This is a genomic window from Paracoccus liaowanqingii (assembly GCF_004683865.2).
GTDB classification, from domain to species: Bacteria; Pseudomonadota; Alphaproteobacteria; order Rhodobacterales; family Rhodobacteraceae; genus Paracoccus; species Paracoccus liaowanqingii.
On sequence record NZ_CP040761.1, the window covers coordinates 169119 to 216963 of the forward strand.

At 66.9% G+C, this 47845-nt stretch carries 45 protein-coding genes and 2 pseudogenes; 10 read left to right on the forward strand and 37 right to left on the reverse strand.

The genetic code is table 11. The annotated features are described in order from the left end of the window. Positions 1-154 precede the first annotated feature (154 nt). On the reverse strand, positions 155-883 hold the full coding sequence (locus E4191_RS18370; protein WP_139615883.1) for a mechanosensitive ion channel family protein: 729 nt from the start codon (positions 881-883) through the stop codon (positions 155-157). Between the two features lie 110 nt (positions 884-993). Between E4191_RS18370 and E4191_RS18375 the strand changes: the two genes are divergently transcribed. Next, the gene (locus E4191_RS18375; RefSeq protein ID WP_135312179.1) at positions 994-2265 is read left to right on the forward strand and encodes an IS256 family transposase; all 1272 of its coding nucleotides are present in this window, start codon (positions 994-996) and stop codon (positions 2263-2265) included. Here E4191_RS18375 and E4191_RS18380 read toward each other — a convergent pair whose 3' ends face one another. Both E4191_RS18380 and E4191_RS18385 read right to left on the reverse strand, forming a co-directional pair. Beyond that, entirely contained in the window at positions 2266-2523 is a 258-nt protein-coding gene (locus E4191_RS18380; protein ID WP_139615884.1) for a mechanosensitive ion channel family protein, read from the reverse strand. A gap of 251 nt (positions 2524-2774) precedes the next feature. Further along, positions 2775-3293 carry a DUF421 domain-containing protein gene (locus E4191_RS18385; RefSeq protein WP_139615885.1) on the reverse strand — a complete coding sequence of 173 codons (519 nt, stop codon included), beginning with the start codon at positions 3291-3293 and terminating at the stop codon, positions 2775-2777. A 555-nt stretch (positions 3294-3848) separates the two neighbouring features. Here E4191_RS18385 and E4191_RS18390 point away from each other — a divergent pair. Further along, positions 3849-4214 (forward strand): response regulator, encoded by a 366-nt coding sequence (locus tag E4191_RS18390; RefSeq protein ID WP_139615886.1) that lies wholly within the window; start codon positions 3849-3851, stop codon positions 4212-4214. 290 nt (positions 4215-4504) lie between these two features. Here E4191_RS18390 and E4191_RS18395 read toward each other — a convergent pair whose 3' ends face one another. The 3 genes from E4191_RS18395 to E4191_RS18405 all read right to left on the reverse strand — a co-directional run bounded on the left by E4191_RS18395 (position 4505) and on the right by E4191_RS18405 (position 6588). Further along, positions 4505-5350 (reverse strand): YsnF/AvaK domain-containing protein, encoded by an 846-nt coding sequence (locus tag E4191_RS18395; RefSeq protein WP_139615887.1) that lies wholly within the window; start codon positions 5348-5350, stop codon positions 4505-4507. Between the two features lie 14 nt (positions 5351-5364). After that, positions 5365-5685, reverse strand: coding sequence for an HU family DNA-binding protein (locus tag E4191_RS18400; RefSeq protein ID WP_139615888.1), 321 nt, complete (start codon positions 5683-5685; stop codon positions 5365-5367). Positions 5686-6006: 321 nt separating this feature from the next. Further along, entirely contained in the window at positions 6007-6588 is a 582-nt protein-coding gene (locus E4191_RS18405) for a response regulator (RefSeq protein WP_139615889.1), read from the reverse strand. A gap of 437 nt (positions 6589-7025) precedes the next feature. On the opposite strand from E4191_RS18405, the gene E4191_RS18410 reads away from it, so the two are divergent. Continuing rightward, entirely contained in the window at positions 7026-7493 is a 468-nt protein-coding gene (locus E4191_RS18410; RefSeq protein ID WP_139615890.1) for a BLUF domain-containing protein, read from the forward strand. A 315-nt stretch (positions 7494-7808) separates the two neighbouring features. On the opposite strand, the pseudogene E4191_RS18415 reads toward E4191_RS18410, so the two are convergent. The 3 genes and pseudogenes from E4191_RS18415 to E4191_RS18425 all read right to left on the reverse strand — a co-directional run. Further along, positions 7809-8579, reverse strand: a pseudogene (locus E4191_RS18415) (IS66 family transposase); the annotation flags it as partial. A gap of 54 nt (positions 8580-8633) precedes the next feature. After that, on the reverse strand, positions 8634-8987 hold the full coding sequence (gene tnpB / locus E4191_RS18420; RefSeq protein WP_136886773.1) for an IS66 family insertion sequence element accessory protein TnpB: 354 nt from the start codon (positions 8985-8987) through the stop codon (positions 8634-8636). Next, positions 8984-9289 carry a transposase gene (locus tag E4191_RS18425; RefSeq protein ID WP_231714337.1) on the reverse strand — a complete coding sequence of 102 codons (306 nt, stop codon included), beginning with the start codon at positions 9287-9289 and terminating at the stop codon, positions 8984-8986. Before E4191_RS18425 ends, tnpB begins: the two co-directional genes overlap by 4 nt. Positions 9290-9924: 635 nt before the next feature. Here E4191_RS18425 and E4191_RS18430 point away from each other — a divergent pair. Then, positions 9925-10848 carry an alpha/beta fold hydrolase gene (locus E4191_RS18430; RefSeq protein WP_228461830.1) on the forward strand — a complete coding sequence of 308 codons (924 nt, stop codon included), beginning with the start codon at positions 9925-9927 and terminating at the stop codon, positions 10846-10848. Positions 10849-10886: 38 nt separating this feature from the next. Here E4191_RS18430 and E4191_RS18435 read toward each other — a convergent pair whose 3' ends face one another. From E4191_RS18435 to E4191_RS18450, 4 genes are all read right to left on the reverse strand, one after another. Continuing rightward, positions 10887-11777 carry an NAD(P)/FAD-dependent oxidoreductase gene (locus E4191_RS18435; RefSeq protein ID WP_228461831.1) on the reverse strand — a complete coding sequence of 297 codons (891 nt, stop codon included), beginning with the start codon at positions 11775-11777 and terminating at the stop codon, positions 10887-10889. Positions 11778-12001: 224 nt separating this feature from the next. Further along, entirely contained in the window at positions 12002-13024 is a 1023-nt protein-coding gene (locus tag E4191_RS18440; protein ID WP_139615892.1) for a DUF3618 domain-containing protein, read from the reverse strand. Further along, the gene (locus E4191_RS18445) at positions 13014-13415 is read right to left on the reverse strand and encodes a phage holin family protein (RefSeq protein ID WP_135819204.1); all 402 of its coding nucleotides are present in this window, start codon (positions 13413-13415) and stop codon (positions 13014-13016) included. The genes E4191_RS18440 and E4191_RS18445 overlap by 11 nt, the downstream gene beginning before the upstream one ends. After that, complete coding sequence (locus E4191_RS18450) at positions 13408-14037, reverse strand: hypothetical protein (protein WP_139615893.1); 630 nt, start codon at positions 14035-14037, stop codon at positions 13408-13410. Before E4191_RS18450 ends, E4191_RS18445 begins: the two co-directional genes overlap by 8 nt. A gap of 296 nt (positions 14038-14333) precedes the next feature. Here E4191_RS18450 and E4191_RS23885 point away from each other — a divergent pair, with 296 nt between their 5' ends. Beyond that, a complete protein-coding gene (locus E4191_RS23885; RefSeq protein WP_176562803.1) occupies positions 14334-14507 on the forward strand; it encodes a hypothetical protein in 174 nt (57 codons plus the stop codon). 274 nt (positions 14508-14781) lie between these two features. On the opposite strand, the gene E4191_RS18455 is transcribed toward E4191_RS23885, so the two are convergent. The 14 genes and pseudogenes from E4191_RS18455 to chvE form a co-directional block, all read right to left on the reverse strand. After that, the gene (locus E4191_RS18455; protein ID WP_139615894.1) at positions 14782-15099 is read right to left on the reverse strand and encodes a hypothetical protein; all 318 of its coding nucleotides are present in this window, start codon (positions 15097-15099) and stop codon (positions 14782-14784) included. A gap of 85 nt (positions 15100-15184) precedes the next feature. Then, on the reverse strand, positions 15185-16132 hold the full coding sequence (locus E4191_RS18460) for a Fic family protein (protein WP_139615895.1): 948 nt from the start codon (positions 16130-16132) through the stop codon (positions 15185-15187). A gap of 395 nt (positions 16133-16527) precedes the next feature. Continuing rightward, complete coding sequence (locus tag E4191_RS18465) at positions 16528-17508, reverse strand: aldose epimerase family protein (protein WP_139615935.1); 981 nt, start codon at positions 17506-17508, stop codon at positions 16528-16530. 27 nt (positions 17509-17535) lie between these two features. Then, positions 17536-18482: pseudogene (yjfF, locus tag E4191_RS18470) on the reverse strand (galactofuranose ABC transporter, permease protein YjfF); the annotation flags it as partial. Then, positions 18479-19510: an ABC transporter permease gene (locus E4191_RS18475; RefSeq protein WP_139615896.1), complete on the reverse strand. Its 1032-nt coding sequence runs from the start codon at positions 19508-19510 to the stop codon at positions 18479-18481. The gene E4191_RS18475 and the pseudogene yjfF, both read right to left, overlap by 4 nt. Beyond that, a complete protein-coding gene (locus tag E4191_RS18480) occupies positions 19507-21042 on the reverse strand; it encodes a sugar ABC transporter ATP-binding protein (protein WP_139615897.1) in 1536 nt (511 codons plus the stop codon). Before E4191_RS18480 ends, E4191_RS18475 begins: the two co-directional genes overlap by 4 nt. Positions 21043-21101: 59 nt before the next feature. Further along, positions 21102-22052: a galactofuranose ABC transporter, galactofuranose-binding protein YtfQ gene (gene ytfQ, locus E4191_RS18485; RefSeq protein ID WP_139615898.1), complete on the reverse strand. Its 951-nt coding sequence runs from the start codon at positions 22050-22052 to the stop codon at positions 21102-21104. A gap of 43 nt (positions 22053-22095) precedes the next feature. Then, positions 22096-23604 (reverse strand): aldehyde dehydrogenase (NADP(+)), encoded by a 1509-nt coding sequence (locus E4191_RS18490; RefSeq protein ID WP_139615899.1) that lies wholly within the window; start codon positions 23602-23604, stop codon positions 22096-22098. A gap of 10 nt (positions 23605-23614) precedes the next feature. Then, entirely contained in the window at positions 23615-24526 is a 912-nt protein-coding gene (locus E4191_RS18495; protein ID WP_139615900.1) for a Gfo/Idh/MocA family protein, read from the reverse strand. Continuing rightward, complete coding sequence (gene araD / locus E4191_RS18500; protein WP_139615901.1) at positions 24526-26262, reverse strand: L-arabinonate dehydratase; 1737 nt, start codon at positions 26260-26262, stop codon at positions 24526-24528. Before araD ends, E4191_RS18495 begins: the two co-directional genes overlap by 1 nt. A 16-nt stretch (positions 26263-26278) precedes the next feature. Beyond that, positions 26279-27268, reverse strand: coding sequence for an AraD1 family protein (gene araD1 / locus E4191_RS18505; RefSeq protein WP_139615902.1), 990 nt, complete (start codon positions 27266-27268; stop codon positions 26279-26281). A gap of 4 nt (positions 27269-27272) precedes the next feature. Next, on the reverse strand, positions 27273-28460 hold the full coding sequence (gene mmsB / locus E4191_RS18510; protein WP_269436679.1) for a multiple monosaccharide ABC transporter permease: 1188 nt from the start codon (positions 28458-28460) through the stop codon (positions 27273-27275). A gap of 24 nt (positions 28461-28484) precedes the next feature. Continuing rightward, positions 28485-30005, reverse strand: coding sequence for a multiple monosaccharide ABC transporter ATP-binding protein (gene mmsA, locus E4191_RS18515; RefSeq protein WP_139615904.1), 1521 nt, complete (start codon positions 30003-30005; stop codon positions 28485-28487). A gap of 52 nt (positions 30006-30057) precedes the next feature. Continuing rightward, positions 30058-31050 carry a multiple monosaccharide ABC transporter substrate-binding protein gene (gene chvE, locus E4191_RS18520; RefSeq protein WP_228461848.1) on the reverse strand — a complete coding sequence of 331 codons (993 nt, stop codon included), beginning with the start codon at positions 31048-31050 and terminating at the stop codon, positions 30058-30060. 197 nt (positions 31051-31247) lie between these two features. Here chvE and E4191_RS18525 point away from each other — a divergent pair, with 197 nt between their 5' ends. Beyond that, positions 31248-32219: a LysR family transcriptional regulator gene (locus tag E4191_RS18525; RefSeq protein ID WP_139615906.1), complete on the forward strand. Its 972-nt coding sequence runs from the start codon at positions 31248-31250 to the stop codon at positions 32217-32219. On the opposite strand, the gene E4191_RS18530 is transcribed toward E4191_RS18525, so the two are convergent. Continuing rightward, on the reverse strand, positions 32216-33463 hold the full coding sequence (locus E4191_RS18530; protein ID WP_139615907.1) for an Hsp70 family protein: 1248 nt from the start codon (positions 33461-33463) through the stop codon (positions 32216-32218). The two genes, E4191_RS18525 and E4191_RS18530, sit on opposite strands and share 4 nt — an antisense overlap. An 80-nt stretch (positions 33464-33543) precedes the next feature. After that, positions 33544-34077 carry a CBS domain-containing protein gene (locus tag E4191_RS18535; RefSeq protein WP_135816828.1) on the reverse strand — a complete coding sequence of 178 codons (534 nt, stop codon included), beginning with the start codon at positions 34075-34077 and terminating at the stop codon, positions 33544-33546. A 183-nt stretch (positions 34078-34260) separates the two neighbouring features. Between E4191_RS18535 and E4191_RS18540 the strand changes: the two genes are divergently transcribed. Genes E4191_RS18540 through E4191_RS18555 form a run of 4 tightly spaced genes read left to right on the forward strand, consistent with a single transcriptional unit; the run spans position 34261 to position 38881 of the window. Beyond that, positions 34261-34911, forward strand: coding sequence for an ABC transporter ATP-binding protein (locus E4191_RS18540; RefSeq protein ID WP_135816829.1), 651 nt, complete (start codon positions 34261-34263; stop codon positions 34909-34911). Then, a complete protein-coding gene (locus tag E4191_RS18545; protein ID WP_139615908.1) occupies positions 34908-37295 on the forward strand; it encodes an ABC transporter permease in 2388 nt (795 codons plus the stop codon). The genes E4191_RS18540 and E4191_RS18545 overlap by 4 nt, the downstream gene beginning before the upstream one ends. Then, positions 37285-38322 (forward strand): lipocalin-like domain-containing protein, encoded by a 1038-nt coding sequence (locus tag E4191_RS18550; RefSeq protein ID WP_139615909.1) that lies wholly within the window; start codon positions 37285-37287, stop codon positions 38320-38322. Before E4191_RS18545 ends, E4191_RS18550 begins: the two co-directional genes overlap by 11 nt. After that, positions 38312-38881, forward strand: a complete 570-nt coding sequence (locus E4191_RS18555) for a pyridoxamine 5'-phosphate oxidase family protein (RefSeq protein WP_139615910.1) — start codon at positions 38312-38314, stop codon at positions 38879-38881. The genes E4191_RS18550 and E4191_RS18555 overlap by 11 nt, the downstream gene beginning before the upstream one ends. A gap of 16 nt (positions 38882-38897) precedes the next feature. Here E4191_RS18555 and E4191_RS18560 read toward each other — a convergent pair whose 3' ends face one another. The 8 genes from E4191_RS18560 to E4191_RS18595 all read right to left on the reverse strand — a co-directional run bounded on the left by E4191_RS18560 (position 38898) and on the right by E4191_RS18595 (position 47532). Next, on the reverse strand, positions 38898-39371 hold the full coding sequence (locus E4191_RS18560) for a DUF427 domain-containing protein (RefSeq protein WP_139615911.1): 474 nt from the start codon (positions 39369-39371) through the stop codon (positions 38898-38900). Beyond that, positions 39368-39772, reverse strand: a complete 405-nt coding sequence (locus tag E4191_RS18565; protein WP_135816651.1) for a DUF4149 domain-containing protein — start codon at positions 39770-39772, stop codon at positions 39368-39370. The genes E4191_RS18560 and E4191_RS18565 overlap by 4 nt, the downstream gene beginning before the upstream one ends. Before the next feature lie 42 nt (positions 39773-39814). After that, positions 39815-40207, reverse strand: a complete 393-nt coding sequence (locus E4191_RS18570; protein WP_135816652.1) for a thiol-disulfide oxidoreductase DCC family protein — start codon at positions 40205-40207, stop codon at positions 39815-39817. 170 nt (positions 40208-40377) lie between these two features. After that, positions 40378-42540, reverse strand: a complete 2163-nt coding sequence (locus E4191_RS18575) for an esterase-like activity of phytase family protein (protein ID WP_139615912.1) — start codon at positions 42538-42540, stop codon at positions 40378-40380. A 164-nt stretch (positions 42541-42704) separates the two neighbouring features. Further along, a complete protein-coding gene (dctP, locus tag E4191_RS18580) occupies positions 42705-43790 on the reverse strand; it encodes a TRAP transporter substrate-binding protein DctP (RefSeq protein WP_139615913.1) in 1086 nt (361 codons plus the stop codon). A 33-nt stretch (positions 43791-43823) separates the two neighbouring features. Then, complete coding sequence (locus E4191_RS18585; RefSeq protein ID WP_176562805.1) at positions 43824-45146, reverse strand: TRAP transporter large permease; 1323 nt, start codon at positions 45144-45146, stop codon at positions 43824-43826. After that, complete coding sequence (locus tag E4191_RS18590) at positions 45136-45648, reverse strand: TRAP transporter small permease subunit (RefSeq protein WP_135816655.1); 513 nt, start codon at positions 45646-45648, stop codon at positions 45136-45138. Before E4191_RS18590 ends, E4191_RS18585 begins: the two co-directional genes overlap by 11 nt. 180 nt (positions 45649-45828) lie before the next feature. Then, the gene (locus E4191_RS18595; protein ID WP_139615914.1) at positions 45829-47532 is read right to left on the reverse strand and encodes an AMP-binding protein; all 1704 of its coding nucleotides are present in this window, start codon (positions 47530-47532) and stop codon (positions 45829-45831) included. Positions 47533-47845: the final 313 nt, after the last annotated feature.

Below are 47845 nucleotides of genomic sequence, written 5' to 3' on the forward strand. Positions count from 1 at the left end.
TGCATTGGGCGCAACGGGGTATTTAGAAAGCTCCTTGTTGATCCCCCGAACTCGCCAAGGGGAGACCAAAGGGACACAAAACTACCCTTTGAAAAAAGGGTCGGGAGGGAGGGGATGTATCGATCGCGCTGACACTGGCCCCGTTTCAGTACATTCACTTTGTATGCTTCTCGCCAGGCTGCCATCGAGGTCCGGGAGCCTTGTCGGATCCGGCAGGCCAGCCCTCTCGTTGCGCGCGGCGATCTCCGTCGGTTTGCTCCGTCTGATCGTGCCATAAATGCACCTCGGTGGGAAAAGGCATGTCTATGCCGGCGGCATTCAAAGCCTTGCAGGCCTCAACAATGACTCGCCCTCGAGTGTTAATGACGCTGGCTTGGTCGGGCCTGGTCCACCAGCGTAAGCGGATGGTATTTTGATAGGCGTCGATACCGACCGGGATGGCCTCTGGTGTAGGATCCGCCAAAACCCCCTCGCAGTTTTTCGCTACCTTGATGAGGAGTTGCATGGCCTTCTCCCAGTCATCGCTGCAGCCGATGCCGATATCATATTCGGAGCGACGCAAATCAAATGCCGTATTGACCGTGAAGGTGCCCGTATAGATCTGTGAATTGGGGATCACCACGCGGCGGCCGTCATAGGTCTTGATGTAGGTAGCCCGCGTTTCAATGTCTTCGACCGTGCCTTCGAACCCGCTCACGGCGATCTGATCTCCGACACGGAAGGGTTGGCGCAAGAGGATGAGAACGCCGGAAAGTAGGTTTTGCAGAATGTCCTTGAAGGCAAAGCCGATCGCAACGGAGCCAATCCCAAGACCGGAGAGTAGGTCCCCGGGTCGAAGCGAAGGCAGAACGATAGTCGCGGCCAGTAGAAAACCAAGGACCATAATTGACCACCGGAAGAGCTATGGCCGATTTTGGGTGATGGGGTCTGAGAAGGCGGCGTATCGTGGTGGGTGTCAAAGCCTGCCAGAACCTCCCGAAGGAGCGATACGCCTTGGAAGATGATATCACGATCACCCCGCTTCACCAGCCCGGATCTGTCGTTGATCCACTCACCGAGATTGCACGCGACGGCGCCCGGCAGATGCTGGCAGCGGCACTCAGGGCTGAGGCCGCGAGTTTTGTCGCGCAGTTTGCTGAGGAGCGCCTGCCCGATGGCAGGCAGCGCGTTGTCCACCACGGCACCGGCCCTGAGCGGAACATCCAGACCGGGATCGGCCCTATCCCGGTGCAGAGACAGAAGGTGCGCGACCGGGCAGCTGATGCGCCGCCGGAGGACAAGATCCGGTTCAATTCGCGCATTCTTCCGAAGTGGGCGCGCCGTTCGCCTAGCCTTGATGCTCTGCTTCCGGTCCTCTACTTGCGCGGCGTCTCGACTGGAGACTTCCAGGAGGCTCTGAGCGCGCTGGTCGGTCCGGATGCGCCCAACCTGTCGCCAGGAGCGATCTCGCGGCTCACGGGCGAGTGGCAAGCAGAACATGACCGCTGGCAACGCCGAAACCTCTCGGCCCGGCGCTACGTCTATGTCTGGGCCGACGGCGTGTATCTGCAGGCCCGGATGGAGCCGCAGGCCGAGTGCATGCTGGTGATCATCGGGGCGACGCCGGAAGGGAAGAAGGAGCTGCTGGGGTTCCAGGTTGGGGTCCGCGAGAGCGCGCAGAGCTGGCATGAACTGCTGGTCGACCTCAGGGCCCGCGGCCTCTCGGCGCCACCGGACCTCGCGGTCGGAGATGGTGCCCTTGGCTTCTGGAAGGCGCTGGATGAGATCTTCCCCGACACGCGCCACCAACGCTGTTGGACCCACAAGGTGTCCAACGTCCTGAACAAGCTTCCGAAGTCGATGCACCCGGCGGTGAAGACTGACCTGCGGGAGATCTGGCAAGCCGCGACCCGCGCGGCGGCAGAGACCGCCGTCAATACCTTCGTCGAGAAGTATGGCGTGAAATACGAGAAAGCCGTCGCCTGCCTGACCAAGGATCGAGAGGCACTGCTGGCCTTCTACGACTTCCCGGCCGCTCACTGGGACCACCTGCGCACGTCCAACCCGATCGAGAGCGTCTTCGCGACCGTCCGCCATCGCACCGTCCGAACCAAAGGCGCGTTGTCTCAGAAGACAGCGAAGCTGATGGTGTTCAAGCTGGTTCAGGCCGCAGCGAAGAAATGGCGACGACTGAAGGGCGCAAACCAGTTGCCTCTCGTCGTCGAAGGCGTCAAGTTCACTGACGGTGTCGCCGAGCAGGACGCCAACGAAAGCCGCGCCGCTTGATCAGGCCGCGTCACCCAAAATCCCGCATAGCTCACACCGGAAAAGCGCAGCCCCGACATTCGCAAGCGCCGGTCGTCCGCGACGGGCCAGGGTTTGCGTAACTGCATAACTCAGCAAGCGAGCCAAGAGATAAAAAACAACAAGCAAGAGCGCCGCAGCAATAAGGTTTGGCACGAGGCGGATCAGGCCGTTGATCCAACCCTCCACCTTGTCGAGGATCGTCCCGATATCTGCCCGAACGTCTATGATCTCTTCCATAACTTTCCTTTATAGAATTTTTTGTGCAGGCGGGGTGGTTCCTCTTCTGAGGTGCGACAAGCCATCATTTGCTGCTTTCGCAGATCGAGGAGCATCCCCTCGACATCGCATCTCACCCGGTCGCGCCAGCGTTTCGATCGGCAGCCGATGGAAGCACTGATGACCGCAAGGTAAGAGCCCATTTTGCCCATTCACCAAACCCATATGCAAAGTGCGGAAAGTGCTACTTGCCGTCTATCGGTCAAAGCGGCCTAGGTCCCGGCGTCTGACTGCGAACTCTGTCTTTTCTGCGCTGCGTCGATGATCGAAAACGAGCCGTCCGACTCCAAAATCACCGCTTCGATGTTCGTAAACCCGCGTTGGCCGCTGGTGCGGATTACCGTTTCGAGTTCTGCCTCGGTGACCCGGGCCCGGTGCATCGCCTCTGATAGCATCGCACCGTTGCGGAGGAGGAGCGTCGGCTCCGAGCGCACCGCCCGCGAGAAAGACGGGGAACGGATCGAAATGAATGTCACCATATACTGGAGCACGATAAGCAGAACGAGCCCTGTCATGCCTTCGGCTAACGCGACGCTCTCGCTGAGAAGGATGGTCGCCAGCGTCGAACCAAGAGCGACGGTAATTACGAGATCGAAAGCGTTGAGCTTGGCCAGTGTCCGTTTGCCCGAGACCCGAAGCGAGAGTACGAGGAACACATAAGCAAGCGTACCGACGATGATCGTGCGGACGATCCCGCTCCAGCTTTGAAAAAACATCTCTGTCCAGTTCATGCGCGTCTCCTCAACTGGGAACTATGGCCCGTTTACACTCTGCTTCTTCAATCCCTTTTTCGAGAGATCCTATAGCGATGCAACGTGCATCGGTAGGGATCGACGGCCTTTCTCGCAAAGCCGCTCCGGCACATAACGCCCGTAACGGGCAGAAAGGCAGGCCGCGGGTTGAGTACGCCGTGGGCAGACGCGCTTTTTGAGGGGGCAATAGACGGCCAGGTTGCCGCGTTTCTGAGCCGTGTCAAAAAGCAATGCTGCAACGCAGCGATAACTCGTGACACATATCTTCATGATCGGCAGTCTGATTGTATGGAGCTCGCCGCTTCATTCCTTCGCCGGACCCGCCCTCCTCCTCCCTGCGGGATCGGTCACAAAGACCTTGAAGGCCATCGGGCTTGCCGCTCCTCTCCTCCCTGCGGTCAAGTCCGGTGGTTTACGGTTTTGTATGCTTAACCCTCGTGGGTCGGTGAACCGGAACGCCCATGAGCAGTGGCAGCCCTGAGGCAGCGGGAACAATCGCTCAACTCACCTGTTTGCCAACTTTGAAGGTGATACATGAACAAACCTGACCTCGCCGGACGGCGCATCTTGGTAGTAGAGGACGAGTTCATCTTGAGCCTTCATATATGCCGGCTGATCGACGATTGCGGCGGAGTGGTGGTCGGACCAGCACCCACTTTGGATGGTGGCTATGCGCTTCTTCGGGAGAAGCCTCTGCCAGATGGCGGCATTCTCAACATCCGGCTTGGCAGTGACACATCCTATCCCTTGGCGGATGATCTCCTCGCTGCAGGTGTTCCTATCATCTTCGCAAGCAGCAAGGACAGGGCGACCATTCCGGAAAGGTATGGAGACGTGCCGCTTGTCGCAAAGCCGATCGACATGGTGATTGTGGCGCAGACGCTGTTTTCTGCTCCCTAAGCCACATCCCTAAAAATATCCGATCCAGAGATGATGATTGCGGCGAGGATGATTGTGTCGAGGAAGATGTCACCTCATCGCTCATGGCGGATCGCGATGCGGCGCCAGTCCTTCATACCACCGAAGGTTAAAAGGTGAATCAATAGGATACGCGTGTCGAGATGGCTGTTTGCAGCCTTCTGAAAGCTGCTACATGGGCAGGAATATCAAAAAAAGGCCCGCATTTACGCGGGCCTTCGCTTTTGTCTACGTCAGAAACAAAAGGCCCTGTGTGTCGGGCCGGAACGGCCTCACTCGCGGGTGCGGGTCAGATCGTCGCCAGAAAGGCCAGTGCGCTCGTCATCCACCTCAACCTCAGTATGACGGACGGTGTCGGACACTGTCTCCTGATGGCTGTCGCTGGTCTTGCGGAGTGCGATCTCCTCAACGACGCGCGCCTCCTTGGACACAACAGCTTCCTCGCGATGCTCCTCTGCCTCCAGCGTCCGCTCGCGGTAGTCTGCGTTCACTTCTGCAGGGCGATCTACCGGCGTCCGGACCAGTTCAACCCGCTCGTCGCGTAATTCAATTGTCTCACTGACCGGCGTTTCTACCGTATAAGCGCGGACGCGCACACGTCCATGGCTGGTGTCGCGCTTGCCAACACGCAATTTCTCCTCAATGACCGGGATCGAGTCACCCGAGGGGGCGGCAGATTGCTCGCTGGCAGCCGGGCGTTCCGCCGCATAGGAACTCGCTTCATAGCCGCCCCACCCCTCGTTACGCCAGCTTGCCTCACGTTCATCAAGGTCCACGGTCTGTTCGTCACCAAGAATATCGAGGGCAGTCTCATACTCGATGGCGTTCAGGTCGCTAATGCTTACCAGGTAGCTGCCCCGCGACAGGCCCTCGGCATAGGTGTAGCGATCTTCATCGGGCATGAAGAAGTCGCTCAGACTGTCCCAGAAGCCCTTCTCATGTCCACTATCTGTGCCGGCGGTGGCGTCAGTGCCGGACCCACCGGTGACACGGATGCGGGCGATAGGAAGGCCGGCCTGCACCAGCCGATCGACGGCGCTTTGCGCATCGGCGTGGCTGTCAAACAAAGCGGAGGCGGACGTGTGTCCAGTGGCGGCGGTAGCATTATCATAGGTCATCGTAATGATCCTCGCTATTTAGGATCAGCAAACGGTTTGGACGTTTGTATGTTCCCCGCAGCCGTCAGCCGCGTCAGCAGCTGTTTCGACGCCCTGAACGTCGGAACTTGCTTTTCCTCGACCTGCACAGGGTCGCCGTTTCGGGGATTACGTCCCATCCTCTGCTTCCGCATCTTGCTCGCAAAGCTTCCAAACCCCCGGAACTCGACCCTCTTGCCCTGCGCGAGACCCTCGGTGATCTGGTTCAGGATCGCCTCGACGGCGGTTTCCACCACCTGCGGCGACAGATGCGGATAGGTTCGCGCGAGTTTGCGAACCAACTCAGAACGGATCATAAAGCAATTCCTTTGTTTTCGATGATGATCTGGCATTTTCTGGAGGGGCGGGCCTGTGGCACGCCTCCCGAACGTATCCATGGCCAAGTCGGCCGCCAGACGGATGCCCACCCACGACAATTTCTGCTCCTGCACTGTGGGCCAGGAGTGGGGGTAATGCGGAAGAAAACGCAAAGGGTACCCACTGCGGATCTAGTCTTACAGCCCCAGCTCGAAGGAGGGCATCTGGGAGGTATCAGTCGTACATTGGAGCCGTTGATCTCTTGTTCTATTAGTAGACTTAAATTTGACAGCGGATCACGTGTCATTCCTACGAAAGCCTTAGTTCAAATATTGGGCTGCGCGGCAGCGATATTCTTCATTCAACAGTCTGCTAAGTCCCTCTTCGCTATTCTCCGTAAATGTGCCACTTGTTGCTTGCGCTATGGCCCGTTGCAGTACGCCTTCTACAAGGCGGTCGGCGGACAGGTGATCCGGCATCATTTGTCGGGCCGTCTTGATCATCTCCCTAACAATATCTTCAATATTTAGCCCCCCCGGGGGACCGTTTTTGTGGCGTTGATGGTATTGATAATGCAAGTGGTGTAAAAGGGGAGCGGCCAGACTGGGCTTCTGGTAAACATTGAATTGGTTGAAACGTACGGGAACGTTTTGTTTTTCGCACCCTGTCAAGAAGATAAATGGGATTGAACGGTACGACAGTTCATCCGAAACAGCGAATGAGGTGTCGTCCAGTAGCTTCACATCCAAGATCGCCGCCTGCACGATGTCAATATGGTAGATCGCCTTGCAGGCATTGGAAAATGGTCCAACAACCTGATCGCCGCTAGCATCGATTTCACCAACAAGTTGATTTGTTTGAATAAAGTTATTTTCCAAGACGAGAATTCGCAAAGAGGCCACGGGCACCTTCCTCTATTTTGAGTTTTCTTTTCTATAGAACGCTTCATCTTGGACAAACGACACGTGATAGAGAATAAAATTTTTATACAACCTTAAGCGGTTTTATAAAATATTAGCGATATAGGTTAGGCATTGCCTTTCCTGAATTGGCCTCGAATATCGAGCCTTTTAACGAACACTACTTGCGAATATTTGAAAAGATGACCAAAGAGCCTGCCCCCATTAATGCCGATTGCCAAGGAGCGGACAACTTCAAATGCCCGAGATCAACTCCAGCGGTGTAATTCGTCTCAAAGGATCCTTAAGGTTGTATGACATGAGGACGCCCAAAATAACTTCCTCGGATCAGTAGGAAATTCGGCTTCCTCAGGCTAAAGTCGGATTTGGCGCAACATCTGTTGCACTGCCATTCTTTAGGCCATTTGGGAAAGGGTCCGATGATCCAGTACTTGATATATCGCAGCCTTACTGATCTGACGCCGTCCGATGCTAGTTACTCGCACATCTTGATGCGATCGCGGCTGCGCAATGCAGAGTTGGACGTGACGGGGTACCTTCATTGGGAAGATCGCATCTTCCACCAGTGGATCGAAGGACCCGCGGAAATGCTGCTTATCGTCGAGCAGATCATCCTGGCCGACGGAATGCACCGTGACGTGACCATCCTTGATCGGGGCGAAGCTGCAGTGCGCGAATTTGACGGTTGGTCAATGGCAGCCAGTGCGTCCGAAGTCAGTTCGTTGTTCAACTTCATGGCGTCGAGCAAAACTGTGAGCTCCGATCATCCCGCCCATGCTCAAAGTGTCCTACGGTTTATGAAACAGCAACCCTATCAGGCTGACACGGTGACGTGTTATGATCAGCTCACGGACTGTGCATCATCGGCATTGAAAGAGTTGGATTAAATAGCGAGCTGGAAGCCGGCTGCGCTACTCTAAACCTCGATGCCTTCTATCGTTCACAGCTCCTTTCCCTGTAAAGAAACTATAGGCGAATACCCCAATCTCAGACGTTCCCATTCTCATGAGCCAAAGCGCTTCAGCAAGCCGCACGGGACTAAACTCCCATGCGGCTGCTGCAGAGCACAAGACGATGTGTTATGCACAATGTCACTGGTGTCGCATTACAACTGTTCGTTCTGAGCGCCGCTTTTAAGCTTGTCCTTGCCAAGGTATGGCACCTGCGCCAGTTGGGCCATCTTGTGTGAAGGCTTATCGCCGCGGGTCCAGCACCGGGGCCGTTGTTTCGTCCATGAACAGCTTGCCCGACCGTTTGAGATGCTCGGCCAGCCGGTCCACCACCGGCGTAAGATGGAACGCGGCCTTGCCCACCCAATCGGCCAGAACGGCGCGGTGCAGATCAAGGCCCGCCCGCGCCAGGATCTGGCTCTGTCTATACAACGGCAGATGGTCCGCATACTTGCTGACCAGCACATGGGCGAGCGTCGCCTCGGTTGGCAGCCCGCCCGTGATCAGGCGGGAAGGTGCTGGTGCCTGAGTGACGCCGTCGGTGCAGGACCGGCAGGCATATTTCGGGCGGACGGTGACGATGACGCGCAGCTGGGCAGGCACGATGTCCAGCCGCTCGCTGCGGTCTTCACCGATCTTGTGCATGATGCCGCAGCCGCAGGGGCAGATCAGGCTGGCGGGCTCGATGACCTCTTCGATACGCGGCAGTGCAGCCGGTAGGTTGCCGATATTGCGCTTCGGCGCGGGCCTGGTCGCCCCCTTGTCCGTCCTGGTGGCCTGCGTTTCCTTCTCCGCCTCGACCTCGGCCAACGCAATGGACAGGTCCTCGAAAGCCAGCTGCCGCTCATCCTCGGTCAGCTTTTCCGACCGCTTGCCATGCAGGGCATGGTTCAGCTCGGCGATCAGATGCTCCTGGCGTCTGGTGATGTCCTTGAGAGCCGCCACCTCTTCCAGCAACGCCTGAACCGCCGCGCGCTGCGCGTTGGGAATGGCGGAAAGATCGAGAACAGAGGCTGCGAACATGCTCTGATTTTATCAAGGATCTCCGGCAAAAACATGGAAAATCAGGCAACTGATTCATTCTGCCGCAGCAGGGGGGCGGGTTTCCAGAGCTTTGACCTTGCGCCAGTCGAGCCCGGCAAACAGCGCCTCAAACTGGGCATGGTTCAGCGCCATGATCCCGTCCTTGATGGCCGGCCAGGTAAAGGTTGTATCCTCCAGCCGCTTGTAAGCCATTACCAGACCGGTGCCGTCCCAATACAAAAGCTTCAGCCTGTCCGCCCGGCGCGAGCGGAACACGAACACCGTGCCGGTGAACGGATCCTTGCGCAGCACCGACGACACCAGTGCAGCCAGGCCATCATGCCCCTTGCGGAAATCGACGGGTTTGGTCGCAACCATGATCCTCACGCGGTTGGAGGGGAAGATCATGGGGTAGCCGCCAGGGCGCGCACGACCATGGCAATCCGCTCCGCCGAGGCCCCGGCTTCTAGACGGACCACCACCGCGCCCGCGACGATCTCCGGCCGGGCCACGGCACCGACATCGGCCCGCGGCGCATCTTCAGCGGGGCCGAGCAACAGCGCCGCAAACTCCACCGGATCTTCAGGAGCAGGCAGCACCAGTCGCCCTTTCCGCGCCAGCGTCCGCCAAGAAGAGACATGGTTCGCCGGCACCCCGTGCCGCCGCGCAACGGTATTCACGGTCACGCCCGGCATCAGCGTCTCCGCCATAATCCGCGCCTTTACCTCATCCGGCCACTTCCGGTTCCGACGGCCGCGGCCGCCAGCCGGGAGAAGCTCCAATGCAGACTCCATGGAGAAACTCCGTCCCAACAATCATCACGGTCCAATGAACCGATCAGAATGCCGCGCGGAAGGTGGGGGGCAGAGAACGCTTACCCGTCTCTGCCAGTTGCACAGCATCCAGTAAGGATCTGGGATCGATCTGCTCATGCGACGCGTGAAAACCCAAATAGGCCATAGGTGTTTTTCCCCTCGCTACAAAAATCAACGCTTGGACTTTGCGAAGGGTTCAGGCGCGATCAGGGTCCAGAACGAAATGTCAGGGGACCAATCTGGAGGTTTTTTTTTCTGCTCTTGTCGGCAGGGGCATGCGGAACAAAGCCTTCGCATGTTGGTTCTGACCGCCCATGAACACGCTTCTGTAAAACGCCTAGTCACCCGGCGGGAACAGTCACGTGTATCGGTGTCTTCGTCCTTATGACGCTTGATCCCATCTGCGCTGCCCGGCCAACGGGGCGGCGGTCCCTTCCTGCTGACGGAGACAGAGCATGACCAGACATTTGCCGCCGACCGCCGCACCTGACCGGCATTCCCCGTCCGGGCCGCGTTGGGGGACAAGGCGCGTGACTGCGATCGCCGGCGTCCTGACCTTGTCTGCCCTGGTCAATCATTGCCTGGCCCGACGGGCAGAGGCGCAGAACCCACCGACCGGGCGTTTTCTGGACGTGGACGGCGTGCGTCTGCACTATGTCGAGGTCGGCGACGGTCCAACCCTTGTGCTGCTGCATGGCAATGGCAGCATGATCGCGGACTTCGTCTCCAGCGGGCTCGTGGGTCTGGCGGCCCGGACGCATCGCGTCATCGTCTTCGATCGCCCCGGCTATGGGCACAGCACCCGGCCAAGGGGGCGGGTCTGGAGCGCGGATGCACAGGCGGATCTTGTCAGCGCCGCTCTGGGACAGATCGGGGTCACCGGGGCCGTCGTGCTGGGCCATTCCTGGGGGGCGTCCGTGGCGGTCGCGCTTGCGCTGAGGCATCCCGGGATCGTGCGCGGCCTCGTGCTGGCATCGGGCTATTACTACCCGACGCCGCGGCTGGACATGCTGCTGATGGCAGGTCCGGCCGTGCCCGTCCTAGGCGACATCCTGCGCCACGCCGTGGCCCCGCTGACCAGCCGGCTGGCCTGGCCCCTGCTGATGCGCAAGATCTTCGGCCCGGCGCCCGTGCCCGCGAAGTTCGGCGGCTTTCCCATGGAGATGGCCGTGCGTCCGTCGCAGCTGCAGGCATCGGCGGCAGAATCCACCTTGCTGATCCCCATGGCCGCCGCCGCCGCGGCCCGCTATCCAACCCTGACTATGCCGGTCGTCATCATCGCGGGGTCCGAGGATCGCCTGATCGATCCGGACGCGCAGTCCGGGCGGCTGCACGCTGCCATTCCCGACAGCAGCTATCACCCAGTCCCGGGCAGCGGTCACATGGTCCACCAGACCGATGCGCCCGCCGTCATGCGGGCCATCACCGAGGCCTTCGCGCGCGCGGAGGCCTGACCGGGTCGCTTGCCCCCAAGCATTCGGCGCGGCGGCGGTCAGGATCTGGATGCGGACAGGTCGTTGTGGATCGCGGTCGCGGCCACGGCGCCCTGTCCCATCGCGACGGCGATCTGGTCGATCCCGTTCGTGACGTCGCCGATCGCGTAGACACCGTCCAGGTTGGTCTTCTGCTTGGCATCGATGGCGATATGACCGTCTTCATCCAGCTCGACGCCAAGACAACCCGCCGGATCGGTGCGCGGGGTCGTGCCCAGGGCGACATACATCGTGTCGAAAGGCCGGGTTTCCCCGTCCTGCAGGGTCATCAGGATCTCCGTCTCGGACAGGGCGATGCCCGTCAGCGCGGCCTGCAGCACGCGGATGCCGTTCCGCGCGGTGCCGGGGGCGCCGTCGGGCGAGACCAGAGTGACCGAGGGAGAGTAATGGCGCAGAAAGCTTGCCTCCTTCAGGCCATGCGTGCCGCTGCCCAGAACCGCGATGCGCTTGTCGCGGACTTCATAGGCATCGCAGACCGGGCAATAGCGCAGCAAGCCCCGGGCCAGCCCCAGAGCGTGATCCCTGGCGGACAAGGGCGGCCGGTGATTGAAGACCCCTGTGGCGAAGATCACGTTGCGCGCCAGCACGGCCTGCCGGTCGGTCCTGACTTGGAATGCATTGCCCTGCCGCTCTACCGCCTCGACCGTTCCGGTCTGGATCACCGCGCCATAGCGACGGGCATGGGATTGCATCCGGTCCAGCAGCTCCTGCCCCGGGATGCCGTCCGGGAACGGGGTCAGGTTGTGCGTCCGGGGGATCATCCGAGCCCGTCCGTCCTGTCCGTCAAAGACGGTCACGCTGCGCAGGAACCGCGCCAAATACAGCGCGGCGGTCAGGCCCGCGGGGCCGCCCCCGATGACGACGCAATCCTTGATGTCCGATGTGTCCAATGGGCAGGTTCCTTGTCCAAGGCGTGGGGGGCGATGTCGGCAACGCGCGGCGAGGCGGTCCGGTGCCGGATCCGCAGGGCGGCAGTGCCGTTACCCTTGAGTGACAGGGGCGCTAACAATCTCCATCTCAAGGCAAGCCGCGCCGGGAGTTCCGAGGAAAGCCGAGCGCCAATAGAAAAGGCTCCGCAGGTGCGGGGCCTTTCAGCATTGCGGGGGCTGTCGGTTCAGACCTTAGGTGTTCCGGTCGCGGTCGGCGTTCCCGTCGTGCCCGAGGCGCCGGTCGTCCCGGTCGCGGCGGGTGTTCCCGAGGGTGTCGCGCCGGAGGTCGGCTTGCCTGCCTTGTCGTCGGTCAGCTCGTCCTTGGCGGCGGCGACCACGTTGGAGGCGGCGGACTTGGCTTCGTCCAGACCGGCCGAGACGGCGTTGCCGACGCGGCTTTTCTCTTCATGATAGACGGCCTCGGCCTCGTCGAAGAGCTGGTCGCGATAGTCGCCCATCAGCTCGTCCTCGCGCCGGGTGCCGGGCAGCATCGCGCCCAGGGCCGCGCCGCCGATCAGGGCCAGCGCGCCGAACAGCAGCGGCTCTCTGTCATAGCTGCGCGCGACCTTGCGGTTGGCCTGCGCCATCTGGCGGTGGGCGGCGTCGCTGGCATCCAGCGCCTTGCGGCGCGCGGTCTCGATCCGCTGGCGGGCCTCGTCGCCCAGGCCCTCGGTGCCTTCGCTCAGGCGGTCGCGCAGATGGCGCGCCTTGTCTTTTGCCCTGTCTGTCATGCCATGCTCCTTGCTGGATCCGGTGGTCAGGCCGGAAAAAATGCCCGAGGTGCGCCCCGTCGTCTGCCCCTGGTCCGAGGCCCAACCCGGGGGCTGCGCCATCGGCCGGGGCGCGCGGGCGGGGGTCGGTGCCGGTGTGGGGGTCGGCGCGGGGGCCGGGGTCGCGGGGCGGTCGTGGCGCACGGGCCGGTCGTCCGAGGACGCACCGAAGCCGTGGACCGGGTCATGGCCGCGCCCGAAGATCATCCAGGCCAGACCGATGCCGGTCAGGCCCAGGGCCACGGGATTGGCACGGGCCGCGGCGCTGGCCGATTCGGCCCATTCCGCGCCGTTCCTGCGGACCGAGCCGGTCAGGCGGCGCGACAGGCCGTCCAGCGACAGCTCGCTCTGCAGGTCGTCGAGGGTGCGGCGCAGGGCCTCGCGGTCCTTCTCGATCTCGCGTTCGATATGGTCGGGATTGTCGGCGTCATGCGTCATGATAGGCTTCCTTCACCGCGCTTGCGTCGCGCTGGACATTCTCGGCCGTGCGCGTCGGCATGAGGTTTTCAGGCTTCAGATCGGCCATGCCCTTGCGCAGCAGCACATAGGCCAGGATCGCCAGGATCACGCCGACGATCACAGCGCTCCAGATCGGGCCGAGGTCGGTCTCGGCCAAGGCGGCGACCAGGGCTGCGGTCAGCACGTTCAGCGTGACGATGCCCAAGACGGCGGCGGCCGCGACCATGCCCAGGCCCGCACCGGCGCGGGTCAGGTTCTGGCGCATCTCGGCCTTGGCGAGGGTGATCTCCTTGCGGACCAGATCGCCCGAGAGGCGCAGGGCGTCGGAGGCCAGCGAGGCGGGGTTCTGCGAGCGGACGGGATCAGGCATGCGAGCCTCCGTCGTTACGGCCGCCGGCGCCGGGGACGGGGCCGGTCGGGGCGGGGCCAGTCGGAACGGTGCCGGTCGGGACCGCGCGGGCGGCTCCGGCGGCCGAGGGGGTGACGGTGGCGGTACCGGCCGGGCCGACCGTCGCAGGGGCGTCAGGGAACGGGCGGCGGGTCATGCCGGCGTCACCGAAGCCGCTGGTGTTCATGGGCGTCGAGGACGGGACGGAGCCCGCGCGCAGGAAACGGATCGCGGCGAAGCCCGCCAGGGCCGAAAGGCCCAGGAAGGCGCCCGGCTGGCGGCGCGCGAAGCTGCGCACATCCTCGACCATCTGGGCCGGGTCGGTCGCGTTCAGGCTGCCCGCCAGACCGCTGACGCTGTCGGCGGCGCGGTCGAACATGGTGGCGATGGACGAGTCCGGGTCGATCTCGGACCCGGCTTTGCGCAGGCCCGCGGCCACGCTTTCGGCGCGCTCGGCGATGCCCGAGCGCAGGTCCTTCTCGCGGCGGGTGACCTCGTCCTTGACGCTGCCTGCGAGGCGCGAGGCTTGGTCCGTGGCCTCGGACGCGATGCTGTCCTTGGCGGAGGTGCCGGTCGCCTTGGTGTGCGGATCGTCGACGGTCATCTGGGATCTCCTTCGGTTTGGATCGTTCGGGGCCGGGCGCGATGAATGGCGCATCGACACAAACTGTTGGGGTCCCAACCAATAAAACGACGCCCTGTTCCGAAAAAGCCTTCCAAGTCCGGTTCGGGAGATGCGTGCGACAAACTCAAGCACACAGATTTCATCAACTTTCGGCTCCCGCCGTAAGCGCGTTCAAAGAGGAGAAAGATGAGCGGAGTGCGTGAGAACGGCGGTGCAAAAATCGGCCACGGTAGCGGCGGGATGATCTGATCGGGAAGCTAACCGACACGGATCTGGTGCGCGAGATGCTGGCCTTTGCGGCCGACCGGATCATGGAGTTGGAGGTAGCGCTGCCCGCCGGTGCGGCGAAAGGCAGCGGTCTTGCCCGGCGCACGCTGATCGAGGGCGCCTGGAGCTGCCGGATGCAGGCCCGCGTCTGCTCGAAGCTCCTTACCCGGCTGGAGGCGTAGCCTCAGGTAGCTCGCAACGTTGCATGGAAGGGGCAGCTCAGGATGTGCCAGCGCAACGAGGAAATGGCACTCTTGCAGGATGGTGAAACCTTCTACCCCTGCTTGAAAAGCCCGTGTGGGACCCTGCGGCCGAGGCACGGAAACGGGTTTCAGGATATTCGAAGACCGAGGCGGCCACGGTCACCTTGGTCTGCGTTCCAGACCTACCGCTTGCCTGTCCAAACAACGCTGTCGCCGGGACTTTTCCCGTGACCATGACGAGACCTCCCTGCCGTCAGTCTTGCTTTGAAGACATGCCGCCAATCGGAAACATGTCCTCGCCGTAGAAGTGCAGTTTGACATGATGGGTCCGACACAGCCAGCGGACATCGAGAGGCTGGTCGTAGCGGTCGTGGTGGGCGTCGACGACACGCACCTCGCAAACCTCGCAGGGCTGCTTCTGGAGCTGGCCGGACATGAGCGCGCGTTGCACAGCGAGATGGGCGCGGTACTTGGAAAGATTGGCTCGGCGCCAGCTGGTCTGACGACTGTCGCTTTTCAGGACAGGTGGCTTCTGATCCGGGGGCGTCTTCGCGTCCGGCTTGCGTGTCATCTGGCCCTCCGGTGTTTTGCCATCCCGTGGCGGGATCTGCACCCAGGCTGCAGTCGAGGTGCTGCAGCGCAAAGGCATGATACGATCATATTTCGGTGGTCCACAGCCTGAACCTGCGATTTCCGGTCACTTCGTGGGTCAGACCGAGATCGTTCAGGCGCTTCAGCATGCGCTCGGCCGTAGGGCGGCTGATGCCAGCGCGCGTTTCCATCTCCATTGCCGAGATAAAGGGGCGTGCTGCCAGCACGGCGATGACCCGGGCGGCGTTGTCGCCCTTGATGCCGGCAGTGGCGGCCCGGGCCTGCTCGGACCAGGCACCGATGCGCAGGATCAGGGCCCGCGCCTCCTGCGCACCAGCGCGCAGCGCGGCGAGATGCGTAGCGAGCCGATCCGCGGGCGGACCATAGCCGGTCCAGACCCGCCGCCCATGCCGGCCGAAGGGGACGAAGCGCAGCCCCTCGGCCCCTGCCGCCATGTGGCGCGCTGACCAGACAGCCGGCTCGGCCACCTGCCCCGGCGGCGACAGCTCGGCCATGCGCCACAGCGCCAGAACCGCAGGGCCGCGCGCCAGCGGGTGTAACGCCGTGAAGGCATCTACGGCCGCCAGGAATTCGGCTGCCGCGCCATCGAATTCCCTGCCCTGGAGGCGCAGGTCCATGCTGGTCGCCGATGGCTCATCGGATGCGGCGCGGCGATGTAGTCCCAGAAAGGCCGGCAGGTTCGCCAAGGCCCCCTGCCCTTCCAGCCGGCGGACCGCCCACCGCGCCAGACGCAACGCCTCCGGGTCGGATGCCGCGCGGGCCTCCATCAACTCGCGGCCGATCTCGTCCCGACCCAGCATCAGCCCCTGCGCCCGCAGCATCGCCTCGACCTCGATGTAGACCAGGCGTTCGCGGGCCCCTCCGGCCTCCGCTGCGGGCAGCGCCAGCAACGTGGCCTCCAGCCGCCCGAGATCGCGGGCTGCATCTGCCAGTGCAGAGGCCTGCGCCGCCTGTGCGGCAAGCCAGGGCTGGGGATCAGCTAAAAACGGCATCTGATCGATGGGCGAAGCCTATTTTTTCGGTATAAACCCAGTGTCTAGATAACCTCAGCCATCATCTTAGCACTTTTATGAAGAGCACCGATGTATTTTTTGAGGGTCGGTTGCAGGATCTTCCTGCTTGGCTACGTGCGCTTCAAATACCCCGCAAGCGGCCTTCATTCGCTAGTGACGCACGGCATAAGAACGATGCCGGCACACTTGCTCACGTCTACAAACGGTCGTTTACTAACGTTATTCTTAATTGCAGAGACACCCCCGATTATGCCGTTTATCGTCTAAATCGGCGGAATGACCTTCAATTAGCCTCCCTGCCCAGTCCCAAACTCATGATCTAAGTTCCGTCAGCTGCGCTAAGGTTATTCAGGAACGGGCTTCGGGACGGCGCCTTAGTTCGCGAAGCGATAGGCGATGGTCTGCGACCAGGTCGCCCCGGGGCGCAGGACCGTGTCGGGGAAGTCGGAGCGGTTCACGGCATCTGGCCAGAACTGCGCCTCCAGCGCAAGGCCCGCATGGCGGCCATAGAGCTGTCCGTCCAGCCCCGGCACGTCCTGCAGATGGACGCCGTCATAGATCTGCAGCCCGCAGGCGGTGGTCAGGATGCGCATCGATAGGCCCTCGCGCCCGGTCACCTGCGCGACCTCGCGCAGGGGCTGCGGGCCGTCCGACAGGCACAGGTTGTGGTCATAGCTGCCGGGCTGCAGGGGCCGGGGCGTGCGAAAGTCGAAGGCAGTGCCCTCGACCGGGACGATGGCGCCGGTGGGGATCAGGTCGTCGTCCACGGGCAGGTAGTGGTCGGCATCGATCCGCAAGGTCTGGCCCGCCACGCCCCCCTGCCCGTCCAGCGCGAAATAGCCGTGATGGGTCATGTTGCAGGGCGTCGCCCGATCCGCCGAGGCCGTCAGGTCGAAGCGCAGCGTGTCGTCCCGCAGCGTGATCCGCGCCGTGATCCGCATCCGCCCCGGAAAGCCCATATGCCCGTCCTCCATCATCAGCCGCAGGATCACCGAGCCGGGCGTCAGCTCGACCACCTGCCACAGCAGCAGGTCGGTGCCCTGCGACCCGCCATGCAGGCAGTGGCGGCCGCGGAAGTTCAGGTCGACCTGATGATCCTGCCCGTCCAGCCGGAAGCGGCCGCCCGCGATGCGGTTAGCGCAGCGCCCGACGATGGCGCCGAAATACTTGCCCCGGTCCAGGTAGTCGGCGATGTCAGGGCAGCCCAGCACCAGCGGGTGATCCACGCCGTCCAGCCGCAGATCCTGCACGATGGCGCCCAAGGTCAGGACATGGGCGGTCAGCCGCCCGTCCCGCAGGGTGATGCGCTGAACCTCGCGCCCGTCGGGCAGGGTGCCGGCCGATGCGATGCTCATGCCCCGCCCCCCGCCAGCCCGGGTGCGCGACAGGCGCAGCAGGCCCTTCTGCAGCAGGATGAAGGCCAAGAGCAGCAGGCCGATGACGATCTTGGTCCACCAGCTGGACAGCGACCCGTCGAAGACCAGATAGGTCTGGATCAGCCCCATGGTCAGCACCCCCACCAGCGTTCCGAAGACATAGCCCGCGCCGCCGCTCAGCAGCGTGCCGCCGATCACGACCGCCGCGATGGCGGTCAGCTCGGTCCCCACCGCCGCCAGGGAATAGCCCGAGCCGGTATAGACCGAGAAGACGATCCCCGACAGCCCGGCCATCAGCCCCGAGAAGGCATAGACCAGCACCGTCGTGCGCCCCTGCCGCACGCCCATCAGCCGGGCGGTCTGCTCGCCCCCGCCCAAGGCGTAAACAGATGTGCCAAAGCGGGTGCGATGGCGCCCAGGATCATGCCCAGAAGGACCACCACCACCATCAGGACGCCGATCAGTGTCAGCCGCCCCCGGCCCGGCATCAGCACATAGGCGCCCTGCAGCGTCTGGTAGAAGGGATGGGTGATGGGCACCGAGGGGATCGACAGCATGTAGGCCGCCCCCCGCGCCAGGAACATCCCTGCCAGCGTGACGATGAAGGCGGGCATGGCCAGCCGGTCGATCATGAAGCCCATTCCCGCTCCGAAGGCGCTGGTCAGGACCAGCAGTGCGGCAAAGACCAGCAGCGGGTGCAGCCCCGTGTCGCGCAGCATCACCGCGATGAACACGCCCGAGAAGGCGATGACCGATCCCACCGACAGATCGATCCCTCCCGACAGGATCACCAGCGTCATGCCCACCGCGACGATGCCCAGATAGGCGTTGTCAGTCAGCAGGTTGCCGAAGACCCGTGTCGAGATGATGTTGGGAAACTGCGTCCAGGCCAGCAGGCAGGCCAGCAGGAAGATCACGATGGTCGCGTAAAGCGGCAGGGCGCGGGTGTTCATGTCCGGTCCTCGGCGGCGGGTTCGGGCTGTGACGGCTTGGGCTGAACCCGGCGGCTGTCGCGCATCAGCCGCCATTCCGCCGAGATGCGCGGCGATTGCAGCACCAGGATGATCAGCACCAGCCCGGCCTTGATGACGAGGTTGTATTCCGACGGAAAGCCCGCCAGCAGGATGCCCGTGGTGATCGTCTGGATGATCAGCGCCCCCAGGATCGAGGCCGCGATCGAGAACCGCCCCCCCAGCAGCGAATTGCCCCCGATGACGACCGCTAGGATGGCGTCCAGCTCCAGCCAGAGGCCGGCGTTGTTGGCGTCGGCCCCGCGGATGTCGGCGGTCTCGACAATGCCCGCCAGGGCGGCGCAGAGGCCCGAGGCGACATAGACCGCGACCAGGAGGACCGTGGCATTCACCCCCGCCAGCCCCGAGGCGCGGCGGTTGATGCCCACGGATTCGATCAGCAGGCCCAGGGCGGTGCGCCGCATCAAGGCCGCGACCGCGATCCCGGCCACCAGCCACAGCCACACAGGCACCGGCAGGCCCAAGGCGGTGCCCGATCCCAGCCAGGAAAAGCCCGGATCGTTGAAGGTCAGGATGCGGCCTTCCGTGATCAGCTGCGCCACCCCGCGCCCCATGGTCATCAGAATCAGCGTGGCGACGAAGGGCTGGATGCCGAAGCCCGCGACCAGGATGCCGTTCCACAGCCCCGCCCCTGCCCCGGCGGCCAGCGCCAGCGCCAGCGCCGCCCCCGTGCCCCAGCCCGCGGTGATGGCCCAAGCCGCCGCCGCCCCGCAGATCGCCACGATGGCGCCCACCGACAGGTCGATCCCGCGCGTGGCGATCACCAGCGTCATGCCGATGGCCAGCAGCGCCACCGGCGCGCCGCGCTTCAGCACGTCGATCACCGGCCCGACCAGCCGCCCGTCGGTGACCTGCACCGACAGGAAGGCCGGATAGAAGACCGAGACCAGCGCCACCAGCGCTGCAAGCGCGAGCAGCTGGGGCGCGATGCGCTGCAGGGACGCGGTCATGCCGCCACCCCGCCCGGCGGCGTGTGACCCGGCGCGTCACGCGGCACATCACCCTGGGCGATGGCCCGCATGATCGCGTCGCCCGAGACCTGCTCGCCGGTCAGCTCCGCCACATGGCGGCGGTCGCGCAGCACGATGACGCGGTCGGCGACGGCGACCATCTCGTCGATCTCGCTGCTGATGACCAGGACCGACATGCCGCCCTTGGTCAGGGTGGCGATCAGGCGCAGGATCTCGGCATGGGCGCCGACATCGATGCCGCGCGTGGGCTCGTCTAGGATCAGGAAGCGCGGGTTCATCGCCAGCCAGCGGGCCAGCACGGCCTTCTGCTGGTTGCCGCCCGACAGCTCTCCGATGGGCTTTTCCCGGCCCGAGGTGCGGATGTCCAGCCGCTTGATATAGTCGTCGGCCAGCCGGTTCTGCTCGGCGCGCGGGATGGGCCGTGCCCAGCCCCGCCGGGCCTGCAGGCCCAGGATGATGTTCTCGCGGATCGACAGGTCGGCCACGATGCCGTCGGTCTTGCGATCCTCGGGCGCAAAGCCGAAGCCCGCGCCGATGGCCGCGCGCGGGTTGCGCAGGTCCAAGGGGCCCTTGGTGTCGCGGGCGGTGCCCGTCTGCAGGGGCCGGATGCCGAACAGCAGCTCGGCCGTCTCGGTCCGTCCCGATCCCAGAAGGCCTGCCAGCCCCACCACCTCGCCCGCGCCGATGGACAGATCGAAGGGCGCGATGGCCCCTGCCCGCCCGGTGCCGTTGAAATACAGCACCGGCTCGGGCGCCGCGGCGGCATGGGCGGCGGGGGCGTGGGCCACCTCGTCCAGCGCGCGGCCCAGCATGTGTTCGACCAGCGTCATCCGGGCCAGGCCCTTGGTGGGGGTGGTGATGATCTTGCGCCCGTTCCTGAGGATGGTCACGCGGTCGGTCAGATCGAAGACCTGATCGAGGAAATGCGACACGAAGACGATGCCCATGCCCCGGTCGCGCAAGGACCGCACCACGTCAAAGACCATGCGCACCTCGGCGGCGTCCAGACTGGCGGTCGGCTCGTCCAGGATCAGCACCTTGCCCGAGATCTCGACCGCCCGCGCGATGGCGACGATCTGCTGGATGGCCACTGAAAAGCTGCCCAGATCGCGGTCCACGTCCAGATCCAGCCCGTAGCGGGCCAGCGTCTCGCGCGCCTGCACCCGGGTCGCGCGCGGGTCGATCATGCCAAAGCGCCGGGCCTCGCGCCCGAACATCAGGTTCTGCGCCACGGTCAGGTTGGGCAGCAGGTTCACCTCTTGATAGACGGTGCCGATGCCCAGCTCCTGCGCCTCGCGGGTGGAGCGGGGATCGATGGTCGCGCCGTCCAGCGTGACGGTGCCCGCGTCGCGGCGATAGGCGCCGGTCAGGCACTTGATCAATGTGGATTTGCCCGCGCCGTTCTCGCCCAGAAGGGCGTGGACCTCGCCCGCCGCGATGTCCAGATCGACATCGTCCAGCGCCAGCGTGCCGGGAAAGACCTTGGTCAGGGACCGGATCGAAAGCAGCATCGTCGTGAGTCCTTGTCCAAGGGTCGGGCGGGCCACGGCTGCGGCCCGCCCGCGGGGGATCAGTAGCCCAGATCCTTGCGGCGGTCGTATTCGCCCTGCGGATCGTCGGCCTGCGTATACAGCCGCGATTCCGTCTGGATGAACTTCTCGGGCTCGGTGCCGTCGGCCCAATAGGCCTCCAGCGCGTCGAAGGCGGGACCGGCCATGTTGGGGGTCAGTTCCACCGTGGCATTGGCCTCTCCTGCGGCCATCGCCTGGAAGATGTCGGGCACCGCGTCGATCGACACCACCAGGATGTCCTCGCCCGGGGCCAGACCGGCCTCCTTGATGGCCTGGATCGCGCCGACCGCCATGTCGTCGTTATGGGCATAGAGCGCGCAGATGTCGGCGCCGCCGTTCTCGGCCTGCAGGAAGCTTTCCATCACCTCCTTGCCCTGCGCGCGGGTGAAATCGCCCGTCTGGCTGCGCACGATCTCCAGGTTCTCGTGATCTGCGATGGCGGCCTCGAAGCCCGCCTTGCGGTCGATGGCGGGGCTGGAGCCGGTGGTGCCCTGCAACTCGACGATGCGGCAGTCCTCGCCCGCCACCTGATCGACCAGCCACTGGCCCGCGACCTCGCCCTCGTGGACCAGATCGGACCCGACGGCGGTCAGGTACAGATCCTCCGAGCTGTCGACCCGGCGGTCCAGCAGCACGACGGGGATCTCGGCCTCCTGCGCCTCCTGCAGGACCGAATCCCAGCCCGTGGCCACGACGGGGGCCAGCAGGATGGCGTCGACCCCTTGCGCCACGAAGGACCGGATCGCGGCGATCTGGTTTTCCTGGCGCTGCTGGGCGTCCGAGAACTGCAGCTGATAGCCGCGTTCCTCGGCCTGCTGCCGGGTCAGCGTGGTCTCTGCCGCCCGCCAGCCCGATTCCGAGCCGATCTGCGAAAAGCCCACGGTCTGGGCCGCGGCCGCGGTTCCGCACAGCGCCAGCGCCGCGACGGTCGTCATCAAGGTCTTGGTCATGGTATCCTCCCTAGAAGTCTGATGTGGACGCGATGCCTTGCGGTCAGTCGCGCAGATCCTCCGGCAGCAGGGCGTCGGGGATGTTCTGGAACGAGACCGGCCGCAGGAAGCGGCGGATCGCCAGGGTGCCCACGCTGGTCGCGCCGAAATTCGTCGAAGCCGGATAGGGGCCGCCATGCACCATCGCATCGGCGACCTCGACCCCGGTGGGCCAGCCGTTGGCCAGGATGCGCCCCGCCTTGCGTTCCAGCACCGGCATCAGCCGGGTGGCCAGCGCGGTGTCGCCCTCGTCCATCTGCAGGGTGATGGTCAGCTGCCCCTCCAGCGCGCGGGCCAGATCCAGCATCTGCTCGTCGCTGTCGGTGGCGACGATGAGGCCGGCGGGGCCGAAGACCTCGTGGCCAAGCGCGGCATCGGACAGGAACTGCGCCGCCGTGGTGCGGAAGACCGCGGGCCGGGCCTGGCGCCCGCTGTTGTCGCCGATGGCGACCGGCGTCGCGCCGTCGCCCAAGCGGGCCACGCCAGAGCGATAGGCCTCGGCGATGCCGTCGGCCAGCATGACCTGCGCGGGCGCCTCGGCCAAGGCCGCCGTCGTGGCGGTGGCAAAGGCGTCGGCATGGGCTGTGGGCAGGATCACCAGCCCGGGATTGGTGCAGAACTGCCCCGCCCCCATGGCCAGGCTGCCCGCCCAGCCCTTGGCGATGGCCTCGGCCCGGGCGGCCAGTGCCTCGGGCAGAAGGAAGCAGGGGTTGATGCTGCCCAGCTCGCCGAAGAAGGGGATCGGCTCGGGCCGTCCCGCGCACAGATCATAGAGCGCCCGGCCCCCGCGCAGGGATCCGGTGAAGCCCACCGCCTTGATCAGCGGATGGGTGACCAGCGCCTGGCCCACCTCGTGCGTGTCGCCGTGGATGAAGCTGAAGACGCCCGAAGGCATGCCGGTCTGGCGGATCGCGGCGTCGACGGCCTCGGCCACGATCTGGCCGGTGCCGGGATGGGCCGTGTGGCCCTTGACCACGACCGGGCAGCCCGCCGCCAGCGCCGAGGCCGTGTCGCCCCCGGCGGTCGAGAAGGCCAGCGGAAAGTTCGAGGCGCCGAAGACCGCGACCGGGCCGATGGGCCGCTGGATCATGCGCAGGTCGGGGCGCGGCAGGGGCGCGCGGTCGGGCAGCGCCGCGTCATGGCGGCGGTCCAGATAGTCGCCCGCCCGGATATGCTCGGCGAACAGGCGCAGCTGGCCGGTGGTGCGGCCCCGCTCGCCCTGAAGCCGCGCCTCGGGTAGGCCTGTTTCCTGCGTACCGATGGCGGTGATGGCCTCGGCCCGCGCCTCGATCTGGTCGGCGATGGCCTCCAGGAAGGCCGCGCGGTCGTTGCGGCTGGTGGCGGCATAGGCCGCGAAGGCGCCTTCGGCGGCTTTGCAGGCGCGGTCGACCAGGTCTGCCGTCCCCGAGGCGAAGTCGCGCCCCTCGCCCGTCGCCGGAGAGGACCGGAACAGCCCCGCGCCATCCAGCCAGTCGCCCGCGATCAGATGCTTGCCGTGGGTGTCTTGGGTCATGTCTTGTCCTTCAGAAGTCGAAGGGGTCAACGGTCGTCCGCTGCCCCAAGGTGAATGCGTCGGCAACCAGCACCATCGGTGCCAAGTCCAGATCCGACGCGCCGTCGCGCACCAGCCCGGCCATGCGGGCGTACAGCGCAGGGTATTCCCCCATGATGCTATCCTGCCCGTCCACGCGGGTGCCGTCGACCTCCAGCAGGTTGCCGCCCATGCGCAGGGCCAGATGGCCCGCATCGGTCCGCAGCTCGATGTCCCAGGTCTGCGGACCCTCCTGCCGGAAGTCGAGATCGGCGGTGATGTCCTGCGACAGGTTCAGCCGCGCCGCGATGGGGGCCTGCCGGTTGGTGGGCACGTCCAGCTCGGCCGTCCGCAGATGGACGGGGGCGGGCAGGATCTCGGTCAGGATGGACAGGGCGTTGATGCCGGGATCGAAGACGCCCATGCCGCCCGCCGCCAGGATCCAGTCCTGCCCCGGATGCCACTTGCGGATGTCCTCGCGCCAGATGATCCGGCCCTCATGGATGGTCTTGCCGGCCAGCCAGGCCTTGGCGGCGGCGACGCCGTGCGCCATGCGGCTGTGCCAGCTGGCAAAGATCGTCACCCCCTGCGCCCGGGCCAGATCGGCCAGCACATGCACCTCGGACAGGGTCGCGCCGGGGGGCTTTTCCAGCATCAGGTGACGGCCCGCGCGCAGCACCTGCACGGCGGCGTCGAAGCGGGGCACGGGGGGCAGGCACAGGCTGACGGTGCCGACATCGGGATGCGCCTTCAGCATCGCGGCGATGTCGGTGAAGGCGTCCACCCCCGGCACCGACCCGTTGCGCGACACAGTGGCGGCCAGATCCCAATCGGGGCTGTCCGCCAGCGCGGGCACGTGCTGATCCAGCGCGATCTTGCCGATGCCGACCAGGGCGATCCTCATCAGTGGCTGTCCTTTCCGACCGCATTGCCCCGGCAGCCGCGCAGGAAGTCCATGTCGGCGCCGGTATCGGCGCCCATCACATGTTGCTGGTGCAGGAAGGCATAGCCGCTGGTGGGCTGGTCGGGCAGTGGCCGCCACGCGGCCAGCCGGGCGGCCAGTTCGCTGTCCGGGATGTCCAGATGCAGGCGCCGGTTCGGCACGTCCATCTCGATCATGTCGCCGTTCCGCACGACCGCCAGAGGGCCGCCGGCCGCCGCCTCGGGCGAGGTGTGCAGGACGACCGTGCCATAGGCCGTCCCCGACATGCGCGCGTCCGAGATGCGCACCATGTCGGTGATCCCGCGCCGCAGCACCTTGGGGGGCAGGCCCATGTTGCCGACCTCTGCCATGCCGGGATAGCCCTTGGGGCCGCAGTTCTTCAGGACCATCACGCAGGTCTCGTCGATGTCCAGCGCCTCGTCGTTGATCTTGGCCTTGTAGTCGTCGATGTCCTCGAAGACGACCGCCCGGCCGCGATGGACCAGCAGATGCGGGCTGGCGGCCGAGGGTTTCAGCACTGCCCCACTGGGCGCCAGGTTGCCGCGCAGCACCGCGATGCCACCCTGCGCGGTCAGCGGATCATGGGCGGGACGGATCACGTCCTCGTTCCAGTTCACCACGTCGCGCACCTCGTCCCAGATGGTCTGGCCGCTGACGGTCAGGGCGTCGCGGTGCAGCTGCCCCGCCTCGGCCAGCCGCTTGATGACCACGGGCAGGCCGCCGGCATAGAAGAACTCCTCCATCAGGTACTTCCCCGAGGGCATCAGGTTCACGATGGTCGCCACGTCGCGCCCGCAGCGGTCCCAATCGTCCAGCGTGATGTCCACGCCCACGCGCCCGGCCATGGCCAGCAGATGCACGACCGCATTGGTGGACCCGCCGATGGCGCCATTGACGCGGATGGCGTTCTCGAAGGCGTCGCGGGTCATGATGTCCGAGGGCTTCAGGTCGTCCTTGACCATCTGCACGATCCGCCGCCCCGACATCTGCGCCATGACCCGCCTGCGACTGTCCACCGCCGGGATCGCGGCATTGCCCGACAGCGCCATGCCAAGCGCCTCGGCCATCGAGGCCATGGTGCTGGCCGTGCCCATCGTGTTGCAGGTGCCCGACGACCGCGACATCGACGCCTCGGCCTCGAGGAAATCGTCCTGGCTCATCTCGCCGGCCTTCACGGCCTCGCTGAATTTCCACAGATGCGTGCCCGACCCCACCCGCTCGCCCCGGAAATGGCCGTTCAGCATCGGCCCGCCGGTGACGACGATGGACGGGATGTCGCAGCTGGCCGCCGCCATGATCAGGCTGGGCGTGGTCTTGTCGCAACCGACCAGCAGCACGGCGCCGTCCATCGGCTGGCCGCGGATCGTCTCCTCGATCGCAAGCGCCGCCAGATTGCGGAACATCATGGCCGAGGGGCGGAAGGTGTTTTCCGATGCCGAAAAGACCGGCACCTCGACCGGAAAGCCCCCGGCCTCCCACACGCCGGCCTTCACCTTTTCGGCCAGCTCGCGCAGATGGCCGTTGCAGGGCGTCAGGTCCGACCAGGTGTTCAGAATGCCGATGATCGGGCGCCCGTCGAACAGGTCGTGCGGATAGCCCTGATTCTTCATCCAGCCGCGGTGATAGATGACGTCGCGGGACGTGCCGCCATACCATTCCTGCGAGCGCAGGCGGCGGGGCCAGGGGCGGGGGTGAATGTCATGACCGGGACCTTCAGAGGGCGGCGACGGCGACCAAGGCCGCCGCGTCGTCGGATTGCGTCAGGGGGTTGCCAAGCGGCAGGCCGAAGTCGGGGCAGTCGATCTGGAAGACATCGCCCGACTGCGTCCGGATACCGTCGGCAAAGGACAGCGTGGCGGTGCCGAAGAAATGCACATGCACGTCGCCGGGCTGGCGGAAGATGTCATATTTGAAATGGTGGTGTTCCAGATTGGCCAGGCTGTGGGACATGTTGGCCTCGCCCGACAGGAAGGGTTTTTCCCAGATCACCGCGCCATCGCGGATCACGCGGCTGGTGCCCTCGACATGGGCAGGCAGATCGCCCACGCGCAGCTCGGGGCCGAAGCTGGCGGGGCGCAGCTTGGAATGGGCCAGCCACAGATAGTTGCCGCGCTCGGTCACATGATCGGAAAATTCGTTGGCCAGCGCGAAGCCAACCCGCAGCGGCGTGCCGTCCGGCGCGATGACATAGAGGCCCGCGACCTCGGGCTCCTCGCCCGCATCCATCGCGAAGCTGGGCGAGGTCAGGGCGGCACCCGGCGCTACCGCCGCATGGCCGTTGCCCTTGTAGAACCATTCGGGCTGCGCGCCGACCGCGCCGGTGGCGGGCTTGCCGCCCTCGACCCCCATGCGGAACATCTTCATGCTGTCGGTCATGCTTTGCGGGTCGGGGTTCTTGTGCATCGCGTCGCGGGTGGCGGCGCTGCCCAGATGGGTCAGCCCGGTGCCGGTCAGGTGCAGATGGGCCGGATCCTCGTGATCCAGCGGGACCAGCACCCGCCCCTCGGCCAGGGCGGCGTCCAGGTCGACGGCCTCGCCGGTGCCGCGCGCGGCGACCTCGGCCGCCAGATCATGGCCCGCGGCCCATGCGGCCAGCGCCAGCTCGCGGGTCGAGGTCGTGCCGGGAACCAGATGGGCGCCGGTGTCGCGGCGGAGGGCGACGGCGCGGGTGCCGTCGGTCAGCATCAGTTGGGACAGCCACATAGGATCAGGCCTCTCGGTTCTTGTTGTAGACGTCGAAGAAGACGGCGGCCAGCAGCACCATCCCCTTGATGACCTGCTGGTAATCGATGCCGATCCCCATGATCGACATGCCGTTGTTCATCACGCCCATGATGAAGGCGCCGGTGACGGCCCCCACGATCCGCCCCACGCCGCCCGACATGGACGCGCCCCCGATGAAGACAGCGGCGATCACGTCCAGCTCGACCGCAAAGCCCGCGCGGGGGGTGGCGGTGTTCAGGCGCGCGGCGAAGATCAGCCCGGCCAGCGCGGCCAGCAGGCCCATGTTCACGAAGGTAAGGAAGGTCAGCCGTTCCGTGCGGATGCCCGACAGCTTCGCGGCCTTGGCATTGCCGCCCACCGCATAGATGCGCCGCCCGATGGTCGTGCGCTCGGTCAAAAAGACATAGATGACGGTCAGCACCACCATCGACAGCAGCACGTTGGGCAGGCCCCGGAACCAGGCCAGCTTCCAGGTGACGAACAGGATCGCCGCCGCCACGATGCCGGTGCGGATCAGGAACAGCGCGAAGGGCTCGTCGTCGATGCCGTAGCGCGCGCTGCGGGCCCGGCTGCGCAGCCCGGTCCACAGGATCAGCGCCACGGCCAGCACGCCCGAGGCCAAAGCCAGCCCGTTCGGGCGCCCGATGCCCATCAGGTCGGGGATGAAGCCCGTCGACAGCAGCTGGAAGTTCGCCGGGAACGGCCCGACCGACTGGCCCGCCAGCAGCCACAGCGACAGCCCGCGAAAGATCAGCATCCCCGCCAGTGTGACGATGAAGGACGGGATCTTCCAATAGGCCACAAAATAGCCCTGCACCGCCCCGATCGCCATGCCCGCGAACAGGCAGATGGCGCCTGCCAGCCAGACGGGCATGCCCCAGGTCACGATCATCACCGCCGCCAGCGCCCCGATGAAGCCCATGACTGAGCCCACCGACAGATCGATATGCCCCGCCACGATCACCAGCAGCATGCCAAGCGCCATGATGATGATGTAGCTGTTCTGCAGGAACAGGTTGGTGATGTTCACGGGGCGCAGCAGCACGCCGCCGGTCACGATCTGGAAAAACGCCATGATCGCGATCAGCGCGAACAGCAGCCCGTATTCGCGCATGTGCCGCTTGATGTATGTGCCGATGCCGATGCCCGGCGCCGCCTCTGTGCGTTCCATCGCCATTCCTTCCTGATCCCTGGCCTATTCCCTGACGATCAACGACATGATCGCTTCCTGGCTGGCCTCGGCCGCCGTCAATTCGCCGACGAAGCGGCCCTCGTTCATCACATAGATCCGGTCGCACATGCCCAAGAGCTCGGGCATCTCGGACGAGATCATGACGACCGCCTTGCCCTGGGCGCTCAGGTCGTTGATGATGCTGTAGATCTCGTATTTCGCGCCCACGTCGATGCCGCGCGTGGGCTCGTCCAGGATCAGCACCTCGGGGTCGGTGAACAGCCACTTGGACAGCACGACCTTCTGCTGGTTGCCGCCCGACAGGTTCACGACCTTCTGGAAGACCGACGGCGTGCGGATGCGCATGGCGCGGCGATAGCCCTCGGCCACCTCGGTCTCGCGCCCCTCGTCGACGACGCCGCGGGTGGCGACCTTGTCCAGGTTGGCCAGCACGGTGTTCCGGCGGATCGTCTCGTCCAGGATCAGGCCCAGCGACTTGCGGTCCTCGGTGACGTAAGCCAGCCCGGCGGCGATGGCGCGGTCCACGGTGGACACGTCGACCGGCTGCCCATGCATCAGCGCGGTGCCCGAGATGTTGCGGCCATAGCTCTTGCCGAAGACGCTCATCGCCAGCTCGGTCCGGCCCGAGCCCATCAGGCCCGCGATGCCCACGACCTCGCCTGCGCGCACAGTCATCGACAGGTCGCGGATCATCTGGCGGTCGCGGCTGTCGCGGTGCCAGACGTTCCAGTTCTGCAGCTCGAAGACCACCTCGCCCGCCCGGCGCTCGCGCTCGGGATAGCGATGCGCCATGTCCCGGCCCACCATGTCGCGCACGATGCGGTCCTCGGTCAGATCGCCCGCCCGGGCGTCGATGGTGCTGATGGCGGCGCCGTCGCGGATCACCGTGACGCTGTCGGCCACGCGGCGCACCTCGTTCAGCTTGTGGCTGATGATGATGCTGGTCACCCCTTGGGATTTCAGCTCCAGCAGCAGGTCCAGCAGCGCCTGGCTGTCGCCTTCGGACAGCGCGGCGGTGGGTTCGTCCAGGATCAGCAGGCGCACGTTCTTGGACAGGGCCTTGGCGATCTCGACCAGCTGCTGCTGGCCCACGCCCAGGGATTCCACGCGGGTGCCGGGCGTCTGGCGCAGGCCGACCTTGGCCAGAAGCGCCTCGGTCTGGCGGAAGGTCTCGGGCCAGTCGATGACGCCGCGGCTGGCGCGCTCGTTGCCCAGGAAGATGTTCTCGGCGATGGTCAGCAGGGGCACCAGCGCCAGTTCCTGGTGGATGATGATGATGCCGCGATCCTCGCTGTCGCGGATGGTGCTGAACTCGGCGGGCTGGCCGTCATAGACGATCTGCCCGTCAAAGGTTCCGGTCGGATAGACGCCCGACAGGACCTTCATCAGCGTCGACTTGCCGGCACCGTTCTCGCCGCAGATGGCGTGGATCTCTCCCTCGGCCACGGACAGGCTGACATCGTCCAGCGCCTTGACACCCGGAAAGCTTTTGCTGATGCGGCGCATTTCAAGCAATGCGGTCATGGCCCGTCCCCCTTGCCAGAGCCGCCCCCGATAGAGGGGCGGCGCCCGGATGTCACTGGATCTGCTCGGCGGTGTAGTAGCCGCTGTCGATCAGGACCTCTTGCAGGTTCGTGCCGTCGACCGGCACCGGCTCCAGCAGGAACGAGGGGACCACCTTGACGCCGTTGTCATAGGTCTCAGTGTCGTTGATCTCGGGCTCGCCGCCCTTCAGCATCGCATCGACCATGCCCACGGTGACGCGGGCCAGTTCGCGCGTGTCCTTGAAGACGGTCGCATACTGCTCGCCCGCCTGGATCGACTTGACCGACTGCACCTCGGCATCCTGGCCCGTCACGATCGGCATAGGCAAGTCGCCCGAGCCGTAGCCCACGCCCTTCAGGGACGAGATGATCCCGATCGAGATCCCGTCATAGGGCGACAGCACGCCATGGACCTGCGCGTCGGTGTAGTTGGCCGACAGCAGGTTATCCATCCGCGCCTGCGCGGCCGACCCGTCCCACCGCAGCGTGCCCACGGTGTCCATGCCTTCCTGGCCCGACACGATGACCATGCGGCCCTCGTCGATTAGCGGCTGCAGGATCGACAGCGCGCCGTCATAGAAGAAATAGGCGTTGTTGTCGTCGGGGCTGCCGCCAAACAGCTCGACATTCCACGGCTCGACATCGGCGAACCGCTCCTCGAGGCCGCGCACCAGCGAGCTGGCCTGCTCGACGCCGACGGTGAAGTTGTCGAAGGTGGCATAATAATCCACGTCCGGCGTGTCGCGGATCAGCCGGTCATAGGCGATCACCCTGATGTCGGAGGCCGCGGCATTGGCCAGCGCGTTGGACAGCGTGGTGCCGTCGATGGCGGCGATCACCAGCACGTCGACGCCCTTGGTGATCATGTTCTCGACCTGGGCCAGCTGGTTGGGGATGTCGTCCTCGGCATATTGCAGGTCGGTCTCGTAGCCGGCTTCCTGGAACTGCTGGACCATGTTGTTGCCGTCGTCGATCCACCGGGCCGACGATTGCGTGGGCATCGAGATGCCCACCGTCTGCGCCATGGCGCCGGTGGCCAGCCAGGATACGCCGATCGCCAGTGCGACGGCCGTGGTCTTGATGATCATGTGTCCTCCCCCGTGGCGGATCTGCGCCGCCGCAATCTCTCGGATGCCGTCTCCCGTCGGCACGCGATGACCATAGCAATGTCGGGACATGATGGTAAAATGACTTAACCTGAAATCTGCATGACGGAATTGGTATGTCGAACGCCCCCGCCCGCCTGATGCTGAAGCCCGCGCAGCTGCGCCTGATCCTGGAGATCGCCGAGGCCGGCCAGTTGCAGCAGGCGGCGGCCAGCTGCGGGCTCAGCCAGCCCGCCGCCTCGCGCCTGCTGGCCGAAACCGAGCGCCAGCTGGGCGCCGCGCTGTTCGAGCGCCATCCCAAGGGCATGGCCCCGACCGAGATCGGCGCCTCGGTCCTGCGCCGCGCGGGCGTGATCCTGGATGAGATGCAGGGGCTGGCGGGCGATGTGCGCGCGCTGGCGGGGGGGCTGGCTGGATCGGTGCGGGTGGGCGCGGTCACGGGCCCTGCGGTCGACTACCTCGTCGCCGCCATCCGCCAGATCAAGGCCGAGGCGCCCGAGGCCGAGGTGACGGTCGACGTCATGCCCTCGCGCGAGCTGCTGGGCCATCTGGTCGCGGGCGACATGGATTTCGTGCTGGCCCGCATCCTGCCCGAATTCGACAGCCGCGAGCTGCTGATCCAGCCGATGCGCGACGAGAAGGTCAGCTTCTGCGTACGCTTGGGCCATCCGCTGGACCATGGCCGCCCCGTGGGGCTGGCGCAGCTGCTGGACCAGCCCTGGATCATGCAGAGCCGCGGCGCGCCGATCCGCGAGGCGACGCTGGACGCCTTCGCCAGCGCCGGCCTGTCCGAGCCGCGCAATGTCGTCAACAGCCCGTCGCTGCTGTTCACCGTGTCCTATCTGGCGCAGAGCGACGCGATCGCGCCCCTGTCGGACGAGGTCGTGGCCCTGCTGACCGACCCGCCGGTCAGCGCCCGCTTCGCGCGCCTGCCGCTGCAGGGGCAGATCAGCGTGCCGCCCTATTACCTGCTCAGCCTGCGCCGCCGCCCGCCCTCGCCCCTGGCGGAACGGCTGCGGGCCTGCGTGATCGAGAAGTCGCGCCAGCGCCCCGGCCCGACGGACCCGCGCCCGGGCGCCGCCCCCTAGCGCGCGGCGGCGATGGCCAGCCCGTCGGTGACGGCGGTGAAGACCTCGGTCACCGAATGGCGGGCGTCGGGAAACTCGGCGCGCAGGCTGTCGCCCACCACCGCCATCAGGCTGGAGCCGCCGACATAGATCACCCGGTCCACCTGCCCCGTCTGCAGCCCGGCGCGGTGCAGCGTCTCGCGCGCGGCCTCGCGCAGCTGCTGGCCGGGGGCGGACAGGATCTGCGCCAGCACGTCGGGCGGCAGGGGCGCCGACAGGCCGGGCTGGATCTGGTCCAGCGCGATGGCCGCCGAGGCCAGCCCGTCATTCGCGGCGATCTTGCCCGCCTCGACCGCGAAGGCGGTGTCATGGCCCAGCTCGTCCTCCAGCACCCGGGCCAGGCGGGCGATGCGGGCGGGCTCGTCGGCCAGCCGCGCCATCTCGGCCACCAGGCGGCGGTTCTGGGGGGTATAGACGAAGGCGATGCGTTCCCAGGTGGCCAGTTCATTATAGATCGCGTTGGGCACCGGCCCGTGGCCGGGCCCCATCGCGCGGCGCAGGGTCGATCCCTTGCCCAGAAGCGGCATCACCCGGTCCAGGTTGATCGCGCGGTCGAAATCGGTGCCGCCGATGCGGATGCCGTGGCTGGCCAGGATGCTCACCCCGTCCGCCCCGGCCCGGAACAGCGAGAAATCCGAGGTGCCGCCGCCCACGTCGACGATCAGCCCCACGGCGCCCGGCTCGGCGGTCACGCCGCTGGCGATGGCCGCGGCCTCGGGCTCGGGCAGGAACGCGACCTCGTCAAAGCCCGCCGCCAGATAGCAGCGGCGCAGGTCCTCCAGCGCCTGATCCTCGCGCGGGTCGTCCGCGCCGTGAAAGACCACCGGACGCCCCGACAGGGCGCGGCGGAAGGTCAGGCCCGTCTCGGCCTCGGCCGTGGTCTTGATGCGGTTGAGGAAGCGGGCGATGATGTCGACGAAGGTCACGCGCTCGGACAGGATCTGGCGCGGCTCGTGCATCAGGCCGGTGCCCAGCACGCGCTTGAGCGCCCGCATGAACCGCCCCTCGCGCCCGTCCAGCAGCGCCCGGTTCGCGGCCTCGCCCATCAGCAGGCGCCGCGCGTCGGTGTCGATGAAGAAGGTCGTGGGCATGGTCGTCTGCCCCGGCGCCATCGGGATCAGCCGCGGCCGCCCGTCCACCAGATGCCCCGCCGCCGAGTTCGAGGTGCCGAAGTCGATCCCCAGGCTGCCGGACTGCCCTGCCATGTCGAAAATCCCCACGCGCCCCGGAAAGGCGGCGGTCTAGGGGGCGGCCACGGGGCTGTCAAGCAGCGCCCGGCGGCGGGTCAGGTCAGTGTCGTCAGCGCCACCAGCGCCAGCGCAAAGACCAGCACCGCGATCACGATGTAATGCAGCTGCCCCAGGATCGTGGCCTTGGCCAGCCCACTGGCCTGATACAGAAGATCGGGCCATGTATAGCTGACGAAATCGCCCTGGGTCAGCAGCGCCTGCAACCGGCCTTCGGAATCCACCACCGGCAGGCGGCGGAAGCGCTCGTTCGACATGATCCGCAGCCAGTCGACCACGTTGTCGGTCTCCTTGGCCATGCGGATGTCGCGGGTCATGATCTGCTCTAGGGTCACGGTCCGGGGATCGCCGTTTTGCGCCACCAGCTTGAACATGATGTCCCGCTCGGTCACGATCCCCTCGACCCGGCCCGTCTTGTCTGTGATGACGATGCAGCCATAGTTCTTGACCTTCATCGCGGCGACCGCATCGGCGACCGTGGTCTCGCCCCGCCCGGTCAGGGGGCTGAACTTGCTGGCGAATTCCGGGCGGTCGACGATCCGAGCGCCCTTTCTGGCTGTGCCTGCATCCATGGGCGGTGTCCTTGCGCTGGCAGGCCCCGCTCGGGGGCGATCCGGACAAAGTCTGATGCATCCGCGCGGCCGATCAAGACATTTCTTGTGCCAACACGTCGCAGGCCCCCGCCCCCTCGCGGGGACATCGCCCCTTTCCGTCGCGCGCCCATGCCCTATCCTGCCCTCTTTGAAGGAAACCCGATGCTGCTGGCCCTGCGCGATGTCTCCAAGACCTATCCCGGGGCCGCGGCGCCCGTGCTGCGCGGGGTGTCCTTCGATCTGGACCGCGGGCGGATGCTGGCGCTGATGGGTGAATCCGGGTCGGGCAAAAGCACGCTGCTGCATCTGATCGGCGGTCTGGACACGGCCGACCGGGGCCAAGTGGCGATCAACGGCACCGACCTGACGCCTCTGGACGATGCCGGGCGCGCGGGCCTGCGGCGGGGGACGGTGGGGGTGATCTTCCAGCAGTTCAACCTGGTCCCCTCATTGACCGCAGGGGCCAACATCGCCTTTCAGGCCCGGCTGTCGGGCCGCCACGATCCGGTGGTGGACCGGGCGCTGGCCGACCGGCTTGGCCTGGCCGACCACCTGCACAAATATCCCGAACAGCTGTCGGGCGGCCAGCAGCAGCGTGTGGCCATCGCCCGCACGCTGGCGGCGCGGCCCGATCTGGTCCTAGCCGACGAGCCGACCGGCAACCTGGACGAGGCCAGTGCCGAGACCGTGCTGACCCTGCTGATGGATCTGGTGGCCGAGACCGGCGCGGGCCTGATCCTGGTCACCCATTCCGAGCGGCTGGCGGCCCGCCTGCCCCGGCGGCTGCGCCTGCAGGCGGGGCTGCTGGCATGACCGGCGCGGTCCTCTCGGCGCTGGTCGGGCATTGGCGGCGCAGCCCGCTGCAGCTGATCACGCTGCTGGCCGGGCTGGCGCTGGCCACCGCGCTGTGGTCCGGCGTGCAGGCGATCAATGCCGAGGCGCGCGCCAGCTATGACGCCGCCGCCTCGGCCCTGGACGAGGGCACCCTGCCCCGCATCACCCGCGCCGACGGCGGCCCCATCGCGCAGGACAGCTATGTCGCGCTGCGCCGCGCGGGCTGGCTGGTCTCTCCGGTGATCGAGGGGCGGTTGGGCGAGGTCCGCCTGGTGGGCATCGAGCCGCTGACCGCGCCGCAGGGCTCGGGCCTGCCGGGCGGCGTCGGCGGGGCCGATCTGGGCGCCTTCCTGTCCGGCCCGGGCCAGATCCTGGCGCGGCCCGAGGTGCTGGCCCGCCTGCCGGACACCGGCGCCCGACTTGTGGCGGCCGCCGATGCCGCCCCCGATCTGGCGGTCACCGATATCGGCGTGGCGCAGCGCCTGCTGGGCCGTCCCGGCCAGATCGACCGGCTGATCCTGTCGGGCGACCAGCCCCTCGGCCGCCCCCCGCTGGAGGCGGTCGTGCCCGGCCTGATCCTGACCGCCGCGCAGGAGGGCGCCGACCTGGCCCGGCTGACCGACAGCTTCCACCTGAACCTGACCGCCTTCGGCCTGCTGTCCTTTGCGGTGGGCCTGTTCATCGTGCATGGCGCCATCGGCCTGGCCTTCGAGCAGCGTCGCGCGATGGTGCGCACCCTGCGCGCCCTGGGCGTGCCGCTGCGCCGCCTGATCGCGCTGATGGCGCTGGAGCTTGCCGTGCTGGCGCTGGTCGCGGGGCTGATCGGCGTGGCCCTGGGCTATCTGATGGCCGCCGCCCTGATGCCCGATGTGGCGGCGACCCTGCGCGGGCTTTATGGCGCCGAGGTCTCGGGCCAGCTGGCGCTGCGCCCGTCGTGGTGGCTGTCGGGGCTGGCCATCGCGATGGGCGGCACGGCGGTTGCCGCCGGGGGGGCGCTGTGGTCGCTGGCGCGCACGCCGCTGCTGGGCGCGGTCCATCCCCGGGACGCGGGCATGGCGCGCTGGCGCGGCGGGCAGGCGGCGGCGGCCCTGGGCCTGCTGGCGATCGCGGGGGTGCTGGCGCTGTGGGGTCAGGGGCTGCTGGCGGGCTTTGCGATGCTGGCGGCGCTGCTGATCGGCGGGGCCTTGGCGCTGCCGCCCGTCCTGGCGCTGCTGACGGGGCTGGCGCAGGGGCGCGCGACCTCGGCCTTCGCGCAGTGGTTCTGGGCCGACACGCGGCTGCAGCTGCCGGGCCTGTCGCTGGCGCTGATGGCGCTGATGCTGGCGATGGCGGCCAATCTGGGCGTCTCGACGATGGTGTCCTCGTTCCGGCTGACCTTCACGGGGTTCCTGGACCAGCGCCTGGCCGCGGACCTGTATGTCGGCGCCACCGATGCAGCCCAGGCCGAGGCGATCCTGGCGGTCGCCGCCACCCATGCCGACGCGATCCTGCCCGCGCTGGCGACCGAGGGGCAGGTCGCGGGCCGGCCGGTGCAGATCCAGGGCGCGCGCGATCACGCCACCTATCGCGACAACTGGCAGTTCCTGCGCGCCGCCCCCGATGTCTGGGACGCGCTGGCCCGGGGCGAGGGCGTGCTGGTCAACGAGCAGCTGTTCCGCCGCGCCGGTCTGGACCTGGGGGCGCCCGTCCCGCTTGGTGTCGGGCCCGCCCTGCCGGTGCTGGGCATCTATGGCGACTACGGCAACCCGGTCGGGCAGGTCATCGTGACCGAGCACCGTTTTCGCGCGCTGTTCCCCGAGGTCCAGGCGTTGCGCTTCGGCCTGCGCGTGGCCCCCGACCGGATCGACGCGCTGCGCGACCGGCTGCGGGACCGGGCCGGGCTGCCGGATGCTGCGATGACCGACCAGGCCGCCGTCAAGGCCGCCGCCCTGTCGGTGTTCGAGCGGACCTTCACCGTCACCACCGCGCTGAACGTGCTGACGCTGGCGGTCGCGGGCTTCGCCATCCTGATGAGCCTTCTGACGCTGGCCGCGATGCGCCTGCCGCAGCTGGCCCCGGTCTGGGCGCTCGGGGTGACGCGGCGGCGGCTGGCGGCGCTGGACCTGCTGCGCACCGTGGTGCTGGCGGCGCTGACCGGCGCGCTGGCCCTGCCCCTGGGACTGGCGCTGGCTTGGGCGCTGCTGGCGGTCGTCAATGTCGAGGCCTTCGGCTGGCGGCTGCCCATGCACCTGTTCCCGCTGGACTACCTGCGCTTGGGCGGGCTGGCGCTGCTGGCGGCGGCGCTGGCCGCGGCCTGGCCCGCCTGGCGCCTGTCGCGCATCCCGGTGGCGCAGCTTCTGGGAGTGTTCCGTCATGAACGTTAAGGCGCTGCTTCTGGCCCTGATCCTGCCGCTCGGGGCGCAGGCGCAGGGCTTTGCCGGGTTGGGGACAGAGACGCAGGACTTTGCCGAGCCGGTCCCCGGACATGTCCTGCAGTTCCCCGCCGATCACGGCCCCCATCCCGATTTCCGGATCGAGTGGTGGTATCTGACCGCCACCCTGACCGGCCCGGACGGCACCCCCTATGGGCTGCAATGGACGCTGTTCCGATCGGCGCTGGCGCCGCGCGACGGGGCGGGCTGGGACACGCCGCAGCTGTGGATGGGCCATGCCGCCGTCACCACGCCCGAGGCCCATCACGCGGCCGAACGGCTGGCGCGAGGCGGCATCGGGCAGGCGGGGGTCGAGGCCGATCCCTTCTCGGCTTGGATCGACGATTGGGCGATGGAAGGGCCGGATCTGGACCGGCTGCGCCTGACGGCCTCGGGCACGGACTTCGCCTATGACGTGGATCTGCGCGCGACCGGGCCGCTGGTTCTGCACGGGCAGGACGGATATTCGGTCAAGTCGGCGGCGGGACAGGCCAGCCATTACTATTCGCAGCCCTTCTTCGATCTGGCGGGCACGCTGAGCCTGCCCGAAGGCGACATTCCGGTGACCGGCCAGGCCTGGCTGGACCGCGAATGGTCCAGTCAGCCGCTGGCCCAGGACCAGCAGGGCTGGGACTGGTTCTCGCTGTCCTTCGAGGGCGGCGACAAGATGATGGGCTTCGTGCTGCGGGGCGATGCGGACTATACCTCGGCCACCTGGATCACGGCGGACGGGCAGGCCACCGCCTTTCCCGACGGGGCCTTCGCCGCCCGCCCGCTGGACCTGACCCCCGTTGCCGGGCGGCAGGTGCCGACCACCTGGCAGGTCACCCTGCCCGATCGCGGCGTGGATGTGACCGTCACCGCGCTGAACCCCGATGCCTGGATGTCGACCTCCGTCCCCTACTGGGAGGGGCCGGTCACCATCACCGGCAGCCATTCCGGCACCGGCTATCTGGAGATGACGGGCTATGACGACTGACCCCCACCCCTGGGCCGCCAACCTGGCCGAACTGCACGACCAAGCCTGGCTGCGGCTGGTGCGGGGCGTGGCCGACCGCCGCGCCCCCGCCCGGCATCCGACGCTGGCCACCGTCTCGCCCCACGGCTGGCCCGAGTCGCGCACCGTCGTGCTGCGCGCGGCCGATCCCGCCGCCGGGGTGGTGGAGGTGCATACAGACGCGCTGTCGGACAAGATGGCGGGCCTGGACATGGTGCCCCGCGCGGCGCTGCATGTCTGGGACGCCTCGGCGCATCTGCAGATCCGGCTGCAGGTGCAGGTCGCCATCCTGACGGGGGCCGAGGCCGAGGCGACTTGGAACGCCCTGCCCCAGCAGACCCGGCACAGCTATGGCACCCGCCCCGCCCCCGGCCAGCCGATCCCCGAGGCGCTGGCCTATGCCAAGCCCGCCGACCCGTCGCGCTTCGCGATCCTGCGCTGCGAGGTGCAGCGGATGGACCTGCTGCATCTGGGTCCCGATCACCGCCGGGCGCGGTTCGACCGCGAGGACGGATGGGCAGGGTGCTGGCTGGCGCCGTGACCCTGCGGGGCAGCGCCTACCAGTGCCGCGTGCCCGGCGCGCCCTTGATGCGCCCGTCCAGGTTGGGCGTGACCCACCCGCCGTAGAAATCGCCGGGCTGCGGCTGGACGCGCAGATCGCCGACCCAGGCCTCGTCCACCAGCCCGGCATAGAAGGCCAGATGGCCCGCCAGATCGGCAAAGCGCGCGGTGGGCCGGTCATAGGCCCAGGCCGCGCGGGGCGCCGTCACCCCGTCGGCGATCACGTCGTAATAGCGCGCGACCCCCTTCCATTCGCAGAAGCTGCTACCCGCCGCCGGGCGCAGGACGGCCTGCACATCCTCGGGCGGCAGGTAATAGCTGGGCGCGTGATGGGTTTCCAGCACGCGCAGGGCGCGCACCGTCTCGGCCACGACCGCGCCGCCGAGGCGGATCAGGATGCGCTGCGGCACCGGCTCCAGCGCCGGAAGGCGGGGATAGGACTGGACGTTCTCGCGCGGCAGCGGGGTCATGCGGCGCCCCCCGTGGCCAGCCGGACGATCACGACGCCCGCCACCCCGATATGCGCCAAGGTGATGACGACCGACAGCCCGTGCAGCGCCTTGAACCGGCCCTTGGCGCCGGTATCGGTGGCCTGGTTGATGGCGGGCATCAGGATCTGGCGCGTGGGCAGCACGGTCGCCGCGATCAGCGCCATCAGCCCCGCCGCAACCGGATCGACCGCGATCAGCAGCAGCACCCCCACCGCCGAGGCCGCCAGCACGAACAGGTAGAAGACCGGAAAGGCCCGCCGGATCGTCCGGCCCGCCAAGTCCGGGGGCAGCGCGGAAAACAGGAAGGCCGCGAAGCCCCCGGCAAACAGGACCATGCCCCCGAAGAGAAGCGCGGTGGTCAGAAGCGCGGCGGTCAGCATGTCGGATCTCCGATGCGGGAACGGACGGGGCCTTGGATCATGTCAGTCGCGGCGCGCGGGCGGCCGCCTGCGCTGCCGGTGCAGATGCCAGCGATAGATCAGCGGTGCCAGGACATGGTCATAGGCCGCCGATGCAGCCTGCCGGACCCCGGGCAGGCCCACGATCCGCGCCAGCCTGCGGTATCTGGGCATCTGCGCCCAGAGCACCAGGAACGCCGGAATGCCCGAGCTCAGTTGCCCGTCATGGAGCACGTAGAGCCGCCGCGCCGCCGTGTCGGCATCCAGCCCCCAGGCCTGCCGGGCGTCCGAGTTCAGGTCGTCGAAGCGGATCGGCAGCCCGTTCCGGTCGGCATAGCGGGCGTAATGCCGGATCTCGAAATCGCAGACGGGACAGGTGGCGTTGTAGAGGACCGAGGTGCGGGCGTCGTGTTCCATGCCTCAGAGAGTCGGGTTTTGTCGCGCGATCACCAGTAGGCGCCATGTCGCAGGGGATGGCGGGTGCGGGCGCGAATGCCGCAGGCCCCCCTCGGTCCTGCCGAAGGGGGCCTGCGGTCGAGCGTGCCGGGGAAAGGCGGGGGCAGGCGCCGGGTGCCCGCCCCCGACCGTCAGCGCATCGCGCCGACCGACCAGAACAGCGTCTCGCCCGAGCTGTCGTCGACGCCGTCATTGTCGGTGACGACCCAGCCCTGGCCCTCCGCGTCGATGGCAAAGCCCTCGACCTTGTCGACGACATAGCCGCCGGTGGCCTGCAGGTCGGGGATCAGGTCGCGGACCTCTTCCTTGGTGACCACGGGCAGGGTCTCGCCCAGGGCCACCGGGGCCAGGTCGGCCAGCGGCACGCGGAACAGCTTCTTCACCACGGCGGCGGCCCCGATCAGGTTGTCGCGCTCGATGACATAGGCCCAGTCCCCGTCGATGGTGATCTCGGACAGGCCCATCCAGCCCTCGCCCTTGGCTTCCAGCGGATAGGCGACCGCGCCCCATTCCTCGGCCTCGAGGTCATAGGAGACCAGCTTGACCTGCCCCTCGGGATCGTCGCCCCATTCGCGCTGAACGGCCATCCACAGCCGGTCGCCCTGCAGGGCGATGCCTTCGAAGCCGAAGCGGGTCTCGTGCGCCGGCAGTTCGGCGGGCAGGGCGATCTCGGTCTGGATCTCGCCGTCGGCATCGACATGATACAGCGCATGCGGGATCAGCCGGTCGCTGCGCCCTTCCGAGGCCAGCCAGAAGCCGCCCTCGCCATCGGGGGTGATCCCCTCCAGATCCAGCTTCTGCGCGGGATCGCCGTTGCGGGTGATCACGGTCTTGGCGGTGATGCGGGCCGGGGTCTGGGTGGCGTCGATCGCATAGATCGCGGGCTGCGCGCCATAGACGCTGTCCGAGATGGCGAACAGCTGGCCCGGCGCCTCGCCGGCGGCCAGACCCGACAGCGCGCCCCATCCGATCAGCTCTTCCGCGCCGGCCGAGGTCAGCATCGGATAGGTTGCCGGCCCCTCGCCCGCCTGGAACAGCATGACATGGGCGCGCGCGCCGCCATCCTCGCCCAGATCGGCCTCGTTGGCGGTGATCAGCAGGTTGCGCTCGGGCAGCGCCACGATGCCTTCGGGGCTGATCCCCGAGGGCAGCAGCTGCGACAGGCGCGGCGCGGCGGGGTCGGTCACGTCATAGACGCCGATGATCGATCCCCGCTCGGACACGACGAAGACATAGGGCGTGCCGTCGAAGGTCGCGACCTCGATGGATTCCGGCTCGACCCCCTTGGCGTCGGACCGGCGGTCGGGATAATGGCCCGCCTCGATCACCGCATGCTCGAAGCTGTTGCCCGAATCGTAGACGACCGTCCCGTCGCGGTGAAAGATCGTCCAGCCGCGCGAGCCGCCCTCGTAATCGCCCTCGTTCGCAGTGACGACGTGATCGGCATCAAGCCATTTCACGGCGTCGGGTTCGCGCGTCAGGTCGGCCAGCGTGTCGGTGAAGCTCAGCGCGCCATCGTCCAGGGCATCGACATCCTCGAGGCTGACCGTGCCCGCGCTGAAATGCGAGGCGACCGTGCCATCCGCGCCGATCACGACGATATGGTTGTTCTCCTGCAGGGTGACGACGATCTCGCCCGCCTCGTTGATGTCGACATATTCCGGCTCGGGATCCTCGGCCCCGATCTCGGCCATCCCGGTCATCTCGATGCGGCTCTGGCCGTCGCAATCCAGCTCGCCCTCGGTGACGGGCAGCTTGACGACATAGCCCGCGGGCATCTGCGGCAGGGCGCCGTCGTTCAGGTCCTCGTCGCGCTGGTTCTCGATCGCGACGGCCAGAAAGCTGCCGTCGAGCGCCTTGGCGACCGCGTCGGGCTGTCCGCCCAGATCGCAGGAGGACAGGACCTCGTGGCTCTCTAGATCCAGCACGCGCAGCTGGCCCGAGGGATCGGTGAAGGATTCCGAGGTGTCGACGCCCACGAAGACGCGCTGGCCGATGATCACCGCGGTGGTCGGCTCGCCGTCCATGGCGACATTGCCCAGGGGCCGGGGCGCGGTGGGATCGGTGATGTCCACGAAGCCCAGCACGCCCAGGGGGCTGTCGGAATAGACGACCGTGTTGCCGTCCTCCGAGGCCGAAATGATCTCGGCCGAGGTCGGGCGGGCGCGGTCCTCGCCCTCGGCCATGTTGTCCGGCGTCGCAAACGAGGCGATGCGGGTGAACACGGTCTCGGACAGGGCGGGCATGGCCGTCGCAAGCGCGATGGCCGAGGTCAGAAGAGCAAGCTTCGGCATAGTGGTGTCCCCTGTTGTCGGTCGGTGGCCATGTCTGACCGCGAAGCATGTCAGTCTTGCGACAGGAGGACGACGTTTTCGGGACAGGCGGGGGGGGACAGGCGCGGCGGGCCGTCCGACAGCGGAGGAACGGCACCCGGATCGCTCCGGGTGCCGCGGCAGAGTTATTCGGCGCAGGCCTGGATCGCGGCCAGGTCGGGGCCGTTGGGCGTGCGGCCCAGGTTAAAGGGGGCCGAGGCGTCGCGCCAGGTGGCGTAATCCGCCAGATAGCTCAGCTGGCTGGCATAGACCTTGGCCGAGAGCGGGTTCTCGCAGGCGACCTCGGTGATGGTCTCGTTGGCCAGCTGCTGCACGCGCTCCAGCGCGGCGTCGTCCAGGCGGGTGATCTCGGTCCCGGCCTCCTGGAACTGGGAATAGGCCTCGGTCGCGCGTCGCTCGGTGAAGGACAGCGACCACAGCATGGTCGCGTCGGCGGCGATCTGCAGGCGGTCCTGGGTCTCCTCGTCCAGCGCGTCCCAGGCCCCCTTGTTGATCATCACCCCGAAGACGGACGAGGACTGGTGCCAGCCCGGCGTCGACCAATAGCTGGTGACCTGCTGGAAGCCGCCCGAGAAATCGACGTTGGGGGTCGAGAATTCGGCCCCGTCGATCACGCCGCGTTCCAGCGACTGATAGATCTCGCCGCCCGCCATGCTGACCTGGTTGCCGCCCAGCTTCTCCAGCAGCTTGCCCTGTTCCAGACCGGACAGGCGCAGGCGCAGGCCTGCCAGATCCTCCAGCGTGCGGATCGGCTGGCTGGTGGTGCGGAAGCCGGATTCGTTGTTGGTCACGCCATAGGGCAGATAGACCATGCCGAAATTGCCATAGACCTCGTTGTACAGGTCTGCGCCGCCCCATTCCTGGATCCAGTTCACGTAATCGACGGCGTTGAACAGGCTGGCCGTGGTCGACAGGGGCGAGAAGGCGCTGTCGCGCCCGGCCCAATAGCCCGGCCAGTCGGCGCCCGCCTGGATGGTCCCGGATTCGACGGCGCCGAAGACCTCTCCGGCGGGGACCAGGCTGCCGCCCTCGTAGAACTCGATGGTCAGCTTGTCGTCGTCGACCAGCTTGTTGGCCAGGTCCACCCAGTACTTGTCGATCTCGATCAGCTCCAGGCTGGAGGGCCAGGTCGAGGTCATCGTCCAGTTCTGGGACAAGGCCGGGGTGGCGGCGGTGATCGCCAGGGCGGCGGCGGTCAGCAGATGGTTCATGGGGGTCTCCTCCTCGTGAAAAAAGCGGGCCGGTCAGCCGTAGAGCGCCAGAGGCAGCCAGGTGACCAAGGCAGGGAACAGGATCATCGCGCCGCACATCATCAGGATCATGACGATGAAGGGCAGCACGCCGATGATGATGTCGGTGATCGTGACCTCGGGCGGGGCGATGGCGCGCATGTAGAACAGCGCATATCCGAAGGGCGGCGACAGGAAGCTGGTCTGCAGCACGACCGCCATCAGGACGACGAACCACAGCGGATCGATGCCCATCTCGCCCACCAGCGGCAGGAAGATCGGGAATGACAGCAGCACGATGCCGGTCCAGTCCAGGAACATGCCCAGGATGAACACCACCAGCAGCATCATCGCGATCAGCGTGTAGGGGTCGTCGGCCAGGCCCCGGATCAGGTCCTGGCTGGCGCGCAGGCCGCCGGTGATGTTGAAGACGCCGGTGAAGGCCGTGGCGCCCACCACGATGAAGAGGATCATGGCCGAGGTGCGCCCGGTCTCCAGCAGCGCTGAATAGAAGGTCCGCCACTGGAAGCGGCCGCGCCCGATCACGATCAGCAAGGCCAGCGCCGCGCCGATGGCGCTGGCCTCGGTCGCGGTGGCGATGCCCGCCAGCAGCGATCCCAGGATGCCCAGGATCAGGATCAGCGGCGGCACCGCCTCGATCATCAGCATCTTCCACATGGCGCCGCGGCTGATCTGGTCGGCCTCGGCGATCTTGGGGGCCCAGTCCGGGCGCAGCCAGGCGATGAACACGACATACAGCGCGTACATGACGCCCAGCAGCAGCCCCGGCACCATCGCGCCCGCGAACAGCTGCCCCACCGACAGCCCCGGCGCATAGGAGGCCATCAGGATCAGCATGATCGAGGGCGGGATCAGGATGCCAAGGCACCCCGAGGCCCCGATCAGCCCCGTGGCCAGGCGCTTGTCATAGCCGTATTGCAGCATCGGGCGCAGCGCCATCATGCCCATCACGGTGATCGACGCGCCGATGATCCCGGTCGTCGCCGCCAGCAGGATCGAGATGAAGACCACCGCCAGTCCCAGCCCCCCGGTGACGCGGGCCATCAGGTGGCGCAGCGCCTCGAACATGCGGTCGGTAACGCCGCTGTCGGACAGGAACCGCGCCATCAGCACGAAGAGCGGGATGGCGATCAGTACGTAATTGTCCAGCACGTCGCCGAAGATGCGGTTGATGACGATGCCCAGCACCATCGGCTTGCCCGCGATCAGCGCGCCCAGCACCGCGGTGCCCCCCAGCACGAAGGCCAGCGGATGGCCCATGAACAGGCCCAGAAGCAGCAGGCCCGACATCACGAGCGCGATCGATTCACCCGACATCATGGGGCTCCGGCTTGGGGGATCGGTTCAGGATCAGCTTCAGCGCCTCGCTGACCCCCTGGATCAGCAGCAGGCAGGCGGCCACGAACATGGCCATCTTCAGCGGATAGACGGGCAGCTGCACGGCGCCATAGGTCAGCTCTCCCTGCCGCCACGAGGTCATCGCGAAATCCCAGCTGCGGCTGGCGAAGATCCAGGCGAAGGGAAAGAAGAAAATCGCATAGCCCGCCAGCTCGACCCATCGGCGCAGGCCGGGGCCCATCCGCGCGGTCAGCAGGTCGACGCGGACATGGGCCTGATGGCGCAGGGCATAGCCGCCCAGCATCACGAAATAGAAGCCGTAGAGCTGCTTGGTGACGTCGAAGGCCCACCGGGTCGGCTGGCCCAGGGCATAGCGCATGAAGACGTCATAGATGATGATGCCGGCGAAGAGGATCGCGACGACCGACAGCACCCGGCCCACGAACTCGTTCAGGCCATCGATCAGCTTGATCACCGGCACGGGTGTACTCCTTCCATTGCGGCATGGCGGCGGGCGCCCTGCCCTGTGTCCCGGGACCCGCGACGGGTCCCGGTGGTCTGCGGTGGGATCCTGCGGTCAGGTCCGCAACCCCGCCCCTCGCGGGGGAGGGGTGCGCCTGCACGGGGATCGGCGTCGGGACGGCGATGCCGCGGCCGCGGCTCAGACATGGGCGGCCTCGGTGTCGGGGCGCGGGGCGCGGGCGGCGATCTCCTCGGCGCGCCTGCGCAGCTCGGCCCGGATGATCTTGCCGGTGGTGGTCATCGGCATCTCGTCGATGAAATGCACCGCGCGGGGATATTCATAGGCCGCCAGCAGGTCGCGGACATGGGCCGAGATCGCGTCGGCCAGATCGGGCCCCGGCGCATGGCCGGCGGTCAGCGTGACGAAGGCCGCGACGACATGGCCGCGCAGGGGATCGGGCTGGCCCACCACGCCCGCCAGATGCACTGCCGGATGGCGCAGCAGGCAATCCTCGATCTCGGCGGGGCCGATCCGGTAGCCGGCGGACGAGATCACGTCGTCGTCGCGCCCCACGAAGGACAGCCGCCCGTCGGGCTGCTGCACCCCGCGATCGCCGGTCAGCAGCCAGCGCCCCTGCGGCCCGGTGGCGAACTTGGCCGCCGTCGCCGCCGGACTGTTCCAGTAGCCCAGAAACATCACCGGGTCGGGCGACAGCACGGCGATCTCTCCCTCGGTGCCGGGCGGCATCAGCTCGCAGCTGGCAGGCTCGATGACGGCCACATGATGGCCGGGCACCGCGCGGCCCATCGCGCCGGGCAGGGGCGGCTCGAGAAGCGCGCAGCCCGACACGATCATGTTGCATTCGGTCTGGCCGTAGAATTCGTTGATCGTGCTGCCGAAGACCCGTCGGCCCCAGTCCACCAGCTCGGCGCCCAAGGGCTCGCCCCCGCTGGCGACGGACCGCAGGTTCAGGTCCCACCCCTCGGCCCCCGGCTCCAGCCGCATCAGCTTGAGTGCTGTGGGCGGCAGGAAGGCGTTGCGGATGCCGTGGTCGCGCATCAGGTCCAGGGCCGCGCGGGCGGTGAACTTGCGAAACCGGCAGGCCACGACCGTCACCCCGTGATACAGGCCCGGCATCAGCACATCCAGCAGCCCGCCGATCCAGGCCCAGTCCGCGGGCGTCCACAGCCGGTCGCCCGGTTGCGGCAGCAGGTCGTGGCTGACCTCGACCCCGGGCAGATGGCCCAGCAGCACCCGGTGGGCATGCAGCGCGCCCTTGGGCTGGCCGGTCGTCCCCGAGGTGTAGATCAGGAAGGCCGGATCCTCGGCCCCCGTCTCGGCGGCAGGGATGTCGTCGGGCTGGGCGGCCAGCGCGGCGTCGTAATCCGCGATCTCGATCCCCGGGAACCACGCCGCGGCGCCGTCAGGCAGGTCCTTGCACAGCACCACGCGCAGGTCGGGCAGATCGCCTGCGATCGCCGCCAGCACGTCCAGGCTGGCCGCGTGGGTGATCACCGCGCTGGCCCCGGAATCGCGCAGCCGGTGCAGCAGCGCCTCGGGCCCGAACAGCGTGAACAGCGGCAGCGACACGCAGCCCATGCGGGTGATCGCGACATGCGCGGTCGCGGTCTCGACCGATTGGGGCAGCAGCACGCCGATCCGGGGCCCGACCGTGCCGCCCTGCCCGCCCGCGATCCCGCGCGCCGCCAGGGCATGGGACAGCCGCGCCACCCGGCGGCCCAGCTCGCGATAGCTGATCCGGTCGGCGCGCCCGTCCTCGTCGACCTCGAGGAGGGCGATGCGGTCGGGATCGCGCGCGCACCAGTGGTCGCAGACCGCCGTGCCGATGTTGAACCGTTCCGGAACCTGCCAGCGGAACTCCGCAAGCTGCGCAGGCGTCATCGCACGTCCCTGCAAGACAGGTCCCCTCCCTCATCCGGCGCCGCGCCTCCTCGCGCGGGTCCCGCCGTCGCTGAACGCTAGCCAGAGCCCCGCACCCTGTCAACACGGCCCGGCGTCGCGCGGGAAAGCTTTGAATTTGCGGATGATCGGAGGGGATCCGGGCCGGGGACAGGGATTGGCGCGCATCCGCACGGCCCTGGCCACCCGATCGAAAATGCGCGACGATCGGGTCGGCGGCGGCGATCGGTCAGATCGTTAAAATTGCGCACAGCCCATCCATGCCATGCCGCGTTCGCCACGCTATGCAGTGGTG

Excerpts from the sequence above, each read along its gene's own strand:
- E4191_RS18370 (WP_139615883.1), bottom strand. The coding sequence starts at position 883 with ATGGTCCTTGGTTTTCTACTGGCCGCGACTATCGTTCTGCCTTCGCTT.
- E4191_RS18380 (WP_139615884.1), bottom strand. The coding sequence starts at position 2,523 with ATGGAAGAGATCATAGACGTTCGGGCAGATATCGGGACGATCCTCGAC.
- E4191_RS18385 (WP_139615885.1), bottom strand. The coding sequence starts at position 3,293 with ATGAACTGGACAGAGATGTTTTTTCAAAGCTGGAGCGGGATCGTCCGC.
- E4191_RS18390 (WP_139615886.1), top strand. The coding sequence starts at position 3,849 with ATGAACAAACCTGACCTCGCCGGACGGCGCATCTTGGTAGTAGAGGAC.
- E4191_RS18395 (WP_139615887.1), bottom strand. The coding sequence starts at position 5,350 with ATGACCTATGATAATGCTACCGCCGCCACTGGACACACGTCCGCCTCC.
- E4191_RS18400 (WP_139615888.1), bottom strand. The coding sequence starts at position 5,685 with ATGATCCGTTCTGAGTTGGTTCGCAAACTCGCGCGAACCTATCCGCAT.
- E4191_RS18410 (WP_139615890.1), top strand. The coding sequence starts at position 7,026 with ATGATCCAGTACTTGATATATCGCAGCCTTACTGATCTGACGCCGTCC.
- tnpB (WP_136886773.1), bottom strand. The coding sequence starts at position 8,987 with ATGATCTTCCCCTCCAACCGCGTGAGGATCATGGTTGCGACCAAACCC.
- E4191_RS18425 (WP_231714337.1), bottom strand. The coding sequence starts at position 9,289 with ATGGCGGAGACGCTGATGCCGGGCGTGACCGTGAATACCGTTGCGCGG.
- E4191_RS18440 (WP_139615892.1), bottom strand. The coding sequence starts at position 13,024 with ATGACGCATGACGCCGACAATCCCGACCATATCGAACGCGAGATCGAG.
- E4191_RS18445 (WP_135819204.1), bottom strand. The coding sequence starts at position 13,415 with ATGCCTGATCCCGTCCGCTCGCAGAACCCCGCCTCGCTGGCCTCCGAC.
- E4191_RS18450 (WP_139615893.1), bottom strand. The coding sequence starts at position 14,037 with ATGACCGTCGACGATCCGCACACCAAGGCGACCGGCACCTCCGCCAAG.
- E4191_RS18455 (WP_139615894.1), bottom strand. The coding sequence starts at position 15,099 with ATGACACGCAAGCCGGACGCGAAGACGCCCCCGGATCAGAAGCCACCT.
- E4191_RS18460 (WP_139615895.1), bottom strand. The coding sequence starts at position 16,132 with ATGCCGTTTTTAGCTGATCCCCAGCCCTGGCTTGCCGCACAGGCGGCG.
- E4191_RS18465 (WP_139615935.1), bottom strand. The coding sequence starts at position 17,508 with ATGAGCATCGCATCGGCCGGCACCCTGCCCGACGGGCGCGAGGTTCAG.
- E4191_RS18475 (WP_139615896.1), bottom strand. The coding sequence starts at position 19,510 with ATGACCGCGTCCCTGCAGCGCATCGCGCCCCAGCTGCTCGCGCTTGCA.
- E4191_RS18480 (WP_139615897.1), bottom strand. The coding sequence starts at position 21,042 with ATGCTGCTTTCGATCCGGTCCCTGACCAAGGTCTTTCCCGGCACGCTG.
- ytfQ (WP_139615898.1), bottom strand. The coding sequence starts at position 22,052 with ATGACCAAGACCTTGATGACGACCGTCGCGGCGCTGGCGCTGTGCGGA.
- E4191_RS18490 (WP_139615899.1), bottom strand. The coding sequence starts at position 23,604 with ATGACCCAAGACACCCACGGCAAGCATCTGATCGCGGGCGACTGGCTG.
- E4191_RS18495 (WP_139615900.1), bottom strand. The coding sequence starts at position 24,526 with ATGAGGATCGCCCTGGTCGGCATCGGCAAGATCGCGCTGGATCAGCAC.
- araD1 (WP_139615902.1), bottom strand. The coding sequence starts at position 27,268 with ATGTGGCTGTCCCAACTGATGCTGACCGACGGCACCCGCGCCGTCGCC.
- mmsB (WP_269436679.1), bottom strand. The coding sequence starts at position 28,460 with ATGGAACGCACAGAGGCGGCGCCGGGCATCGGCATCGGCACATACATC.
- mmsA (WP_139615904.1), bottom strand. The coding sequence starts at position 30,005 with ATGACCGCATTGCTTGAAATGCGCCGCATCAGCAAAAGCTTTCCGGGT.
- chvE (WP_228461848.1), bottom strand. The coding sequence starts at position 31,050 with ATGGCGCAGACGGTGGGCATCTCGATGCCCACGCAATCGTCGGCCCGG.
- E4191_RS18525 (WP_139615906.1), top strand. The coding sequence starts at position 31,248 with ATGTCGAACGCCCCCGCCCGCCTGATGCTGAAGCCCGCGCAGCTGCGC.
- E4191_RS18530 (WP_139615907.1), bottom strand. The coding sequence starts at position 33,463 with ATGGCAGGGCAGTCCGGCAGCCTGGGGATCGACTTCGGCACCTCGAAC.
- E4191_RS18535 (WP_135816828.1), bottom strand. The coding sequence starts at position 34,077 with ATGGATGCAGGCACAGCCAGAAAGGGCGCTCGGATCGTCGACCGCCCG.
- E4191_RS18540 (WP_135816829.1), top strand. The coding sequence starts at position 34,261 with ATGCTGCTGGCCCTGCGCGATGTCTCCAAGACCTATCCCGGGGCCGCG.
- E4191_RS18545 (WP_139615908.1), top strand. The coding sequence starts at position 34,908 with ATGACCGGCGCGGTCCTCTCGGCGCTGGTCGGGCATTGGCGGCGCAGC.
- E4191_RS18550 (WP_139615909.1), top strand. The coding sequence starts at position 37,285 with ATGAACGTTAAGGCGCTGCTTCTGGCCCTGATCCTGCCGCTCGGGGCG.
- E4191_RS18555 (WP_139615910.1), top strand. The coding sequence starts at position 38,312 with ATGACGACTGACCCCCACCCCTGGGCCGCCAACCTGGCCGAACTGCAC.
- E4191_RS18560 (WP_139615911.1), bottom strand. The coding sequence starts at position 39,371 with ATGACCCCGCTGCCGCGCGAGAACGTCCAGTCCTATCCCCGCCTTCCG.
- E4191_RS18565 (WP_135816651.1), bottom strand. The coding sequence starts at position 39,772 with ATGCTGACCGCCGCGCTTCTGACCACCGCGCTTCTCTTCGGGGGCATG.
- E4191_RS18570 (WP_135816652.1), bottom strand. The coding sequence starts at position 40,207 with ATGGAACACGACGCCCGCACCTCGGTCCTCTACAACGCCACCTGTCCC.
- E4191_RS18575 (WP_139615912.1), bottom strand. The coding sequence starts at position 42,540 with ATGCCGAAGCTTGCTCTTCTGACCTCGGCCATCGCGCTTGCGACGGCC.
- dctP (WP_139615913.1), bottom strand. The coding sequence starts at position 43,790 with ATGAACCATCTGCTGACCGCCGCCGCCCTGGCGATCACCGCCGCCACC.
- E4191_RS18585 (WP_176562805.1), bottom strand. The coding sequence starts at position 45,146 with ATGTCGGGTGAATCGATCGCGCTCGTGATGTCGGGCCTGCTGCTTCTG.
- E4191_RS18595 (WP_139615914.1), bottom strand. The coding sequence starts at position 47,532 with ATGACGCCTGCGCAGCTTGCGGAGTTCCGCTGGCAGGTTCCGGAACGG.